This window comes from Lentzea sp. CC55, assembly GCF_021056325.1.
GTDB lineage: Bacteria > Actinomycetota > Actinomycetes > Mycobacteriales > Pseudonocardiaceae > Lentzea > Lentzea jiangxiensis.
This window is the reverse complement of record NZ_JAJCXE010000056.1, coordinates 232592-287467: the sequence shown is the minus strand read 5'-3', so window position 1 is coordinate 287467 and position 54876 is coordinate 232592. Positions and strand designations below refer to the sequence as shown.

Sequence of the window (54876 nt, the reverse complement as noted above, 5' to 3'; positions counted from 1 at the left end):
CCTTCCTGGCCGCGGTCAGGTCCCTGCCCGTGGGGATCTTGAACTGGACCTGCCCCGCCGCCGTCGCCTCGGCGAGCTCCGTGAGGCTGCCGAGGTTGTGCTCCCTGAGGGCGTGGAACGCCGGCAGCACCACGCCGTGCTCCAGCCCGCACTGCTCGCGGACCGTGTCGATCACGCGGTTGACCCACGGCACGTCACCGGCGCGGTGGGTGGAGTCCGCGCCGGTGATGCCGGCCAGGCGGAGTGTGGCGCGCTCGACGGCGACCGTGGTGTGCGCCTTCGCGAGCGACACCACCGGTTCGGCCGCCCGCGCGGCGAGTTCCCGCGCGGTGGCGACCACGTTCGGATCGAGGTCGAGCAACGCCATGAGTCACTTCCTTTCGTAGATAGTCCGGCCGTTCAGCACGGTCCGCACGCAGACGGGCGCCGGACCGGTCAGGTCGGGCAGTCCCGGCACACCCGAGCGCGGGTCGGTCGACCAGCGCTGCACCCGCGCGTCCGAGCCGGCCACGACGAGGTCACCGGTCTCCCACACGGCGTACGTCGCGGGAGCGCCTGGCTGCAGCGTGCCGGTCAGGCCGTCGTCCACGCCCGCCGCACGCCAGCCGCCGCGGGTGTGCGCGGTGAACGCGGCACGCGGCGACACGCCGAAGCCCTCGGTCTTGTGGTGCACCGCGGCGCGCACGGCAGCCCACGGGTCGATGGCCGTCACCGGGGTGTCCGAGCCGAACGCGAGCACGACGCCCGCGGCCGCGAGACGCGAAAAGGGGTTGAGCCCCACTCCGCGTTCGGCGCCGAGCCGCTGGGCGTACATGCCGGTCGGGCCGCCCCACTCGGCGTCGAAGAGCGGCTGCACGGAGGCGATGACACCCCACCGGGCCAGCTTCCCGGCCTGCTCGTGGGAGACCATTTCGACGTGTTCGAGGCGGTGGCGGGCGGAGGCCAGCTCCGGGGTGCCGAGCGCCTTCTCGGCGATCTCGAAGCCCTCGACCACGGCCGCCATGGCGGCGTCGCCGATGACGTGGAACCCGGCCTGCACCCCGAGCTCGGTGCACTTGACCAGGTGGTCGGCGATCTGCCGGGCGTCGAGGTAGAGCGCGCCGGACGTGTCCGCGTCGGCGTAGGGCTCGGTCAGCGCCGCCGTGCGCGAGCCCAGCGCGCCGTCGACGAAGTGGTCTCCGGCGAGGCCGCGCACCGCGACGCCCGGCAGGTCGTGGCCACCCCAGTAGGCCACGACCTCCGGTCCCCCGCCGTGGGCGAGGAGCTCGCGCAGGTCGTCCTCGCCGGAGATGTCCGGGCCGGCGCACTCGTGCACCGACGCGATGCCCTTCGACGCGGCGTGGTCGAGAAACGCGCGTTGCGCTGCCTGGCGCTGTTCGGACGTGATGGCCGCCTTGGCCGTGCCGCGCACGTGGTGGTGGGCAGCGCGGGAAAGAGGGCCGTCGGACGAGTAGCCGTCGGCCTTCCGGGCCTCGTCGGTGACCAGGTTCGAGGAGACCAGCGCCGAGTGCACGTCGATGCGCGACAGGTACACGGTCTTGCCCCGCGCGGCCTCGTCGATCTCGGCGCGCGTCGGCGGGCGGTTGTCCGGCCAGCGCGTCTCGTCCCAGCCGTGTCCCCACACGAGGGGCCCCTCGGCGGCGCGGACCGCGTCGAGCAGTTCGTCCACAGAGGACGTCTTGGTCAGGTCGAGGCCGGTCAGCAGCAGGCCGGCGGACGTGGCGTGCACGTGCGCGTCGACGAACGCGGGCGCGACGAACGCGCCGTTCAGCTCGATGACCTCGGCGTCCGGGTGCAGCGCGCGCCCGACCGAGTCCTGTCCGATCCACACGACGACGCCGTCCGTGATGGCCATGGCCGTCGCATCCGGTGCGTAGATGCGGCCGCCGACCAGAAGTTGCGTACTCACGTCACGCAGTCTGCCGTTGCTCGAACAGCGCCCGCACACCCGCCTGCGTCCGGACCAGGTCCAACGCGAACTCGGCGTGACCGGGCACATAGCCGTTGCCGACGATCATCTCCACGTCCGCCGCGAGACCCTCCGCTCCCAGAGCGGCGGCGCTGAACGAGGTCGCCATCGAGAAGAAGATCACCGTGCCGCCGTCCGCGGTCGCGAGGATGGCGCCGTGCTCGCATCCGGGCACGTCCACGCACACGACCGTGACGTCGACCTGCTTGCCCACGGCCTCGGCGACGGCGACCGGGTTGCGCGCGTCCGCGATCACGACCTCGTCCGCGAGACCGGACTTGCGGACCTGCTCGGCCTCGCGTTCGGTCGGCACGAGGGCGACGAGACGTTGCGCACCGGCCTGACGTGCTGCCGCAAGAGAGAGCGACCCGGACTTACCGCCACCGCCGAGCACCAGCACGGACCCACCGGGGTGCTTGCGCACCACACGGTCGGTCAGTGCCGGTGCACCGCACACGTCGAGCACGGACAGCGCCAGCTCGTGGGGCATGTCGTCCGGCAGCACGGCCGCGATCGACCGCCCGAACAGCACCGCGGTCCCCCGGCACGGCACCTGCTCGTCCTCGCCGTCCCAGTCCTGCAGCCCGTCGTTGATCCTCAACGGCGTGAGCGTGAGGCTCACCAGCGTCGCGATCCGGTCGCCCGCCCGCAGCCCGAGCGGCGACCGCGGGCCCACCTCGAGCACGGTGCCGAGCAGCATGCCGCCCGAGCCGGTGACGGGGTTCTGCATCTTGCCGCGCTCGGCGACGATGTCGAGCACGGCCTGACGCACCTTCTCGCCGCTGCCGTGCTCCTCCCTGAGCTGCCGGAAGGAGGCCGCGTCCAGGTTGAGGCGCTCGACAGCGACGATCACCTCGTCGTCCGCGGGTACGGGGTCCGCGTCGAGCCGCCACGCCTGCTGCGGCAGAACACCGGCAGGCTCCAGGACGCGGTGCAGTCCGTACGCGCTCACGCGAAAATCCTTCGGTCGACGACGCTGTCTCGAAGATATCTTCACGTGAGCCGTCAAGATTGCGCAAGTATCACTCGGTGGTGACGCGGTACCAGCGGCAGTCGTAGGGCGCGAGGTCCACCTTGGCACCGGTCTTCGCCGGCTTGACGGTCTCCCCCGTCATCACGTTCGTGAGCACGCCCTCGGCGGGCACCCGCACCGTGATCTCCTGGTCCGCGAAGTTGTGCACGGCGATCACCGCCTCGCCGTCGCAGTCCGCGCGATGGGCGAACACGGTCGGATCACCCACGTCGAGCACCTGGACCTCGCCCCAGGCCAGCTCGGGGCACTCGCGGTAGCACTCGACGAGCCGCCGCATCCAGTTCAGCAGCGAGTCCTCGTCGTGGCGCTGGCGTCCCGCCTCCTCCCAGTCCATCGGCACGCGCACCGCCAGCCTGCCCTCCAGCGACAGGTCCTCCTCCAGCCCGATCTCCTCGCCGTAGAACAGCACGGGCGTGCCCGGCAGCGTGAACAGCAGGCTGTAGACCATCCGGATGCGGCGCTGGTCGCCGCCGAGCATGCCGGGGAGCCTCCGCCGCAGCCCACGTCCGTAGAGCTGCATCTCCGGGTCGGGGCCGAACGCGTCGAAGACCTCCTGGCGTTCGTCGACGGGCAGCTTGTCCAGCGTCAGCTCGTCGTGGTTGCGGACGAACGTCGCCCAGTGGCCGTCGCGCGGCGGCTTCGGCCGTTCCTGCAGGGCCTTGGTCAGCGGCCCGCACGACCCGCGGGCGAGCGCGAGGTACATCGCCTGCATGCCCACGAAGTCGAAGCACATCGTCAGCTCGTCGCCGACGCCCTGGCCGTAGAACGGCATCGTGTCCTTGTACGGCAGGTTCACCTCGCCCAGCAGCACGCCCTCGCCGTTGCGGCGGTTGAGGAACGCGCGCAGGTCCGTGAGGTAGTCGTGCGGGTCGGGCAGTTCGAGGGCGTCCTTCGCGTCGTTGTGCTCCAGCAGGAACGGCACGGCGTCCACGCGGAAGCCGCTCAGGCCCAGCTCCATCCAGAAGCCCATGATCCTGGCGATCTCGTCGCGCACCTCGGGGTTCGCGACGTTCAGGTCCGGCTGGTGCTTGTAGAAGCGGTGCAGGTAGTACTTCCCGACCTCCTCCGAGTACTCCCAGAGGCTGTTCTCCTTGTCGGGGAACGTGATGCCCTGCGGACCGTCCTCCTGCGGCTCGTCCTCCCAGACGTACCAGTCCCGTTTGGACGGGTCGTGGAACCACGGGTGCTGGTCGGACGTGTGGTTGACGACCAGGTCGGCGATCACCCGCAGGCCCCGGTCGCGGCAGGCGCGCACGAACTCGACGAAGTCGCCGAGCGAGCCCAGCCGCGGGTCGACGTTGTAGAAGTCGGTGATGTCGTAGCCGTCGTCGCGTTCCGCCGTTGGGTAGAACGGCATCAGCCACACACACGTGACGCCCAAGGCGTGCAGGTGGTCAAGGCGTTCCGTGGCGCCGCGGAAACCCTCGTCGGAGAAGGTCTCCACGTCGAGGCAGTAGAGGACGGCGTTCTTCCACCAGACGTCCGAGGTGCGGATCACCGCGTCACCTCCGGCAGCACGTGCTCGCCGAACGCGTCCACGAACGGCAGCAGGTCCTGGCCGACGTGGTGCAGGTAGATCTCCTCGAACCCGAGCGAGGCGTACGTCTGCAACTGCTCGGCGTGCCACTTCAGGTCCGCGGAGATGTTGACGACCTCCGCGACCTGCTCCGGCGTGACCTTCTCGGAGACGACGTCGAAGTGCTCGGCCAGCTCGAGGTCCCAGCAGACCGGCGGGCGGAAGATGTTGCTGCGCCACTGGTCGTGCGCGATCGCGGACGCGGCGTCGTCGTTCTCGGCCCAGCTCAGGTGCACCTGCAGGTGGAGCTTGCCCCTGCCGCCGGCGTCGCGGTAGGCGTCGGCCACGGTGCGCAGCCGCTCCGGGGACGCGTTGACGGTGATCAGGCCGTCCGCCCACGAGGCGCACCACCGCGCGGTCTCCGGGCTCACCGCGGCGCCGATCAGCAGCGGCACCTCGTCGGGCAACGTCCAGAGCTTGGCGCGGTCGACCGTGACCAGGCCGTCGTGGCTGACCTCCTCGCCGGACAGCAGCGCGCGGATGACGTCGACGCACTCGCGCAGGCGTGCCGTGCGGATGTCCTTGCGGGGCCAGCCGTCCCCGGTGATGTGCTCGTTGCTCGCCTCGCCGGTGCCGAGCGCGGCCCAGAACCGGCCGGGGTTCATCGCGGCGAGCGTGCCGATCGCCTGGGCGGTGATCGCCGGGTGGTAGCGCTGGCCCGGTGCCGTGACCACGCCGAACGGGAGGTTCGTGGCCTGCAGCGCCGCGCCGAGCCAGGACCAGGCGTACCCGGACTGGCCCTGGCGCGCGCTCCACGGCGAGAAGTGGTCGGAGCACATCGCGGCGCCGAACCCGGCCTCCTCGGCCCTGCGCACGGCGGTGAGCAGGTCGGTGGGGTGTATCTGCTCGTGGGATGCGTGGATGCCGTAGACGGTCATGTGACTTCAGTACCCAAAGAGAACTTTGGGGAAGCTTTGAACCGATCCCCGACGGCGCCCGTGTTGGGTGAGGCACCCTCACCGCGGAGGAGGAACGGCGATGTTCAACGAGACCAGGCTCGGCACCGCCACCGTCGTCGAGTTCATCCGGCCGGACGGCTCGGCCGAGCCCATGGACGTCGACCTCCAGTACCGGTCGGACGATCCGCATGCCGTGACCATGCGTTTTCACACGAAGGACCAGGAGTCGGTCTGGCTGGTCGGGCGCGCGCTGCTCTCCGAGGGCCTGCTGTCGCCCGCCGGTCTCGGCGACGTGCGGCTGCGCCCCGCCGACGGTGACGTGCTCGTGCTGGAACTGCTCACCGAGGACTCGCACGCGGTCTTCCACCTGTCGGCCGAGGAGCTGCGCCGGTTCCTGAAGTCCACCTACGCCGCCGTGCCCGCCGGCCAGGAGGTCTTCGACTGGGACCTGCTGATGAAGGACCTGCTGGGCTAGAGGCGCAGGCCGAGCACGAGCTCGTCCGCGGAGTCGATCACGCGGAAGCCGAGGTGCTCCCAGAAGCCGATCGCGTGTGTGTTGTGGTGCCGCACGTGCACATGCACGCCCTTCTCCAGGCGTTCGAGGACGCTCCGAACGAGCGCGCCGCCGAGCCCCCGGCCCTGCGCACGCGGCAGCAGGTTCGCGTGCAGGTGCGCCGGGTAGGCGCGCACCATGATCGGGTCGACCCGCGCCGGCCGGTGGACCAGCTGCACGACGCGGTTCGCGTTCGGCCTCAGTGGATAGCGAACGCGCAGGTCAGGCCACCAGTCGCGGTCGCAGCGGTCTTCGAACGCCTCCGTGTCGGCCGTCGCCAGCGCGTACCCGCAGACGCCGAGGTCGTCCTCCGCCACGAACGCCAGATCAGGCTCGAACGCCACGTACGGCCCGACGTAGGCGTGCCCCAGCAGGCGCGGGTCGTCGAACAGGTGCCGCGCACCCTGGCCGCCCTCGCCCGTGTCGAGGCAGATGTCGTAGAGCGCGTCCAGGTCGGACGGGTCGTACGCCCGGATCACGTCAGCTCGCGCCGCTCCGTGATGACCACCGGACCGGCGTCGACGTCGAGCACCTCGCCCTCGACGACCTGACCGGCTCCGAAGCGGCGTTCGTGCTCGAACTTGAGCGCCGCCGCCTCCGCCTTGCGCGCGACCCGCCTGCTCACGAGCTTGCGCGTGGGCGGGAACAGCAGGAACAACGCCACCACGTCGCTGATGAAACCCGGCACCATGATCAACGCACCGGCCGCCGCGATGAGCACGCCGTCGGCCATCTCCTGGTGCGGCTGCTGGCGCTGGAACACCGACTCGCGGAACGCGGCCAGCGTCTGCGCGCCCTGCCGGCGCACCAGCGACAGACCGACGAGGGTGCCGACCAGGAGCAGAGCGATCATCCAGAGCCCGCCGATGGCGTTGCCGACGGCGACCATGACCGCGACCTCGGCGAAGAAGCCGAGCAGCAGCAGCGCGAGAAGGGGCATGCCTGATGAACGCACGAGAGCCGCCGATTGCTCCCGACCCCGCCTCCACCAAGCCTTGATCTGAAATATTTACGGCAAGCTGGCGGTGTGACAGGATATCTTTACGCGACCTCGACGCTGAGGAGTACGGATGACCGCGCTGCACGACGCCCCCACGGCGCTGGAGCGGCTGGACCGCCAGCCGTACACGTATGTCCGCCGTGAGCTGGTCGAACCGGACTGGCGACGCTTCCCCGGCTGGTCACACGTGACCGAGGCGCAGTGGCGCGACGCCCAGTGGCAGCGCGTGAACTGCGTGAAGAACGTGAAGCAGCTCCGCAAGGTCGCGGGCGACCTGCTGACCGACAAGTTCTACGACGACCTCGCCACGGACCAGTCGGCGTTCGCCACGATGTCGATGCTGATCCCGCCGCAGATGTTCAACACGATGGCGGTCGACGCGGACCTGAACCCGGACGCCTTCACCGAGGCGTTCCTGAACGACCCGGTCCGCCGCTACATGCTCCCGGTCGTCTCCGACCGCGACCCGAACTGGCCGTCGCACCCGCACTCCCAGCGCGACTCGCTGCACGAGGCGGAGATGTGGGTCGTCGAAGGACTGACCCACCGCTACCCCACCAAGGTCCTCGCCGAGATGGTGTCGACCTGTCCCCAGTACTGCGGCCACTGCACCCGCATGGACCTGGTCGGCAACTCCACGCCGTTGATCGACAAGCACAAGCTCTCGCTCAAGCCGGTCGACCGCCAGGACCAGATGATCGAGTACCTGAAGAAGACCCCGGGCGTCCGCGACGTCGTGGTCTCCGGCGGCGACGTGGCCAACGTCCCGTGGCCGCAGCTCGAGTCGTTCCTGATGCGCCTGCTCGACATCGAGACGGTCCGCGACGTCCGCCTGGCCACCAAGGCCCTGGCCGGTCTGCCGCAACACTGGCTGCAGCCCCGCGTCGTCGAGGGCCTGGAGCGCGTGGCGCGCACCGCCTCACGCCGCGGCGTCAACCTCGCGATCCACACGCACGTGAACCACGCCCAATCCGTGACGCCGCTCGTCGCCGAGGCCGCCCGGACCGCTCTGGAGGTCGGCGTCCGCGACGTGCGCAACCAGGGCGTCCTGATGAAGGGCGTCAACGCCACCTCGGACGACCTGCTGGACCTCTGCTTCGCGCTGCAAGGGGAAGCGAACATCCTGCCGTACTACTTCTACATGTGCGACATGATCCCCAACGCCGAGCACTGGCGGGTGGCGGTGTGGGAGGCGCAGGAACTGCAGCACGCGATCATGGGCTACCTGCCCGGCTACGCGACGCCACGGATCGTGTGCGACGTGCCGTACGTCGGGAAGCGGTGGGTGCACCAGCTCGCGGAGTACGACCGGGAGCTCGGGATCTCCTACTGGACCAAGAACTACCGGACCGGGATCGAGCTCGAGGACCCGGAGGCGCTGGACCGGCGCTACCCCTACTACGACCCGATCTCCACGCTCGGTGAGGCCGGTCAGAAGTGGTGGACCGAGCAGGCCTGATGGGCGCGTATGGGGCCGTTTCCGGGACATCTTCCGGAGGCGGCCCCATCGGCGTTTCCAGCTCAGCCAGACCCCACAGGATCACTCTTCTCAGCCGCCTCGATGGAGGCGTGGCGACGCCGTTGAAGCTCCTCGCGTTCGGCGTCCGGGATCGTCATCGACTCCGCGAGCACGGCGGCGAGCGCGTCGACGTGGGTGTTGTCGACGTCGGAGTGGAAGAGCCACCGGATGTTCTCGTCGCGCGTGATGAGGTCGATCACCGACCGCGCACCGCTGTCCGGTGCGGCTGGAACCCGGACGTAGCGCACCTGGTCGATCGGGATGACCTGCTGGACCTCGCCCTGCTCCAGGAAGGTGTTCGTCGTGGCCAGGACGATGCGGCGATCCGTGACGGCGACCAATGTCCTGTCCGCGGACCTGTCCATCGCCGCGGCCAGCATGTCCATCGCCCCGCCGACGATCGCGGAGAGGGGGTTGGAGTTGTCGAGCTGTTCGGGGAAGCCGACGGCGCGCAGGACCTCGCCGTCCTCGAAGAGCCACCGCAGGATGCGGAGGTAGGGCTCCGCGTCCAGCGACCCGGGTCCGCAGAGGACGTCCGGGACCTCCAGCGGAGGAACCGGCGGGTGGAGGGCGTCGGCAAGGGGCTCGATCGCCTCCAGGAGCTTGGTGGAGATCGCGCGGGCCGCCTTCACGTCCTTCCGCTTGCCCGACAACGGCCACGCGTCGGGGTCGCGGAGTTCGACGGTGATCCGGAGCTCCCGGACCAGCGCGTCGACGAGGCTCGTCGAGGCGGCGAGGGTGGAGTCGAACTCCGCGCGGGTGTCGCGGGCGATGACCTCGGCGTACTGCGCTTCGGCGGCATCTTCACGTCCCGCGGCTCTCGCCCTTGCGGCGCGCAGCGCGTGATAACCCGTCCACGCGTTGAGGGAGGACAGCAGGGCGTGGACGTCGAAGGCGATGGTGTTGGCGTTGGTTTGCAAGTACTCGCGGTGGCTGCGGGTGTCGGCCCGGCCGATTCGCTCGACGTGGTCGCGGACGTTGCCCTGGTAGAGCTCGAGTTGCTTCTGCAGCAACGCTCCGCTGCCCGCGACGTCGTCCCACAACGACGCCGGGACCGACTCGATCTCCCGCGCCTGCTCGACCGCGCGGTCGACGACCGCGACGAGTCCCGTCAGTTCGGCCCACTGCTCCTTGCGGAGGGTGGTGAGCACCTGGTTCGTCACCGCCAGGGTGGTCCTGACGAGGCCCGAGACCTCGTTCAGCATCATCTGCAACGCGACCATGGCCAGTGCCGGTCCGACCGAGGCGGCGATCGGCGCCTTGCCCACCGCCGTCACGGGGTGGAGGCGGGCCTGCTTCAGGCCGCTGCCGGACCCCACCACCGTCCCGAGGAACCCACCGTCCTTGGACGCGAGCACCGCCCCGCCGTTCAGCAGGGCCTGGGTCTGCTCGCCGAGGCGGTAAAGGCCCTGCACGTTCGCCAAGGCGGTGCCGAGGTTGCCGGCCAGGGTCGTCGCGCTCCCGATCGAAGCCAGGATCGCGGAAATCTGCCTGCGGTCGGCTGCCGGCACGATCCCGAAGTCGATCAGATCGGCCTTCAGCTCCGGCGGGACCTCACCGGCGACGACGGCCACCCCGGGAAGCACCTCCACCAGAACCGTCGACGTCGCCGCGGAGTTCTGCCGGGACTCGGCGGCCTCCGTCGAATCGCCAGGATCCTGCATCCGATCTCCTCCACCCGGCGCGCGACGGCCGGACCTCGTCGACGTTGAGCGACGAAGTCTACGAGTCAGCGCCCCGGTTCAGGGCGAGCGCCGATCACCGAGTCCGCACGCGCCGCCGGACCAGCAGCACCCCACCCACCACGAGCAGCACCAGCACGACGACGAACGGCACCGGCCCGATCGCGGTGAACCACTCCACCAGCAGCCCCTGGAGCCGTCCCGCCGCGTCGACCACCGGGTCGGACGGGTCCGCGTCGCCGAAGAACAGCCGCAGTTCGTAGACGCCGTAGTACGCCACGTACAGGCCGACGAGCACCAGCAGCGCGCCGCCGAGCCGGGACGCGTGCGGCAGCAGGGAGCGGGCGCGCCGGGTCATCACGTCGCTGGCCAGCGCGGTGCCGATCGCGAGGACCGTCACCACCAGGCCCATGCCCAGCGCGTAGGCGAGGAACGCCGTGACGCCCTCCAGCAGGTCGCCGCCGCGCAGCGTCGAGCCGGCGACGGCCAGGAACGGGCCGATGGTGCACGACAGCGATGCGATCGCGTACGCCACGCCGTAGCCGAACATCGACCCCACGTGCCGGTTCGGCGCACCCTTGCTCGGTTTCGGGATCAGCAACGTGATCTCCCGGCCCAGCAGCAGGAGCGCTCCCACCACGACGAGCGCCAGGCCGATCGCCACCGTCACGAACGGCAGGTAGCGCTGCACCGACGAGGCGACCACGGAGAACGCCAGGCCGAACAGGCCGAAGACGGTGACGAACCCGAGGGTCATCATCGCGCTGGAGACCACGGCCCTGGTCAGCGACCGGGCGCGGGACTGCTCGCTCGCGCCGGTCACGACCAGCGCCAGGTAGGCGGGCAGCATCGCGAACCCGCACGGGTTGACCGTGGCGACCATCCCGGCCACCACGGCCACCAGCAGCGTCTGCGTCATGCGATCGTGCTCAGCCGCTGCTTCAGGTCCTCTTCGGACAGTTGGCTCGTCACGACGTCGACCTTGCCGTCCGCGCCGACGAAGGCGTAGGCGGGCTGGGCGGTCACGCCGAACCGCTTCCACACCGCGCTGTCCTCGTCCGCGACGTGCTGGAACGACTGCAGGCCGTACTTCTGCACGAACTGCTGCATCGCCGGGACCTTGTCGAGCGCGGCGACGCCCAGGAACGTGACCTTGCCGGCGTGTTCCTTCGCGGCGGCGGCCATGCCGGGCGCCTCGCGCTGGCACTTCGGGCACCACGGCGCCCAGAACCACAGGACGACCGGTTTCCCTGCCAGGTCCGCGCCGTTCAGCTCTTTGCCGTCGACGGTCTTGGCGGTGAACTTCAGCTGGTCGGGCACCGCGGGAGTGCTGCTCGCCGGCGCGGCGGCGCTCGTCCGGGACGTGGCCTGCGGTGTGGTGGGGGCCGGTTGCGGCGCACCCGCCGGACCGCCACCGCACGCCGCCAGCGCGGCGAGCAGAACGAGTGACCCGGCCATGACTCTGAGTACCGACATGAGCGAATCCTGCCGTATGACCGGTTCGCAAGTTGTTACGAACCTCTGACGGCGCATTTCACCGGTGCAGGACTGTATGCTGCATACGTGAGCGGTTGAAACGCCAGCTGCCCTCTTCCCGCGAGCCACCTCATCAGGGCCAGGAGAGTGCCGCCATGCTGGACAGTTCACTTTCACCGCTATTCGTGCAGCAGGAAATGCACGGTCGTTCAGTCGTCTTGCGCATCGCCGGCGAGCTGGACCAGGTCACGGCCCCCGCGCTGCGCGCCGAGCTGCAGACCGCCCTCGCCGCGGCGACACCACCCCACTCGCTCGTGGTCGACCTGGCAGAGGTCGAGTTCTTCGGTTCCGCCGGTCTCAACGCGCTGCTCGAACTGCGGCGCGAGACGGTCGCGAAGGGCGTCCAGCTGCGGGTCGCGGCAGCGCACAAGACCGTGCTGCGCCCGCTCGGGATGACCGGCGTCGACCGGGTCTTGGGGCTGTACCCGGACGTCGAGCAGGCGCTGGCCGCCGACTCGCACGCCTGACCTGCCGCGACGCACCGCCGTCGTGGGCGGTCGGCCGAGCTCGGGTGCGGCGGTTCCACCTCGGTAGCCGATGGGCCTGCCCTTGCCCAGGGGCGCAACGTTCGTGCCGATCCGTGCATCGGGGACTGGATCTCGTGACCACGCGCGGTCAGTATGTTCCGCTGAGCCGTCGCAACACGAACAAGGGGAGTGTGCGCCCGTGGTCAGGGTGGACAGCGTGGACGAGGCCGAGCGCTTGAGGAAATCGCTGCGGGACGAGGGGGTCCTGGAGGTCGTCGGGCCGGTGTCCGGTGTCGGCCTGGTGGGCATTCCCACGACGGGCGCGGACAGCATCGAGATCGACCCCGGCGACTTCGACCGGGCGATCCGGCTGCTGCACCAGCGCCGCGACGAACTGGTGGGCCACCTGGCGGGCAGCGCCGTGCTGGCCACGCCGCTGCCGGACGGCAAGGGGCCGGTCGCGGTGCAGATGCGCAAGGCGTTCGGGTTGCGGGCCAGGGACGCCGAAGGTGGTGTCCGGGCCGCGTTGACGTCGTACGTGCGACAGCTCGACCTGGTGATCGACGCGCTGGAGACCGTGAAGAAGACGCACGTGGCCGTGGACGAGAACGCCGCCGCGACGTTCAAGAGGCAGTCATGAGCAGGCGGGACAGGGGCTACTACTCCGAGGAGCACAAGCCGTCCGCGCGGCAGATCCGGCGCGAGAAGCGGCTTCGGGCGCAGCGTCGCAGGAACCTGCTCGAGGACGCGTTCGACTCCGGGACCATCCGCTGGGAGGCGTACACGCACCAGCAGATGTGGGACATGGTGCACGCGGCCGACGTGCCGGGGATGTCCGTGCGGAGCGCGCAGTGGCAGGAGCTGGCGCCCCGGCTGCGCGACACGTCCCGGTCGGTGCAGAGCATCGTCGACAAGCTCACGTCGTCCTGGCGCGGGCCGTCGGCGGAGCTGGCGGCCCAGGCGGCCTCGGCGCTGACGTCGTGGGGCGAGACGGTCGGCGACTCCTCCGAACGGGTGGCGCGCGGGCTCGAGACTTACACGACGGTGCTGCAGGAGACGAAGCGGCGGATGCCGGAGCCCGTGCACTACTGGGCCGAGCGGCACTTCCGGGAGGGCTACGACGTCAAGGTCGTCGACGGCCCGCAGGGCGCGAACCTGCTCGACCAGCTGATCGATGACCACATGCCGTCCAAGACCGAGGCGCGCAACGCCAAGGCGGAAGCGGTGGCCGTCATGCAGGTCTACGAGAGCGAGAGCCGGAACACCCGCAGCACTCTGCCGGTGTTCGACACGGCACCGGAGATCGCACAGCCACCGGCACCTGTCTCGCCCCCCGTCGCCCCACCGCCCGTCTCGCTGCCGCCCGAGCGCACGCCGGAAGTGACGCCGCGGCCACCGGAGCCGGTGCCGGTGCCGGACACCCGCCCGCCGGCGAACGACGACAGCACGACGGTCGCCGCGTCCGGTCCCACCGGGGCTCCGCACGGCACCGGGGTTCCGCACGGCACGACGGCGTTCGGCGCACCGGCCGGCGGCGTGCACGGCACGACGACGGGGATGCCGGGAGGGTTCGCGTCGGGATCACCGGCCGGTACCGGACCCGGGGTGCCGGGCGGCGCCACCGGGGTGCTGGGCCGCCAGGCCGGGAGCGGCGCCGTGGCGGGCATGGGCGGCCGCGGTCCCGCGGCCGTGCCCGGGGCGGGTGGCTACGGCATGATGCCGCCGGCGGCCGGGGCCAACGGCGACGAGGACCGGCAGCACACCAACCGGTACGCGGAGCCGATGGACTTCCTGGACGACATCCCGCCGGGTGCGCCGCCCGTGCTGGGCGGATGAACGACGGGTACGTCGTCGACGTCGCCGCCGTCCACGTGACGGCGCAGCGGCTGGACGACGCGGGCGACGCGGTGACCGAGGTGGTCGGCGCGCTCGGACTCGGAGCAGGCGGCGACCTGGGACCGGGCGTCACGGAGGCCGTGGACGAGCTGATGCGGTCGTGGGAGGACAGGACGGCCGCGCTCCGCACCGCTCTCGCGGACACCGCCACCGAGCTCCGGACGGCCGGGGCGGCCTACCGCGACGCCGACGAGCTGCGCCATGGCTGAGTACCGCGGCCTCGGCTTCGACCCGGTGCCGGGCGACGCGGGAGCCGTCGCCTCGGCGGGTGAGCGGTGCCGGCACGCGGTCGAGGTCCCGGCACCACCGGCCGGGTGGGAAGGGGCCGCGGCCGAGGCGTTCGCGGCGCGACTGGCCGGGATGCGCGACGACCTGGAGACCGCGCGGCGCACCCTGGGTGCGGCCGCCGACGTGCTGGACGAGTGGGCGGGGACGGTGCTGGCGAACCAGCGCAGGGCGGAAGATCTCGACAGACGCGCGCGCGAGTTGCGGCGTGCGATCGACGATGCGGACAACGACGTGGTCCTCGCGTCCTTCCGCGGCGGTCCGGCGCACGAGGCCGCCGCGGGGCGGCTGGAGGAGCTGCGCCGCGAGCTGGACGGCGTGCTGGCGGCCGCACGGGACCTCGAAGCCGACCACCACAGCGCCGCACGGCGGGTCGCGGAGCGGTTGCGCCGCCTCGTCACGGGCGGCGTCGAGGCGGCCGGAGACGTGCCGAGCCGCGAGGAGCTGTTCGGCGGTGTCGTGCGCGCATTGAACTCCTACTCGGCGTTGGGCAGTGAACTCGCCGGGATGCTGTTCACGTCACCACGCACCTCCAGCACACCCGGCGGCGGAGCGGCCGCCTTCGTCTCGGCACTCGGTGAGCGGTGAGACTCACGCCGGTACGGGGCGTCATCCCGGTGTCCACGAGCTCGGCCGAGGCGACGTCCGCCGAGTTGTTGTCCCTCCTGCAGCGGTTGCGCGGGCCCGACCGGGCGCGCGACCCCGGCCTGGAGATCGCGGCCGCGCAGGCCGCCGAGCTGGTCCAGCGGCACGACGCCGGTGTCGTGGCGGTCGTCGAGCACCACGACGCCGACCCCGCGGTCCTGGTGGCGGGTCTGGTCGCGGTCGAACGCGTGCTGACACCGGAGGCCGCGCGGGAGCTGTGCTTCCACCTCGCCGACGCCGGTGGTCCCGGCATCACCGACCTCACCAGCGCCCAGACCGCGCACGGCTACCCGGCGGTGATCGTCGAGCGGGTCCCGGCGACCGGTGTCGGAGCGCAGCTGCAGATCGTCGTGCCCGATCCCGCCCGCCCGAGGATCGCCGTGTTCACCCTGCACTCCCCCACCGGACGCGGGTGGCTGGAGCTGGCCGGCATCGCCGGGCGGTTCGTCAACGGCGTGGAGTTCACCTCGGCAGGGCGTGGCGGCGGTACTCCGTCGGCGGCTGCCCCACCAGCGCGCGGAAGGCACGGGAGAAGTGCGTCGCACTGACGAACCCGCAGTCGCGGGAGATCTCGCCGACGCCGCGGTCGGCCTTCGCCGGGTCGGCCAGCAACGCCTTCGCGCGGTCGATGCGCAGCACCTTGATCCGTTCGGCGACGTTCGGCTCGCCCTCGAAGACCTGGTACAGGCGGCGCAGGGAGATGTTCAGCGCCCTCGCGACCTCGCCCGGCGTCAGGGACGGGTCGGCGAGGTGCGCGCGGATGTGCTCGAGCGCGGCGCGCCGGTGCCCGGTGGCGATGTCGGCGCGCTCCAGCTCGTCGCGCAACGCGCTGCGCAGCACCATCTCCGCCAGCCCGACGAGGTGGTGCGCCACGCCGACCGGGTCCAGGACGTCCCGTGCGGCGAGGACGTGCCCGACCGCGCTGGAGAACGCGGTGCGCAGGCCTTCGCCGACCTCGACGGGCTGGAACATCAGCCGGCGCAGGTCGGTGAACCCGGTCGACAGCTTGGCCTCGGGCACGGTCAGCACGATCGTGCCGACGGGCAGCACGTGCAGCGAGCAGTCGCCGAACACGTGGGCGTTCCCGGGCACGGAGCGGTGGACCGGGCACCTCATCAGCAACTGGACCGACTGGGGCGTGGACGGCGAGCCGGTCAGGGCGGCCCTGGCCGCCGCGGCACCGGACGCGCGCACGACCAGCACCCCACCAGCGACCTCCGCGTCTTGGCGCACGCGGACAAGATTAACCACGGGAGTTCCGATGGCACGGCGTTCACCGGCGACCGGCGCGGTCGTCCTGTCCCACCTGGAGTTCGACCTGGTGTGGGAGGACCTCGGCTTCGGTGACCCGCCCCTGGCGCTCGACGTGCCGTCGCACGGCGCCACCGAGGCCGACCGGGACCGGCTGGGCACCGAGGTGTTCGCGTCGCTGGCGAGCGCCGGGCTGATCCGCGACGACGAGGTCGATCCCGAACTCGAGGAGCTGCTCGGGATGCTGCGCCACCACACGACGTCCGTCGACGCGCTGGTGTTCGGCGAGCAGCCCTGGCGGGTGCTCGCCGCGGTGCGGGGCAGCCGCGGCGTGCTCGCCGTGCTCAACACCGAGGAGCTCGCGCTCGAACCCTTCGCGGGGGACGGCCTGGTGCGCGCGGTGGTGAAGGTGCTCGGCGACCGCCCGGCCGGGCCGGGTGACCAGGTGCGGCTGCCGCGGGCGGCTTGCTCGGCGGCGCTGCGGGGGTACGCGGAGAACGGCTACGGCGGTCTGGAACGGGCGTTGGCCGACGCGGGCGTGCGGGGCAGCGCGATGCGTCCGCTGATCACCATCGCGGAGTCGGGCAGGCTCGCCGCGGGACAGCTGGCCGTGAACGGCGCCCGGGGCCGTTCGCCGGTGCTCGCCTGGTCCGACACGACCGCGGGCCGCTACGTCGTCACGACCGAGGACGTCCGCGGCGAGCAGTGGGTCCGGGTGGTCCCCGCCGACCTGGCCTGGATCACCCGGCGCCTCACCGACCTGGTGGAGGAGTCCTCTTAGGACACCGGCAGCCCCACCGGCTCGTCCAGGACGGCCGCGAGCACCTCGGCGCCCGCGGCCAGCGCGGCCTCGGCGGCGCCGGCGGTGAGCCGCTGCAGGCAGGCGGCCAGCGCGACGGGTCTCAGCTCCATCGCGCGCGGGCCGAGCTCGAGCCCGACGAGCTTGCCGTGCAGGTCGACCGTCACCACCACGTCGTCCTCCCGGGCGGAGCGGGTGATCGCGTCCAGCGCGGCGCGCAGGCCGAGCGGCTCGCGTTGTTCGTCCTCGGCCAGTTCCTCTTCGAGCGACCGCGGCTCGTGCGTCATCGGACCATCCAGCTTTCCGGTGTGGTGGACTCGATCTCCTCGGTGAGCTCCGCGTCGACGTGGAGGCCGAGCGTCTCCAGGTGCTCCTCGCCGAGCGTGTGCCGAGCCCGTTCGGCCGCCCGCGCGGTCGCGAGCCGCACCAGGGTGAGGATCTCGTCCGCCAGTGCGGCACGCCCCAGGCGCATCGACCGCTCGGTCAGCGTGATGGCGCGCATCCCGCCGCCCACGCCGACCTCGATCGCGATGCCGGTGGCGTGGTGCGCGCGTCCGGTGATCACGGGTGCACTCCTCCGTAGAACTTCGTGCCGCTGAGCTGGTGGGTGTTGCGGCGCACCTGGTCTCCGGAGTTGCCCTCGATCAGCGTGACGGTGCCGCCGTCGACCTTCTCCACGATGCCGATGTGCTTGCTCGTGGAGGGGCTTTGCGGGCCGGTGCCGAACAACAGCACGTCGCCGGGCCGCACGTCGTCCTTCAGGTTGCCGTTGCCGTACGCCTTGCCGTGGCGCTGCCCCCAGCGGTAGACGTCGCCGGTGAAGGGCAGGACCGGGATGTCCACACCGGCCCTGCGCCACATCGCCGTGGCGAACGACGAGCACCAGAAGGTCGTCGGCCCGTACGGGTTCCGGTTGCTGCCGGGCGGGCTCTCCCGCGTGCCGATCTCACCGCGGGCGGCGGACACGATCTTGCCGGCCTTCGCACCGGCCGGCTTGGTGACGCCCCCGCCACGCCGTGCGGCGCGGGGATCGGCGATCCCGTCGGTCTCGATCTCCCTCTCGAGTGCCTTCAGCCGCCGCTTGGCCTCGTCGAGCTCGGCCTTGACCTGCCGCACGTTGCGCACGGACTCCCGCGTGTAGCGCGGCTCCAGGTCCGCCGCGGCGGCGACGGCCTTCATCAGCGCGGCCTGCGATCCGCTCGCGACCCCCGCGTCGAGCAGCGCGGCGGCCTTGGTGACGTACTCGTCGACCAGGCGCTGGGCGGCCGTGTGCCCGGTGACCAGCGCGCTGCTCGCCCCGGCCACCACCTTCTCGGCCTGGGCGCTGACGGACGCGGTCATCCGGATCTGCCGGGCCAGCCGGTCCGAGCGGCGTTCGAACTGCTCCGAGTTCGCGCCCTCCCAGTGGCCGAGCGCGTTCCCGGCGGCCTTGCGCACGGCGTCCTGCTGGTCGTCCAGCGCGCTGCCCGCCTGGTGCAACGCGAACTGCACCCGCAGCGCGTCGTCGGCCTTGCCCGCCAACGCGTTGCGGTGCCCGATCATCCTGCCTGCGAACCCGCGCGCGACCGCTCGTGTGTCCACGTCGTCATCCCCGCTTGAAGCCGTCGGCGACCGCGTCGTCCTGAGCGCGGTAGCTGCGTGCCATGCGCCCGGTCGAGCGCGCCAGGCGGTCGGCGTTGCGGCCGACGCCGTTCACCTGCCGGTGCAGCGCGGCTCCGAACGCCTCGAGCGCCGAGGCGAAGCCGGTCTCCTCGCCGATCCGCCCGAAACCACCGTCGGCGATCTCCCGCACCTGCCGCACGTGCCTGGTGCCGATCGACGCCAGGTCGTCCGCGATGTCCCTGCCCTGCTTGACGTAGCGGTCGAGCGCGGCCGGGTCCACCGCGAACCCGTCGCGTCCCCCTCCCCCGCCGGCGCCGGGCCGCGACGGCGTCCTGGCGTCCCGTGCCGCTTCGCGGGCGACGTCGAGGTACTTGCGATAGGCGCCGTTGGTGTAGGTCGACCAGGGCGTCCACGACTTGCCGTCGTCGGACAACGCGTTCGCCACCTCGGCGTTGACGCGCGGGTCGAACAGCTCGCGGTTCGAGTCGAGCCCGTACTGCCTGCGCCGCTCGGGTCCCAGCGCGCCCAGCATGTTGATCTGCCACAGGCCGTAGGAGTCGTCCGGTGGCCTGGCGTTGTGCGCTCGTGCGTCCCCGTTGGACTCGGCGAGGGCGACGGCGATCGCGATCGTGAGGCCCTGGCCTTCGAACCCGGCGGCACGGGCGTGCTGTGCGATCTGCTCGGGGCTCAACCTGCTCATGCGGTCAGCTTGGCCGCTCACCGACGCAGCCGACATCGGTGTTGCGCGCTGGGGCAGCAGCGTTGCGCGGAGGGACCATCCCGGCAGAAGCGGACGTTCCCCGGCACCTACTGGTGGGAGCGTGGCCGCCACAACGAGCCGAACGGCCACCTCCGACGAAAGGCCTTCTCGTGCGTATGCGCACCTTGGGACGCACCGGCATCCAGGTCAGCCCGTTCTGCCTGGGAACCATGAAGTTCGGCCCCCACGGCAACTCAGACCCCGACGACTGCGTCCGCATCATCCACCGGGCACTCGACGCGGGCATCAACTTCATCGACACCGCGGACGTCTACGGCGGCGACGGTGAGACGGAGCGGATCGTCGGCAAGGCGTTGCGGGGTCGTCGCGACGACGTGGTGCTGGCCACGAAGTTCAACGGGCCCATGGGTTCCGACCCCAACCGCCAGGGCAACTCGCGCCGCTGGGTCATGACCGCGGTCGAGGACTCGCTGCGCCGCCTGGGCGTCGACCACCTCGACCTCTACCAGGTGCACCACGTCGACCACCGCACCGACGCGGAGGAGACCCTGTCCGCCCTGACGGACCTGCTGCGGTCCGGCAAGGTGCGCGCGATCGGCACCTCCGGCCTCCCGGCCGCGCGGATCGTCGAGGCGCAGTGGCTCGCCGAACGCCGCGGGCTCGCCCGCTACCGGACCGAGCAACCGCACTACTCGATCCTCAACCGCGGCGTCGAACGCGACGTCCTGCCCACCTGCGAGCAGTACGGGCTGGGCGTGCTGACCTGGAGCCCGCTGGCCGCGGGCCTGCTCACCGGCCGCTTCCGTCCCGGCGGCGAACCGGTCTCGGCCGGCACCCTGCACTGGTTGCCCCGGCACATGACCGACGAGCGCAAGCACGCCGCGGTCGAGCGGCTCGTCCCGATCGCCGAGGAGGCCGGTCTGCCGCTCACGCACCTCGCGCTCGCGTTCGTGGTGAGCCATCCCGGTGTCACCTCGGCGATCATCGGCCCGCGCACCGCGGACCACCTCGACGACCTGCTCGCCGGTGCCGGCACCACGCTCACCGACGAGGTCCTGGACCGGATCGACGAGGTCGTGCCGCCCGGCACGGACCTCGGTGCGGTCGACGTCGCCCCTGTGCCGGACGCGCTCACCCGTCCGGGTCTGCGGCGTCGTCCGGTGGACGACCGTGCCGCGGTGTGACAGTGGCGGGCTTCCCGGCCGTGGCGGCGCGGTGGTCAGCCGCGGTTAGCGGATTGTTAGCGCGGTTGCCCAGTCTCGGTCCCGGAGGCGAGACCGCCTCTTCCTGAGAAGGGGGAATTCTCTTGATCCGCAAGACTTTGACTGCCCTGGCCGGCGTCGCGTTCGCGGCGTCGCTGATGTCGACGCCCGCGAGCGCGTCCTCCGTCCCGGAGATCACCGAGCCGGCCGGCGACGTGTCGGCCACCGCCTACAGCGACTGTCCCGCGGCCCGGCTGTGCATCTGGACGGGTCTCAACGGCACCGGTGCGATCGGCATCTTCCGCGTCGGCGACGCCAACCTCGGTGCGGCTCCCGGCCCCAGCGGGCTCAACAACAACGCCGAGAGCATGTACAACCGCACCAGCCAGCGGTGGTGCCACTACGACGGGGCCAACTACACGGCCCTGATGGCGGCAGGTGGCCCCGGTGGAGGGGCGAACATGCTGCCCGAGTTCCGCAACCGGATCACCTCGTTGCGGGTCTGCCCCTGACCGGTGACGCGGCGGGGCGTCACGGGTCCCGGCGATCGAGCAGGAAGGTTCTGCTCGATCGCCGGCGCTTGAGCCAGCACGACCGGGTGCCGCACCGTCTACAGCGACCGAAGTGCGGGAGGCGCGCCTCAGCCGGTCCTCACCGCGCGTTCCTCCGCGAGCCAGGCCGCCAGGTCCTCACCCGTCCACTGCGGATGGTCGAGCAACAGCGCTCCCGCGATCCGCAACGCCAGCGGCACCCCTCCGCAGCGCGCCAGCAGGGCGTCGCCCGGGGGCGCTCCGACGATCCCGGTCAGCAGTTCCGCCGCCTCCCGGGCGTCGAGCAGTCCCATCCGCACCAGCCGCGCGCCCTCCAGCTCGCCGAGCGTCCGCCTGCTCGTCACCAGCACCGCGCAACCCGGTTCGGCCGGCACGAACGGCCGCACCTGGCGCGCGTCGACGGCGTTGTCGACGACCAGCAGCACCTCCCGCCCGGCCAGCAGGTCGCGCAGCAGCGCCGAGCACTCGTCCTCGGAGACCGGCACGAAGTCGGCAGGTGTCCCGAGAGCACGCAGGAACTGGTGCAGCGCCGACGTCGTGTCGTCGCCCCGCAACGTCGCGAAGAGCTGGCCGTCCGGAAACCGCTCACGCACCCGATGAGCGAGTTGCACGGCGAACGACGTCTTGCCCAGCCCCGCGGCGCCCGAGACGGCGACGAGCGGCGGGCAAACCCGGCGCGGCGCGGTGAGCACGTCCGCCAGCTCGGCGAGCCACTCCCCGCGACCGACGAAGTCGGGCAGCGCCGGCGGCAACCGGCGCGGCGGACGTGCCCCGCGCGGCAGCGGAAACGTGGGCTGCACATCCGGTTCGCCGCGGAGGATGCGGCCGTGCAGCGCGCACAGCCGCGCCGACGGCTCGACGCCCAGCTCGTCCACCAGGGTGCGGCGGAACGCGAGGAACACGTCGAGCGCCTCGGACACCCGGCCACGCCGCGCCAGCACGGTCATCAGCTGGGCGCGCAACCGTTCGCGCAGCGGGTGCTCGGCCACGGCGACGGTCAACTCGCCGATCAGGTCGGCGGTGCTGCCGAGCAGGAGGTCGGCGTCGACGCGTTCCTCGAGCACCGTCATCCGCAGCTCGTCGAGCTGTGCGGCGATCGGCTCGCCGAAGTGCGGGTCGGCGGGACCACGCCAGCGCCCGAGCGCCTCGCGCAACCGCGCGGCCCCCAACGCCACGTCACCGCCCGCTATCAGCTCACGCCCGGCCGCCAGGCCCTGCCGCACCAGCTCGACGTCGAGCTCCACCGCCTCGGCGCGCAACACGTACCCGGTCGCCGCTGTCGCGATCCTCTCCGTGCCGAGCAGCCGCCGCAGCCGCGAGATGATGCCTTGCAGCTGCACCTTCGCCGACGCCGGTGGCGCTTCACCCCACAGCTCGTCGAACAACCGGCCTACCGGCACGACCTCGTTCGCGTTCCACACGAGCAACGCGAGAACCTTGCGCATTTGCGGTGTGCCCGCGGTGATCTCGACACCACCGCATTCCACCTGAAACGGTCCGAGCAATCGGAAAAACCACATCCCCCAGTACCTCCCCGCCGCTCAGGGTGGCACACGGCCGGGGCAGACGCTGGTTGTTCGATCACATCCAAAACCTCACACGCGAGCACTCGGGTGGAATGCCGATCTTCAATTCCGGCTCACAGCGTCAATTCTGAAAGCTCTTTCGCGATTCGTGCGAGGAAGGATCAGAACTGTCCGCCTCCGGTCACGAAGTAGTAGGCGTCGACCGTGTCGCCGTCGACGCCCACGAAGTGCTCGAGACGTGCCGCCGCCTCCCGCGCCAGGACGACGAGGATGTCGAAGCCGTGGTCGCCCGCGTGCGCTTCGAGCACGGGCGCGGCGAGGCCGACGTCGCTGTTGACCACGGCGGTGACGAGGTTCGCGGCGTGCTCGACCGCCTTCGCGCAGTGGTGTTCCTCGCGCAGCACCGTCTTCCCGACGGGAACGCGCACGTCGGGCTTCAGCCCTCCCATCGGCAGGCCCTGCACCAAGATCGAGGTGAGCAAGTCCACCGCGGCCAGCCGTGAAGCCTCGTCCCGCAGCGCCATCCGCACGGCGACGATGGCGTTCGCGTGGTCCCGGCGGTTGATCGCGCCGATGGCCGCTCGCGCCCAGGTCGCCCCGTCCGGCTCTCCCCCGGCGGGGACGATCGTGGCGGCGCCCGGCGAGGTCGTGCCGGCCGGCAGGTCGTCCCGGTCTGAGATCATGTGCGGTCGCGCCTCTTCCGTTCGGAACCCGTTCGTGCGGGCTGCCGATGGTAGATCTTGGCGGTGCAGCGTCATCGGCCCAGGCGATCGGTTTTCTCGTCGAGGCAGCGCTCGGTAGCAGCGAGGCCGGTCCGCCAGAGCTGTTCACCACTCGTAAAGCGGCACGGACCGGGCTTGGAAACGCGCAGAGCGACCATTCGCGAACAGCAACAGCCGCAGTCGCACGATGGAGTGATCTGCGGGCGTCGCGAGCGGAATCCGTTCGTCGGCCCGCCAGTTCAGGTTTACCCGACTCCTTGAACGGGTATGAACGATTTGCTTTGAACTCTGGTGCTGGAGGACATCATGAGCGCGGCTGATGGAGGCCTCGACGAACTCGCGAGAACGCTCAGCGACATCGCAAGAACGCTGCAAGCGGAACCCGACGTCGACACGACTCTGCGGGCGATCGTCAAAGCCGTCGTCGACTACGTCCCGGCGGCCACGTACGCCGGGATCTCCCTGCTGGAGCACGGGAGGATCCGCACCGTTGAGCCGACCTCTCCCACCGTCGAGACCATCGACCAGCTCCAGTACGAGTTGCACGAGGGACCGTGCATCGACGCGATCACCGAACACGCGACCTTCCGCGTCGGCGACGTCGGCCACGAAGCCCGATGGCCGTCCTTCGGGCCGGCGGCGGCGGAGAACGGCATCCACTCCCTGCTGTCCTACCGCTTGTTCGTGACCGACAGGACGCTCGGCGCGCTGAACCTCTACTCGGACCGGATCAACGCCTTCGACGACCGCACCGAGCAGGACGGCCTGCTCTTCGCGACCCATGCCGCCATCGCGCTCGTCGGCGCGCAACGCGAGGCGAACCTGTCGATCGCCGTCGAGAGCCGCGACGTCATCGCCACCGCCAAGGGCATCCTCATGGAGCGCCACGACATCGACGACGCCTCCGCTTTCCGGATGCTCGTGGAGGCGTCGCAGTCGACCAACATGAAGCTGCAGAAGGTCGCGGCCTGGCTGATGGAGAACCGGGCCGAAGCCCGGTCGTTGTGACCGACGCGCCCCATGAGCGCATAAGCGCCGTGGCAGAACCGCTCGGTCGTCATGAGCTGGTCGCCGTCGCCAGCTATCGACTGATCACCCTGCGAGACCAGGACAACGACGCCGGTGTGGGTCTGGACGAGGCGATCGCGCGAGCGCAGACAGCCGTAGTGGCCTCGACCGGGTACGAGCTGGTCATCAACTGCGTCCAGGACCTCATGCCCGCGTCGGCACGACTCGAAGTGTGGTCCGGGCGACCTGCGCCAGCCGGTGAGCCGGGCTGGTCGGCGCCGCAGGTCTTCGAGCTCGAATGCCCCAGCGGTCTCCTGGTGCTCGGCTCTCCCACCGGTGAGGCGCTCGACGCCGACCTGCCCGCAGGTCCGGGCGTCTACGGGTTCGAGGTCGCTCACCGGGGACGCGACCAAGCGCTTGCCATGAGCCAAGAAGACCTCCTCAACGCACGACAGGGCGGCTTCGAGCAGTACCGGATGCGCGTGTGGTTCGCCGGTGAGCTACCCGACGACGAAGACGAGTAGCCGGCTCCAGCCCGGCCGTGGAACGGCTGCGTCCGCACCCTTGCCGTCCGGCTGGCGGAGCTGGTCGTCGGTGCAGTAACCGGACTCCACGAGAACCTTGTCGACGCTCACGGGTTCAGGAGGAACGCCGGCACGACCTCGACGCCGTTGTCGTAGTCGTTGGCCGTCCACCTTCGCGCGCCGGTACGACGTGGTGACGATCTCCTCCATGCGTTTGCGGGCAGTCTCGCCGTCCCAGCGGAGGGTTGTGACGGCCTGGTAGTCCGTCTGTCCACTGCGCACCACCAGCTTGCCGTCGTCGATGTACGGCTTGAGGACGGACATGGCTCCGTTGAAGAAGAACGCCATGTTGTTGTCGTCGGCACCTCGCGGGCCCAGACCGGTCAGCAGCGACTCGGCCTGGTGGACGCCTACGCGGAAGTTCTCGAACGTCGCGCAGTAGTCGACGTCGGGGCTGCCGCGGAGGAGCCGGTCGCAGGCGATCACCGGGATGCCGGCCTCCGCGGCCATCCTCAGCGGGGCGGTGAGGGCCGAGCCGTCCAGCTGAGGCGATGATCAGGAGTCTCGCGCCGGCGGCGATCTGGCTCTCGACCTGCTTCGCCTGGCTGGGCACGTCGTTCTGCGCGTACTGCGGGCCGACGCGGTGGCCGCGGGATTCGAGGTCCCGCTTGATGTTCTCTCCGTCGCTGAGCCAGCGCTGCGACGTGGTCGTCGGCATGGTGGCGCCGACGAGAGCGCTCTCGGGTGGCTTGGGTTCCCGGCCGGTCGCGGCGTGCCGCAGGCCGCCACCAGCAGCACGACCACGAGCATCGACGATCGCATCCCGGCTCCTCGCGCAGATCGACGTCGTTGTCGACGGTCGTCACGGAGTCCGGGGCAGGCCGAACGCGCAGCGGTTGTGAGCCGCGCCTCAAGAGGGGCGTGAACGTCAACAACCGGAGGTGGAGGGATCAAGCGGGGTCGCAGAAGAAGCGCTTCAGCCATCGGAAGCGTGAATGGGTCTGACGGACTTCAGGCGCCCGTGATGGTGATCGTGGTCGCGGGTGGGACGCGCTGTCCCGGTTCGACCGACTGGGCGGCGCAGACCACGTCCTCGCCGTTCGGCGAGACGACGGTGACCTGCAGACCGAGCGCCTGCAGTTCCGCCCTGGCGTCCTTGACGGGTTTGCCGCGCACCTCGGGCACGGTGACCGCGGTGGCGACCACCAGGGACACCGTGGTCTGGTCCGGGCCGAGCATCGTGCCGGGCGCCGGGTCGGTCCTGATGACGCGGCCCGGTTCGACCGCCGGGGAGAACTCGGCGGGTGCCTCGACGCCCTGGAGCCCGTTGCGCCCCAGTTCGGCGAGCGCCTCGTCCTTGGTCATGCCCGCCACGTTCGGCACGGGCTTCTTCGGCGCCGGTCCCTTGCTCAGCACCAGTGTCACGGGGGCACCGATCTGCAGCGGTGTGCCGGGGCGCGGTTCGAGTCCGATCACCTTGCCGGACGGGACGGTCTCGCTGAAGACGTTCTTGGCCTCGTCCGTGACCACCTTCAACCCGGCGTCGCCGATCTCCTTCGTCACCGGCTCGACGTCGGCGCCCGCGGTGACGAACGGCACCACCGGGCGACCCCGCGAGACGTAGACCGTGATCGAGGATCCCTTCTCCAGCTCGGTTCCGTTGCCGGGTTCGGTGCGCAGCACGTTGCCGTTCGGCACGTCGTTGCTCGGCACCCGGACGACCTGGGCGCTCAGCGACGCGTCCCGCACCTGCGCCATCGCGTTCGCCTCGCTCTGACCGCTGACCAGCGGCACGGAGGTGCGGCTCCCCGCGCCCAGCCACCACCACAACGAACCGGCGACCAGCACCGGCACCACCACCGCGCCGGTCCAGAGCGCGGCGCGGCGGTGCCGGCGGCGCTTCTCCTCGACGGGGTCGGCCTTCTTCGACCGCGGCCTGGGTGCGCGCGGCGGCTTGCGCACCGGTGTGGTCCGCTCGGCCGCCGACGCGGTGTTCTCGCGCGGGACCGCCGGCACCGGGCGCATCACGATCGTGCGGTCCTGCTCCGGTGGCGTGCCGGGCTCGGGAACCGGCTGGGGCTGCAGGCCGAGCTCGGCCCCCACTCGTTCGAGCTCCGCCAGGAACACCGCGGCGTCCGCCGGGCGCAACGCCGGATCCGACCGGGTCGCCCTGCGCACCAGGTTGTCCAGTGCGAGCGGGACCCCGGCGATGGACGGCACCGCCGGGACCGGGTGCGGCACGCCCACCGCACCGCGGCCGGGGACCCCTCCGGTGAGCATCTCGTAGAGCACGATCCCGACCGAGTAGACGTCGCCCCGCGCGTCGCGGACGCCTCCGCCGACCCTCTCCGGGGACGCGTAGGCCCTGTCGCCACCGGCGGGTGCCGCCGCCCTCGGGCGGAGGGTGCCGAAGCCGGCGAGCCGCACCTTGCCGCCCTTGCCGATGAGCACGTTCTCCGGCCTGACCTCGCCGTGCACCAGTCCCGCGTGGTGAGCGGCGCCCAGCGCGGACAGCACCGGGCCCACCACGCTCAACGCGACGGCGGGCGCGAGCTTCCCGCGGTCCGCCAGGAGGCCGCGGAGGGTGCCGCCGTCCACGAACTCCGTGACCAGGAAGACGTGGTCACCGTCGACGCACTGGTCGTGGACGGCCACCACGGCGGGGTGCCGCAGCCGGGCGGCGGAACGCGCGCCGCGCTCGAAATCCGCGACGAACGCCGGATCCGGCGGCAGCGTCGTGTCCAGGACCTCGACGGCGATGGCCCGGTCGAGCCGGACGTCCACACCCCGGTACACGGTGGACGTCGCGCGGGGCTCGATCACCGTGTCCAACCGATAACGCCGCTCGAGCAGCGCACCTGTCAGATCGGGGTTGGACTTCGGCACAGTCGCAGATGATAGCCGCGGGCGATCTCCGGCGGAGTGCACTCGCGCCACAACGCCGACCTGATGCATTTCCCCATTCATCGTCGGTGATCACGCGGTCGAATCCAGGTCGACCGCCGGCCGAGGACGCCCGAACGGCGGTTGAGTTCCCTTCGCCTGGTACGAAGATGTTCTGATCGGTGTGGCCGGTGGCAGCACGCGCCGGACTCGGACGATGCGAATTGGGGCGAGTTGACCGGGGACTCCCGCGAACGAGTCGGCGGGCACGTGGCCGACCCTTCCTCCGGCCGCGTTTTGCGCAACGTCAGGGTGCTGACGAACGTTTTCGCGTGGCTGGGCGGTATCGGGCTCGCAACGCAGTTGTTGTTCGCGGACACCGCATTCGCCGCCAAAGCGGTGCTGGTCGTGCTGCTGCTCGTGGTGCTGGTGTCGTGGCGGTGGCCCGATCGCGACCGGTGGGTGATCGCGGTCGTGGAAGCGGCGGTGCTCGCCGGGTCGGCGCTCGTCCTCCCCGCGCCCCAGCCCGCCGTCGCGTTCCTGTTCGGGGTGGTGACCAGGAGAGCGCTCGGGGGCGGGAGCAGCAGGGCTCTGGTCAAGGCGGTTCCGGCCCTGGCCGGCTACCTCGCCGGTCAGGGCGTCCTGGCGGTGGCCGCCGTCCGCGCGGGAAGCGTCGCCTTCGACGGGCTGGTGCCGAGGCTGTTGCCGCTCCTCGGTCTCGTCATCGGATCCGCCGCCCTGCACGCCACCGTGCGTGCGGTCCGGCACGAGCGGGACGCACGTCAGGCAGTCCACGCCGTGATCGACGCCAGTCCCGTCGGCATGCTCCTCGTCGACGACGCCGGCACCACGCTGTTGAGCAACGCACGGGCTCACTCGATGTTCGGCCGGCAAAACGGTTTGTGCCAGGTTTTGTGCATTCACGGGAACAACGTGGTGCTGTGCGAAAAATGCGGTGGTGGCACAGGACCTGTCGAACTGAACACCGACGGCGCGGTGCTCGAGGTGCACACCGCGAAGGTGCCGCAGGAATCGCGGCCGGAACTGACGCTGGTGGTCGCCGTCGACGTCAGCGAACGGCGCCGCCAGGAGGACGCTCTCCGCGTTCGCGCGGAACAGGACGATCTCACGGGACTGGCCAGCAGGCCGCATTTCCTGCACCTGCTCGAGGAAGCGCTGGGCACGGGTGAGCCCGTCGGCCTGCTCGTCATCGACCTGGACCAGTTCAAGGAGGTCAACGACTCCGACGGGCACCACGCCGGCGACGAGTACCTGAGGGAGTTCGCCCGGCGGACGGCTCCGGCGATCCCGCCGGGGGCGACCGCGGCGAGGCTCGGAGGGGACGAGTTCGCCGTGCTGGCACCGCGGTCCGGCGCGGACGGGTCCGCCCGGCTGGCCGGCCGTGTGCTGAGGGCGCTCACCACGGGACCGGAGCGGGAGATGCGCGCGAGCATCGGGGTGGCCGTCTCCACGCCCGGAACCACCGCGGCGGAACTGCTGCGCGACGCCGATGCCGCGATGTACATCGCCAAGCAGGAGGGAGGTGCACGGGCGAAGCTGTTCCACGACGAGATCGGCGCCCGTGTGCAGGCCAGGCAACGCGACAAGGCGGACCTGCGCGCCGCCGTGCACGGCGGCCAGATGGTCGTGCACTACCAGCCGATCGTCGAACTGGCCACCTCGCGCGTCACCGGGGCGGAGGCGCTGGTCCGCTGGCGCCGCCCCGGCCGGGGTCTGGTGAGGCCGGACGAGTTCATCGGGCTCGCCGAGGAGACGGGGCTGATCGTCCCGCTCGGCGCCCAGGTGCTCGAAGCGGCCTGCGCGCAGGGGGCGCGGTGGTCGAGCGAGGGCCGGGCCCTCGGCGTCACGGTGAACGTCTCGACGCGGCAGCTGTCGTCCGCCGGCTTCGAGACGTCGCTGCTCCACGCGCTGCGCGTGACCGGGATGCCGCCGGAGAACCTGACCCTGGAGGTGACGGAGTCCGTGTGGGCGGACGACGCCGCCATGCAGGGACTCATGGCCGTGCGCGACAGCGGGATCCGCGTGGCGCTGGACGACTTCGGCACGGGCTACTCGTCGCTGAGCTACCTGCAGCGCTACCCGTTCGACTTCGTGAAGATCGACAAGTCGTTCGTCGCCGCGCTCGGCGAGACGGGGCGGACGGCGGGGGTCCTGCGGTGCGTCATCGACCTGGCGGACGTGCTCGGAGCCCGCGCGATCGCCGAAGGGGTCGAGACACCCGAGCAGGCGGAGTGGTTGCGCCGCGAGGGGTGCGCCTACGCGCAGGGGTACCTGTTCGGCAGGCCCCGGCACCCGGACGGCTGGGACGACCAGCCCGCGGCCAGGGGCGCGCGACCCGTCCGCTCGTGACGGCGGCGACCACGCCTTCGATCAGCGACGCGCTTCCCACGAAATGGGCGCCTTCAGGTCGTTGACGTCCCGTGAAATGGCCAGCCACTCCTGGAACCGTGCGAAGCAGCGGTTCGCCGCCTCGCACGCCGCTGTGGCGTCCCGAGCGGGCAGGACGGCCTCCGCCATCACGCCGAACCGCCGGAACCCGCGCCGGGCGTCGCCGTCCGCGGCGAAGAACGACACCGGTGCCGGGCCCAGTTCGTCGCGGACCCACCGGGTGATCACCCGGCCGCCGAGCTTCGCGCCCTCGACGACGTAGAGCGTGCCGATCAGGGCGGGGAGCGGAGGCACGTCCGGAGCGGACGACCGCGGCAGCGAGGCGATGCGCTCCGGGCTCCAGCCGAGTGCGCGGAGGTCCGCGGTGAGCCGCCCCTCGCCCGCCGTCAGCTCCCACGGCAGCGCGTGCGCCGTGATGGAAGCCGTCAGGGCTTCCTCCAGCGGTTCGTGGAAGCCGAGGAACGCCGACAGCACCGACTCGTAGCGCGCCGGTGTGATGGTGCCCGGCAGGAACCCGAGGTCGTCTTCCAGGGCGCGGTGAGCGGCGCGGGTGTCGGTGCGCAGGCGTGCCAGCAGCGTCACCCGCTCAGGCCGTTCCTGGACGAGCGGGTCGACGGGGTCGGCACGACGACGATCACGTCCTCGGTGGGCACGGGCTGGACTCCCGATCGTGCACGGCGTCGTCGAGCGGCACAGCGGTTCGCCGCGGCCGGCGGTGGCACGACCGCGGACTTCACGCTACCTCGCGGCCCGGCGCGGTCGTGAGCCGCCCGGGGTCGTGCGGGACGAGCCTCTCAGCGAGGCTCTGACGCGGAGGCGCGCAGCGCCTCGGACAGCCACACGAACGGGAACTGTTCCTGCGCGGTGCCGTTCACGGCGGTGACCAGCTCCATGTACCGGTCGAACGGGCTGTCCGGGTCCGGGGGCGCGGAGTCCCATTCGGCACCCGCCAGCATGTGGTCGGCCGTCTGGAGCCGGAACTCCGGCGTGTCCGGGATCCCCGGTTCGTCCGGCGTGGCGAACACGCCGGTCAGCCAGCCGATCCACTGGTCGGCGATCTCCCGCCCCCGCGGCGAGTCCGGCGGCACCTGCTCGCGTGCCGCGTCGATCGCGGCCTGACCGATGGGCGTGGCCTCCTCGAAGGCGTCCAGCATCGGCGAGGAGGACATCATCGGACCGGCGCCGGTGGTGCACACCTCGCGCAGCTCGCGGCGCAGGGCTTGGCGGACCTCGCTGTCGCCGACCAGTTCGGCCAGCTCGATCCACGCCTCCAGCTGGGCGGTGCTCGGGTGGTCGGGGAGCTCCGGGCGTGCGGCCCGCCACCACTCGACCATGCGCTCCGGCGCCTCCCAGCCGGTGGTGACCTCGGTCCAGAAGTCGTCGACCAGCCGGTCGCGCTCCTCGTCCGACATGCCCACCAGCTTGTGCATCAACGTGACCTGCTCGGCCGTGGAGTCCTGGCGCAGGATGGCCGACAGGACCGCGCGACGGCTGCGCAGCCGTGACTCCTGCTGCGCCAGCAGGGCCATGTGCGTCGTGGCCAGCTCCCGCAGCGTCGCCTCGCCGGCCAGCACCCGCTTGATCTCGTCGAGGCCCGCGTCGAGCTCCCGCAGCGTCCTGACGAGTTCGAGGCGGGCGATGGCGGACACGTCGTAGAGGCGGTGGCCCGCCGCGGTGGTCGCGGCGGGCGTGACGACACCGGCTTCCGCGTAGTACCGGACGGCGCTGACGCTCAGACCGGTCCGCCGTGCCACGTCTCCGATGGCGTACAGCTCGTTCATGTCCATGTCGACCACTATGGGATCTCAAGCCGCTTGAGGTGCAACCCCCGAGGGGTGGTCCGCGGCGCCGGGAGATCGCGACGGTCCGGGGCGGTTGCCTACACTGCGGGAGTGGCCACCGTGGACGAGGTTCTGGCTGAGGTCGCCGCGCGCTGCTCGACGAGGGAGCCGCGTTCCTGGCCCGCTCCCAGGCCCGCCGGCGAGAGCCCTCGCGAGGAGGAGTACTCCCGGCTCACCGATCCGGACCGCTACCGCATCGTGCACCTCCGGTCCCGCGCCTGGGCGGACACGCTCGTCGCGCGGGCCGACGCGGTGATCACCCCGGTGCCGTCGTACCCGACGAGCGAGAACCACACTTCGGGTCGCGGTGTCCGGCTCGCGTCACGACGCCCCGGAACGCTGCCGCTGTTCTTGCTCGAACACGACGTCCGCCGGACCGCCGGTGCACCGCTGCCCGCGCTGGACATCGCGGTCGCCGAGCCGGGCACCGTCGTGGCGTCCCACCCGGACTGCGGGTGCGACGCCTGCGACACGGGTTCTGCCGACCTGCTGGAGGCGATCGACCGCACGATAGCGGCTGTCGTGGGCGGCCCTTACGTCTCGATGCGCGCGGCAGAGGGATGGTTCGCCCGGTGGCACCCGCAGGGATGCGAGATCAGCGGTGCGGGCCCCGGCCTCCATGACGTCGCACGCCTGTGCGAGCGTCTCGTCGAGGACGAGAACACTCCGTTGCCGGAGGGCGTCGTGGCTCACGTCGGCCGATCATGGCTCCACTGAAGGCACCAGCGGCTGTCCGGTGGTGCCGGAGGACTACGCCCTTGTCCGTCCGATGTAGACGTTGCGGGCGCGGTAGACCGTCTCCGCGGTGGGGCCGGGGCTGCCCGACGAGCCCTCCATCTGCAGGTTGATGATCAGCCACAGCGGCTTGCCCGCGAAGTTCCTCCCCGTGTGCTTCGCGATCCACCTGCCGTCGAGGTAGTAGTGGATGTCCACGTCGGTGGCGTTCACCTTGGTGATCCACGCCCGGTAGGTGTGCCAGGAGCCAGGCGAGGAGACGCCGACGACCGAGCTCGACACGTCGCTCGACGCCCGGAACGTGTTGAACCAGTTCCTGCTGTCCCCCTTGAACTCCAGGACGTCGCTCTCGGGCGGCCAGCTGTTCACACCGGTGAGCCAGAAGGCGGGCCAGGTTCCCCGCGCGGAGGGCGCCTGGAACTCGCCCTTGACCTCCCAGTTCGGGAACTGGTCGTTCACCACGACGTGCTCCTTGGCGTGGATCGCGCCGGAGTGGTAGCGGATCGGCAGGTGCGGGTCGGCGCTGCTGTTGCCCTCGTTCCACGAGATCCGCGTCGCCTTCAGCGTGAGCACACCGCCGGACAGCGACACGTGGTTGTGGTCGGTGGCGCTCGCGTACATGCGGGCGGTGCCGTTGTGGTCGGAACCCCACGGGTAGCGGTAGTTCCACTCCGACTCCAGCGCCCCGTAACCGCCGAAGGAGCTCGGACCGATCACGTCCTCCCAGGCGGCCGCCCGTGCGGGACCCGGGAGGCCGCCCGTGAGCACCAGGACCAGTGCGGTCGCCGCGATTCTCATGGATCGCACTGTGGAGCAGGAAGTCGCGGCGACGCAACGGGTTCTTCAGTTCGACGGCCGTTTCGAGTCGAACAGGGGCGAACGGGACGCCGACGTGGGCAGGGCTTCTTCGACGAGTGGTGTCCGACGACCTTCCGGTCACGACCCGCTTCTCGCAGTGCCGGCGGTGCAGCGGAAGGGGTCAGACGGCCCGGGCGATGGCGATGTTGCCCGCGAGCCGGTTCCCTGCCTCGTAGATCATGTACTCGTGGCCCTGGTAGGTGCCGAACGACGGTGCGGCCGACCTGCCGTTGTCCGGTGCCCCGGACAGGGAGTCGTGGAAGACGCCGAGGTGGCGGCGCAGGGTGAAGTCGCGGCCGAGTTCGGTGATGAGGATGTTGCCGCCGCTGCCGATGTCGGTGTTGTAGACGACGTAGACGCTGTTGTTGCGGAAGAGCAGGTGGGGTCCGCCGACGTTGACCGCGCCGACGTCCTGGTGCCGGATCAGCGGGGTCTGCGAGAACGTCCAGTCGCGGGCGTTCGCCGACCAGCCCCAGCCGATGTCGCGGTGGTTCGTCCGGTTGTTGACCATGAACACCATCACGTACCGGGCGCCGCGCGAGGGCAGGTCGTGCCGGAACACCCTGGCGTAGGACGTCTCCGTGGTCCCCTCGGGCTGCAGCCGCGTGGACAGCACCTCCTTCTCGTAGGTGAAGTTGATGCCGTCGGCGGAGCTGGCCAGGCGGGTCACCGTGTTCTCGCCGTGGAAGTACAGGTACATGCGCTTGACGTCGTCGTTCCACATCGCGTGCGGCGATGACACGTGCGACACGCTGTACTCACCCGGCCAGCTGCGGGAGATGATCGGGTTTCCCGGGTACTCGGTGAACTCCTCGTCGAGGGTGTTCGCGTAGGCCAGGCAGATGCCGCCGGGGGCGTCGTGCGGCGCGTAGTAGAGGTAGTAGGCGGCCCGGGCGCCCGCGATCCGGTCCTTGGTGCCCCGGATGGTCGGGAAGATCAGCTCGCCGGTGGGGTTGTAGCGCAGCTTGCTCTTGACCAGGGCGAGCCGGCGGTACCGGTAGTCCGGGAACCCGGCCGGCGCCGCGGCGGCGGGGACGGCCGTGCCCGCGGCACCTGCCAGCAGGGCCGCGCTGCCGAGCAGCAGCCGGCGGCGGTTCACTGTCATGGGAACGCTCCTCAGCGTCATGATCCTCTGTGGACGGTCGCGTGGTCAGTAGACGGCCACCCCGTAGGCGCGGAGGGCTTCCGTGACGGGCTGGTGGAACGACCGCCCGCCACTCGTGCAGTCACCGCTCCCACCCGAGGTCAGGCCGAGCGCGGTGGTGTCGGCGAACAGGGGGCCGCCGCTGTCGCCGCCCTGGACGCAGACCGTCGTGCCGATCATGCCGGTGACCGTCGTGCCGTCGACGTAGTTCACGGTGACGTTCAGGCCGGTGACCTTGCCGCGGTGGAAGCCGGTCGTGCTGCCGCTGCGGCCGACGGTCTGACCGACCACGGGATCGCCGGCGCGGGCGATGTCGCGCCTGGTGCCGTTGTGGAGGTTGACCTCGCCGGGCCTGCTGACGTCGGCGGTGTAGCGGAACAGCGCGTAGTCGTTGCCGGGGAAGCTGGCCCCGACCCGCGACGCGACGACCTGGCCACCGGACGTGCTCCAGGTGGACGTGGCGTTGCCGCAGTGGCCGGCGGTGAGCAGGTAGGCGGTGCCGGTGCCGGGCGTCTTCACGTTGAAGCCGAGCGAACACCGCACGCCGCCACCGAGGATGGCGTCGCCACCTGTGATCGCCGGCCGGAACGCACCGCCGGTGCGCTCCAGCCGCGCGGTGTCGCCGAGGCCGTCGACCACGCTCTTCAGCCGGGCGAGCGCCGGGCCGGTGACGGTCGCGTCGGCGGACACCACGACCTGGTTGGTGACCGGGTCGACTCCCCAGGAGGTGCCCGGAATCCGTGCCGTGCGGTCCAGCACACCGGCACTGGCGCCGAGTGTCGCGGCGCTGTGCTTCACGATCCGCGCACGCGCTCCGGCCGCGGTAGCGGTCCTCGCCGCGGTCGTGTCGGTCACCGTGACGACGAGCCGCCCGCCGTCGTCCACATAGGACCCGGCGCTCGCGGGTCCGAGCCTCGCGCCGAGGGTGCGGGCCAGCTGGTCGGGTGCGGCCGCGGCGATCGGCGCGCTCACGACGAGGCCCGCCGCCAGTGCCGCGACCGCGGCCAGGGTGAGGGTGGCAGTGCGACCCATCTCGTGCTCCTCGGCTGTTCCGTGACGGGAGGCGGGGCGGCGCGCCCGGGGTACGGACAGACAGAGTGCTCGTTTCGGAGAAATGCGTCCAGACGATAATTTTTATTTGTCCGGGACAGCGCGGCACGAGGAAACCCGTCAACCGCGAAAGGGGGAAACGGTGTTGGCGTCTCGATTGGACCGTGAGTCGAGGCACGCCGGCCGCCGCACGATCAGGCGAGCGCCGCGCCGACCAGGAGCAGCCGCAACGTGCGTTCCGTCGCGTCGGTGAGGAGCTCGGCGGTCGCGGCCATCGCGGTGTCCAGGGTGACCGGTGCGGCGATGATGCTGGCGTAGGCGTCGATGCCGGCGTCGTGGTTGACGCGGGCGTTCTCCCCGATGGTCCCGGCGAGCGCGATGACGGGTTTTCCGTGCTTCTTGGCCCGGCGCGCCACCTCGGCGGGCACCTTGCCGTGCGGCGTCTGGCCGTCGATCGCGCCCTCCGCGGTGATCACCAGGTCGGCGTGCGGCAGGCGGGCGTCGAGGTCGGAGTGCTCCAGGACGACCTCGAAGCGCGGGAGCAGCGTGGCGCCGAGTGCGTGCAGGCCCGCGCCGAGCCCGCCGGACGCGCCGCCGCCGGGCATGGTGCGCACGCCGGGGCCGAGCAGGTCCGCCCACGTGTCGAGGGCGTCGCTGAGCAGCTCGACCTGGGCGGGGGTCGCCCCCTTCTGCGGCCCGAACACCCGCGCCACGCCGCGGTCCCCGCACAGGACGTTGTGCTGGTTGCAGGCCACGGTGATCTCCACCTTGTCGAGTCGCGGGTCCACTTCGGACAGGTCGAGGGCGGCGGCGCCGGCCAGTGCCGCTCCCCCGCGTCCGATCTCCCGGCCTCGCGCGTCGGTGATGCGGGCGCCCAGTGCCTGCAACGCGCCCGCGCCGCCGTCGGACGTGCCGGAGTCCCCGCACCCGACCAGCACCTGGTCGACGCCGAGGTCCAGGGCGGCGCGGATGAGCTCGCCGACGCCGTACGTGGTGGTCGTGGCCGGGTCGCGGTGCCCGCGTGGGACGAGCCGCAGTCCCGCCGCCGCGGCCATCTCGACCACGGCCGTGCGGGGGCCCGGGCCGCCGAGGAGCGCGAAGTGGGACAGGACCTCCTCCCCGACCGGACCGGTGACGGCGACCGGCACGAGGGTGCCGTTCGTGGCTTCGGCGAGCGCCGCGGCCGAGCCCTCCCCGCCGTCGACGAGCGGCGTCTTGTCCACGACCGCGCCGGGGACGACGCGGTAGATGCCCCGCGCGATCGCGTCGGCGACGGCGCACGCGTCGAGTGACTCCTTGAACCCGCTGGGAGCGACCAGGAAACGCATGGGTGACCTCATTTCAGTGGGAGGCCGAGGTGCGGCCAGAGGAGGGCGGAGCAGGCCAGGACGAGCGCACCGGTGATCGGGGCGAGGACGAGCGAGAGCTTGAGCAGGTCGCGGGGCCGGTAGGTGTGGGCGAAGAGCGCGACGGGTTTCGCCGACGACGAGAAGGTGTGGCAGAAGCCCGCGGCCGCGGTGGAGGCGAACGCGAGGGCGGCGGGGTTCATCCCGGCGGCCACGGCGAGCGGGATGACGATCGGGATCAGCACCGACGACCGCGCCGAGCGGGACTGGACGACGAGGTGCGCGAGCAGGCTCACCGCGATCACGGTCGGCAGCAGGTGGTCCGGGCTGATGAGCCCGGCGACGGACTCGGCGGCGCCGGAGCGGACGAGGGCGGTGCCGAGCACCGTGGTGGCGGCCATGAACAGCAGCAGCGACCACGGGATGTCGGCCAGCGCCGCCTTGAGCGTGGTGGTGCCGAGGCGCGGGCTGGTGATGGCGACGGCACCGGCGAGCGCGACGACCTCGGGCGGGACGTGGTGCCACGGCTCGGTGACCCAGGCGATCGAGACGGCCGCGAGGATGCCGAGGGACGTGGTCTCGGCGCTGGTGAGGGTCTTGGTGGGCACCGCCGTGCGCAGCGTCCCGCCCGGTGCCGCGAACTCGGCGGTGGGCGGGTCCGCGACGAGGGGCTGCCTGCGGTCAGCCCGTGACGTGAACAGCCACAGCACGATCTCGGCCGTGACGTGCGCGCTGACGACCGCGAGCGGCAGCCCGAGCAGCAGCCACTGCCCGAAGCCGATCCCCTCCCCCGTCGCCTCCTCCAGCAGCGCGCTGGTGATGAGGTGCGCTCCCGCGCCCACCAGCGTCGCCACCGCCGTCAGCAGGATCACCGACGGGAACACCACCCCGAGCGCCCGTGACACCCGCGCGTTCACCTTCAGCTCCCGGTGCACGGGCAGGGTCAGGGCGGCGCGGCCCGAGGTCGACGGCACGAAGAAAGCTGTGAGCAGCAGAGCGAAAGCGGTCAGGTGCACGAGCCCGCGCACCGATCGCGCCCGGCCCATCAGCGAGGTCGCGAGCCGGGCGGGCAGGCCGGAGTCCGACACCCCGCGGGCGAGCACGAAGGCGGCGATCAGCAGCCACGTCGTCGACCCGCCCAGCACCTCCAGCGCCGAGGCGGGCAGGACGCCGAACAGCAGCAAGACCACCACGGCGGCGAGAGCGACCAGCGTGTCGTCCAGCGGGGTGCACACCCACAGCACCACCGCCACCGCGAAGACCACCATCGTCAGCACCACGAGGACGATCCTGCGCGCGCAGGCTGATCCACGGGTGAGGCCCGGATGAAGGAGTTCTCATCTAGACGAGGCGGTAGCCCATGCCCCGCACGGTTTCCACACGGTCGACGCCGATCTTGCGCCGCAGGGACCTCACGTACACATCGACCACGTTGGACCCCGGGTCGAAGTCGTAGCCCCAGACGTGCGACAGGATCTGCTCGCGCACCAGCACCTGCCCCGGATGCCGCAGGAACAGTTCCAGCAACGCGAACTCGCGAGCCGTGAGGTCCACCGACCCGGACGGCAGCACCGCCTGGCGGGTGCGCAGGTCCAGCGACAACGTCCCGGCGGTCAGCACGGTGGCCTCGGGCACGCCGGGCGGGCGCAGCCGGAGCCGGACGCGGGCCAGCAGTTCCTCGAAGCGGAACGGCTTGGTCATGTAGTCGTCGGCGCCACCGGACAGCCCCGCCACGGTGTCGTGCACCGAGTCGCGGGCGGTCAGGATGATCACCGGGGTGGCCACGCCCTGCTCGCGCAGGGAGCGCAGGACCGAGAACCCGTCGAGGTCGGGCAGCCCCAGGTCGAGCACCACCAGGTCGAAGGAGGCGGCCCACGACAGCGCGTCCGCTCCCGAGGCGACCACGGACGTGGTGAAGCCGTTGGCGCGCAGGCCTTTCTCGACGAACGAGGCGATGCGCGCCTCGTCCTCCACGATCAGGATCCGGCCGGTCATCGAGGTACCTCCACCACGAACGTCGCTCCCTGCCCCGCCACCGAACGCACCCGCACCGCTCCCCCGTGCGCCTCGGCGATGGCCTTGACGATGGGCAGCCCCAGACCGGTGGAGCGGGAGAACAGCATCGACTCGTCGCGCACACCGGGACCGGAGTCGGCCACCCAGAAGGAAACCACGTCGTCCACACCGGACCCGAAGCGGATGGTGCCACCGGAACCGGTGTGGCGCACGGCGTTCGACGCCAGCTGGAGCACCGCCTGGGTGACGCGCTGCGGATCCAGCACGGCCTCCCCCTCCGCGATCGACTCGAGCACCCAGCGGCGGTCGCCGAGCGCGCGGAGCTTCGCGTCGATGTCACTGGTCAGTTCGGGCAGGCTCACGGCGACGGGCCGCAGGAAGTCCGGCCGTTCGGACTTGACCAGCAGCAGGAGGTCCTCGACGAGCCGGGCCATGCGGTCGAGCTCGTCGGTGCACAGCCGCACCACCTCGGCGCGCTCCTGCGGCGAGTCGCCGAGCAGTTCCAGGTGGCCGCGCACGATCGTGATGGGCGTGCGGAGCTCGTGGGAGGCGTCGTCGAGGAACTGGCGCTGCAGCCGGAACGAGCGGTCGAGCCGGTCGAGCATCGAGTTGAACTGCTGGGCGAGCGCGGCCACGTCGTCGTTGCCGGAGACCGGGATGCGGCGCGTGAGGTCGGCCTCGGTGATCTCGGCGGCGGCTTGGCGGACCACGCGGACCGGAGCGAGGATCGCGCCCGCGACGAACCACGCGATCAGCGCGGCGATCAGCAGGCCCGCCAGCGAGACGAGCACCAGCACGCGCACCGTGGAGTGCACCGGCGCGTGCACGCCGTCTTCGAAGTAGCCGGTGACGAACCACATCTCCGCCGGCGCCGCCGTGTGCACCTTCGCCCAGCGGAAAGGGCCGGCGGGGGTGGCGACGACGCCCCAGGGCTCCGCCGCCGAGGTGATGCCGGTGAGCGCCGCGCGGTCCTTCTCCAGCTCGTAGGTGACCTCGGAGCGCTGGACCAGCACGCGGCCCGGCAGCACGGCGACGTGGAGCTCGTGCTGGTCGGGGTACTGCAGGCGCATGTGGGCGTCGGCCACGGCACCGGCGTCACCGGTGTGGTTCTCGGCGTAGGTGCTGAACTCGTTGGTCTCCTGCTCGAGGGCGCGGTTGACGCGGTCGTCGACGTCCACGAGCAGGAAGCGCCACACCACGACCACGACGGTCGCGAGGACGAGCGCCATGAGGCCGAGGAGCCAGCACATGATCTTCACGCGTGCGGGCACGTCAGTCGTCCTCGCCGTCGTCGTCGTCATCGACGGGTGGGGGTGGCGGCAGCACCGAACCGGGGGCGGGGGCGGGCGTGGGTGCGGGCACCGCGGTTGAGGTGGGGGCGGGCGGGACCGACCGTCCGATCCGGACCTCGGGCGCACGCACGTCGGGTGGTACCGGCCGCACCACCGTCAGCACGAGCAGCACGGCCGCGAACGCGCACGCCACGCTGAGCACGGCCACGAGGACCGTGCCGGTGCGGGCGGACGGCAGCATGCGGCCGAGCCTGCCCCAGCCCACCGGATCGCGCATGAGGACAAGATGAAGATCTCTTCATCCGCCGCTTCGCGCGAACGTCCGAGGTGCAGCCGCGGACGTGCTACGGCGCGAGCGCGGAGCCGGCCCGGATCTGGGCTATCAGGACGTCGAGGTCCGCGACCGGCGGGATGTCGGCCGCCGTGGTGGCCAGTAGCCGTGCGGTCTCGGCAGCGGCCCGCCGGTCCTGCCGCGGTTCCGGGATGCCGGCGATGCGAGCGCGCCCGTTCGGGCCGCGGGTGATCGTGACCGCGCCGAGGCGGTGCCGCACCAGCGGCCGGCTGGAGTCGAGCAGGAAGTGGTCGAAGACCAGGGGTGTGCCGACCCCGCCGTGTCCGGCGCACTCGAGCTCGCGCTGGTCGAACCTCAGCAGCGCGCGCCTGAGCGACCCGTTCTCGAGGCGCTCGTCCCGCAGCAGGATCGAGTACCGGCGTGCGGGGTCGAGGCGCACCTCGCGGTCGGCGGCGTTGTCGAGCAACCCGGCGAGGACGCGGTACCTGGCGGCCATCGGAGGTGTCGCGTGCCGGTCGGCTCGCAGTTCCGCGCGCACCAGCCACACCCCCGCCCCCGCCGTGAAGGAGCAGACCGCCGCGGCCGCGACGCTGATCCGCCCCAGGTGGGCCGAGAGGACGGCTCCGGCACCGGCCGTCGCGAGCACGAGAGGCGTGAACGCGAACGCGCGGCGCAGCCAGCGGGGCGGAGGTGAGGACGATCGGCGCATACGACCTCCCGTGCAGGAACCGTCGTCGACTGATCGGCGGGACAGGAGCCGCCGTTACGGACCCGGCGCGAGTCACGTCCACAGTGGACCCCGCCGCGGCACGGCCCTCAGATCAGCGCACCGACGAACGTGTCCGCGCCGAGGCAACGGGGCCGGTCGCTGACCTGCCCGTCCCCCAGCTCGACGACCCGCCACACCCCGTCGTCGCGCAGGGCCAGGTCCACGGTGACGAACGGGAGGCGCAGGCCCGCGACCAGCGGTTCGACCGCGGTGAGATCGACCTCCGCGCCGAACTCCTCGCCGGAGGCGTCCGGGTGCGGACCGGTCAACCGGCGGACGCCGTTCACCCACCAGGTCCTGACCTCGGCCGACACGAACCGCTCGAACCGCCGCAGGACGAACCCGCCCTGCAGGTCGTCACCGCGCAGCTCCCGGAACCGGCGGGCCACCGCCCAGGCGCCGTCCCGGTCGGCGATGTCGGGGATGAACATCGCCTCGTCCCAGTGGTGCTTCATCGACTTGGTGTGGTCCCGCACCACCGCGGGGCCGGAGCCCAGCTCAGCGCACGCGCGGTCGAACGCCGCCCGGTCGTGCCCGGTGGTCCACGCGGACAACGGCGTGACCGCCGCCAGCGCCTCGTACCACCCCGGCAGTTCGTGTGCCTTGCGGTAGTGCGCCTCTCCCGTGCGCAGCGTGACGCCACGTCGGCGCAACGCGGCGTCGAACTCCGCGTAGCGGGCGCTGCCGACCATCCAGCCGCGGTACAGCGCGTCGCCCGATCCGGACACCCGCCTGACCGCCTGCTCGGCACCGCCGGGCCGTGTCATCGCGTCGTGGTCGACGTACGAGACCTCGAGGCCCGCGGCACGAGCGGCGTCGGCCTCGGCCGCGAAGTGGTCGTCCACGCGGGCGGGCCGCAACACGTCGGAGGGGAGCAGCAGGATCACCGGAGCATCATCGTCGTGTCCTGACGCGATCTCCACGGAATTGCCCACGACCCGGAGGCACCTGGAGCCGTGCCCGGCGGGACCTCGCACTCACACGCTCGGGTGCATCAACCGCATCCGAACTCTGCGGATCGTTTTTGAGTCGATTTTTTGGGTACCGCTCTACCGGTGAGGATCGCGGAGGGAGCAGCCATGTCCGAGAAGAGCCGCAGCGTGGTGGCGACGAGGGTGCTGGGCGCGGCGACCGCCGTCTACAGCGCGGCACTGGTCGTCTCGCCGCGGGTGCTGGCGAAGCCGACAGGCCTGACCACCTCGCGAGGCGAGGTGCCCGCGCCGGTGCGGACGCTGGTGGCCGCGATCGGCGCGCGGGACGTCGCCATCGGCACGGCCATGGTGCTCGCCAAGCCCGGCGGGGCGCTGCGGGCAGCGGTCATGACGCGGGTGGCGGCGGACCTCGCCGACGCCGCGGTGTTCGGCCTCACCCTGCCGGATCGCACGACACGCCGGAAGGTCGCGGCCTTCGCCCTGTGCTGGGCGGCGCTGTGCGGCGTGTCCGGGTTGCGCCGCTGACCGGGCGATCACCGCGATCCCGATTCCCAGTTGTCCAACAGTCAGGAGTTCACGTCATGAGCACGATCACGAAGTCCGTCGACGTCCACGCCGACGTGACGAGCGTCTACAACCAGTGGACCCAGTTCGCCGAGTTCCCGCGGTTCATGGAGGGCGTCGACGAGATCCGGCAGCTGGACGACACGCACACCCACTGGACCGTGAGCATCGCCGGCGTGAAGCGCGAGTTCGACGCCACGATCACCGAACAGCATCCGGACGAGCGGGTCGCCTGGCGCGCGGACTCCGGTCCCGACCACGCCGGGGTCGTGACGGTGCACCGGCTCGACGAGGACCACACCCGCGTCACGGTGCAGATGGACATCGACCCGGAGGGGTTCGTCGAGAACGTCGCCGACAAGCTCGGAGTGCTCGACCGGCGCGTCCAGGGCGACCTCGACCGGTTCAAGGAGTTCATCGAGAACCGCGGTGGTGCCGAGACCGGCGCCTGGCGCGGTGACGTCGAGCGCCCCGGTCAGGCCTGACCGCACCCCCGATCCGCCGCGGTGTTCCGGCCGAGTCCAGGTGGGGCCTCGTACCCGGTGCGGAACACCGCGGCGCCCCTGCGTGGCGCGAACACGCCGAAGCGCCCGGCTGCAAGGTGCAGCCGGGCGCTTCGCGAGAGGGCCTGAGCCACCGCGCGCCGCCGCCGTCCTCGGGCCGTACCGGCCCCGAAGTGACCAACCGGTAGGTGCCGGTGAGTCGGCAGCGACGCGCGGTGTGCCGCGGATCAGCCCTTGTCGTGGCCGTGGTGGCCGTGGTGGCCGTGGCCGTGGTGGTCGTGGTGGTGGTGCTCGTGAACCTCGATGTCCGGGTTCGCGCACGTGCCGCTGTCGTTGTTGGAGAGGATCGGCACCGCGATGACGTTCACGTCCACGTGGCAGACGTTGATGTCGCTGAGCAGCTCCGAGTCGTCCAGGTTGACGAGGCCCACCTGGTGGGTGTGGTCGTACTCGGCCACATAGGCCGTCATGTCATCCCAGTCGCTCTGCGACGCGAACGCGGGCGTACCCATCATCATGAAACCCGCACCGATAGCGGCGACGGCGAATGCCTTCTTCAGCATAGTGATCTCTCCTCACGAACCAGCCGTTGAAATTGCACGTGCTACGAAGGAGGAACGGAGCGCCGGTGTTCGCCGAGGCCCCGCTCCCCGGTCACAGGACGGCGCACCGCAAGGCGGGCGCCGTCGCGCGTCACTTGTCGTCAGGGTTGGCGCAGAGGCCGCTGTCGTTGTCGGACAGCACCGGCACCGCGATGACGTTGACGTCGATGAAGCAGGCGTTGATGTCGCTGACCACCTCGGAGTCGTTCAGGTCGACGAGGCCGAGCTGGTCGGTGATGTCCAGCTCAGGGGCATCGGCGAGCGCGGTGGTACCAAAACCGAGGAAGGCGCCCGCGATAGCGACGGCCGCCCCTGCCTTCTTCAGCACAGAATTCTCCTTGCTCTATTCTCCGCAACAGATTGCGTCGGCGACCAACGTCGTCCGCAAGTCCGGCGGAACCGTACCCAAAGAATCGGGGGGTGATCAAACCGAAGAGCGGCAGGAAAGCCGAAAGACTCATCTTTCTCACACTTTGGAGTGATGCTCGGCCATTCACCTTCAGGCCTCGTTCAGCGGCCTAGCAGGCACTATCTCCGAGTTCCGCGAACACATCCTGCTATGGGGTGAAAAATTGCGGCACGCGCGCCCCGGAAGACGACCGGCGACGCCGGCGGGCCGGTCGTCGTGCACGCCCGGACCGCCGGTGTTCGACCGGGAAGGTGCCCCGGAGAAGCGTCACCGTCACCGCCACCGTGCACGCGCCCGCCGCGAAGATCTTCGACCTGCTGACCGCCCCGTCGAAGCACCCGCTGGTCGACGGGTCCGGCTCCGTCCGCGCGCCGCTGCCCGGCGCGCCGGGCCGGCTGGAGCACGGGTCCGCGTTCGGCATGGACATGAAGATCGGCCTGCCGTACCGGATCGAGAACACGGTGGTCGAGTTCGAGGAGGACCGGCTGATCGCGTGGCGGCACCTCAACGGCCACCGCCGGCGCCGGCGGCTCACCCCGCTCCGCGAGGACGTCACCGAGGTCACCGAGACGTTCGACCGGTCGACCGCCCGGCCTCCCCTGCTGTTCGACCTCTCCCCCGTCCCGCGGCGCAAAAGGGCGTCGACGAAGCGGTCGCTGGACCGGCTCGGGGACCTCTTCGGCGCGACCGCCTGACTCGTCATGCAGGCGCCGCGGTGGCGGGCAACCATGGAAGTCATGATGTGCCTCAAGCCTCGCGAGCCGTGCCGAGCACCTCCAGCAACCGCGCGGCACCGCGGTCGGGTCCCGCGGCCCGCACGGCGTCCCGCAGGTCCGCGAACGGGTCCGGGTCCCGCAGCACCGAGCCCAGCGCGTCCGCCACGTCCTCGGGAGTGGCGGCGTTGGGATCGAGGCACACGCCCGCGCCCGAGCGCTCGGCGTCGTGAGCGATGCAGAACTGGTCGCTCGAGAACGGCAGGACCACGGCGGGCACTCCCGCCGCCAAGCATTCCGTGAACGAGTTGTTGCCGCCGTGGTGCACCATCGCGGCGATGTGCGGCAGCAGCGCGCGTTGCGGGACGACGGACTCCACGACCACACGCGGATTCTCTGCCAGGTCGGCGAGTTCGGCGACGCGGCCGCCCGCGGCGACCACCACCGCCAGGTCCGGGATCCGCAGGGCGCCTTCGACGACCTTGCGCAGCACGTCGTGCCTCGCGGACAGGAAGGTTCCCAGTGCCACCAGGAGAACCCGCCGATCACGCACGCGGTCCAGCCACGCTTCGTCGCGCGCGCCGGTCGTGGCGCAGTGGCCGAGGAAGATCTGCCGCTGGTGTTCCGGCAGCGGCGGCAGCCAGGGCAGTTCCGGGTAGTTCACCACCGCCGCGTGGGAGGAGGTCAGGCCGAAAGCCCGGCGGGGCACCGGCCGCGAGGGGGCGAAGTCGCTCAGGAAACGCGAGAACGCCGCGGTGTGCGCGAGATCGGTGAGGCGCACCTCCGCGGACAGCGACGCGAGTTGAGCGGCTGACGGGCGCACCGCGGACGGCCACGCCTGAGGCAGTCCGAAGAACTGGTCGTCCCGCGAGACCAGGTAGGTCGGGTGTCCGGTGACGTAGGACACGAACGGCAGGTCGAGCGCGTGCAACGCAAGCGTTGTGGCGTAGTCGATCTGGTCGGCCACGAACCAGTCGGGCCGGAGCTCGTCGTGCAGCGCCGCCAGATCGCGCAGCACCCGGTCCGGCTCGGCGAGCGGTTCCGCCCTGCGCCGCCGCGTCTGTGCGAGCAACGCCGCTGCCGCACCTCCTTCGGTGGCACGGAGGAAGTCGGTGAGCTGACGCGCGGAGCGTTCGTCCTGTTCGGTCCGTTCGGCGATACCGCTGTTCGAGTCGCGCGTGGTCTTCATCGCGACGAAGGGGAGATCGCCCGCCAGGTCGGCGAACTCCGGACCGCAGGCGAACGTCACCTCCGCGCCCGCGGCGCTCAACGCTGCCGCGAACACGGACATCGGCTGCGCGTGCGAGCGGAACGGCGGACTGACAACCACAAACCGTGGCACTGGACTCCTCCTCGTTGGCACGACTTGAAAATTGTTCGATCCGAACGCCCTTCCGGTTCGAACAACGGATGTGCGGACACATCCGGAAGTACAGCGCGAGCTGCGAGCCCGAAGCGCCGGGAGCACCCTGCCGCCGGCCGGCCCCCACGACCTGGTCGGCGCCTTCCTGCGGGACCCGCGCCCGGCCACGTTCTCCCTGACGTGCGAACGGGTTCCGGCAACGATCGAGGAGCACGGCGCCGATGCGACGACCGGCGAACTGCGCCGGACGCTCGTATCCACAAAGGACCGTGAGGTCGTCGCGGACCTGCTCGACATCGCGACGTTGCACCGCCTCGCACCCCTGAGCGCGGACGAGGCACGCGCCCGAGCCGCGGGACCGCCGCTGTGGCGCTACCTGGACGCGCTCGGCGAGCCGGTCGACGACTGCCCCGGCTCCCCCTACCAGAAGCTGATGCTCGACCTCCTGCACGACGACGTCCCGCTTCCCCTGGCACGGCCCGCGACGGCGCCGACGATCGCGCAGTCGATGCTCATCGGCGGCACCGCGCGGCCGGGTGAGGGGGCGAGCGGCGGGCTCACCGTGTTCCTGTCCTCGCTGGCGGGCGCTCTGGTGAAGCGGCGGGACGTCGGTCGCGTGGTCACCGTGGTCCTCGCGCCCGAGCCGACCACCGTGACCGTCCGGAAGACCCCCGGTCTCGACCACTGGACGGTGCACGTGCCGGTCGACTCACCGGTGGCGCCGGCACAGCCGGAGATGGCACGGCACCGGGCCGGCATCACCTGGTGGCTCACGAAGCTCCTGCCGCGGTGCGGCCTGGCACCGGACGTGGTGCACGTCCGCTACTCCGACGACGGCTCGCTCGCCGTGGCCGACGCCGCCCGCCTGCTCGGTGCGAAGCTCGTGTTCACCGTCACCCCGGACCCGCACCGCCACCTCGCCGAGCGCCACCGCGAGGACACCGGTGACCTGACGGCGATGCGGTTCGACCTGCACCGCGTCCGCGCCGCCGACCACCTCGTCCGGCGGGCGGACCAGGTGATCACCATCGGTGGCCGGCAGGACGAGGTGCTGGCGCACTTCCCCCAGCTCACCCCCGGAACGCTGATCGCACTCGAGGAGGGCATCACGCCGGGTCCCGCGCCGGCGGAGCGGTCGCTGGTGGAGGAGTTGTTCGTCCCGTCGGCGTTCCCCCGTCTGGACGCGGGTGCGCGCGGCCTGCCCGTGCTGCTGAACGTGGGGCGGCTGCACCCGACGAAGCAGCAACCCCTGCTGGTGCGGGCGTGGCTGGAAGCGGGCCTGCAGCACCGGACGGCGCTGGTGGTCATCGGCGGTTCGTCCACCGACAGGACGCCGGACGAGCAGGCGGTGCTCGACGAGGTCCTCGCGCTGGCCCGGTCGACGCCCTCGGCACGGGGGCGGCTCGCCGTGCTGCCCGCCTGGTCCAACGACGACGTCCGGCGGCTGCAGCACGAGCTGGCAGCCGCCCCACCGCCTTCCGGGGCGCCGCACGTGTACGCCTGCTCCAGCGTGAAGGAGGAGTTCGGCATCGCGGTGCTCGAAGCCATGGAGGCCGGGCTGCTCGCGGTGGGCCCGCGGCGCGGCGGCCTGTCGTGCTACGTCGACCAGGGGCGCAACGGGTTCCTGGTCGACACGTCGACCGCCCGGTCGCTGGGCGAGGGGCTCGCGCGCGTCGTCGGTCTCGGCGCCGCCACCGCCCCGGTCGCGGCGGCCGGGCAGCGGACGGTGCACGAGCGGTTCGACATCGACACCGTGGCGGAGCCGTTCGCGGCGCTCTACGGCCGGTTGTCAGGCTGACCGGGCATGCACGAACACGTCGTCCGCGCCCAGCCTGGTGAACAACTCCTGGTTGGCCGGCTCGCGCACCGCGACGGTGATGATCGCGGTGCGGTTGAGGCTCCGCGCGGCCGCGGTGACGAGCAGGCCGTCCCGGTCGTCGCCGACGGCGACGACCACGCGTGCGGCGAACGGCGTTCCCGCTCGCTGCAACGCGCAGAGGTCCCGCCCGTCACCGCGGATGACCTCGGCGCCGTTGGCCAGCGCGCCGGTCAGCGCGACCTCGTCCACGTCGAGCACCACGACCGCGGACGGCCGCGAGTTCAGCGGGAGGTGCCGCAGCACGTCCAGCGCGGCGTCTCCGTAGCCGACGACGACGGTGCGGCCGTTCACCGCGGCTCCTTCCCCGTGTCGGCCGGCAGGATCGCCCGGCGCGAGGGCCGCAGGCGCTGGACGTCCTCCGCCCTGCGCGGTGGCCGGTCGTTGGCGATGAGCACGGCCATCCACGGCAGCGGCACCGACAGCAGGATGAACACGAGTGCGAGCCACCAGATCTTGGCGAACAGCACGGCCAGCACGATGCACGGGATGCGCAGGCTCATCATCGTGGCGTACCTGCGGCGGCGTGCGGCGAGCTGGTCCTGGTACGACGGCGCGGCCGAGGTGATCAGCACGGGGCCTTCGTGGCGTTGGGTGTTCACAGGCAGACCTCCGTTTCCCTCTGTGGTTCGCACCGGACACCGTTCAGGTTCGGGTTCCTTGCGTCACACCAAACTCCCCGAGCGAGGCGCATCCGCGGAGGCGGTGCCGGTCGTACCCCTCACGACCAGTTCCGCTCGACGGATGAGGAGTGCTTTCGATGCGCAACCGCATGATCGCCGCCGCACTGGCCTTCGGCATGGCTGTGGCCGGTGGTGTGGCCGTGGCCACACCCGCCACCGCCTCCCCGGTGCCCGCGACGGCCTCGGGCAAGGCGTGGGGCAACTTCTTCAAGGGGCGCACCGACCTGACGCTCGACCCCGCGGCCGCGGCGGCGTTGACCTCGCTGGGCGTGAAGGTGAAGCCCGTCTTCGCGGGCAGGACGGGATCGGCGATCAGCTTCGGCATCGTCGGCGACCCCGCCGACGGCACGATCGAGCACGTCGGCGGACTCGTGCTGCAGGCCGGTCACACGCGCTTGTACCTGACCGGCTACACGATCGACCTGAACCGCGGGGTGCTGTCCGGCCTGGTGAACTTCCGGCAGCGCGCCGACCTGTTCACGATCGGCGCGGCCACGCCGCAGGGCGTCACGCTCGCCCTGACCCCCGGTGCCGCGTCGGTGCTCAACAGCACGTTCGGCGTCGCCGCGTTCACGCCGGGCCTCGTCATCGGCTACGGCAACCCCGTCCTGCGCTGAGGCCTCCCCTGTCCGGGCCCGCCCACGGCGCTGTGGGCGGGCCTGCCCCGGGGTCGTCGTGATGACCGGCGACACGGTCGACGAGACGACGAAGTCGTTCGTCGCCGGGGAGGAGGGTGCGCTGCGCGCGGTCTACGAGCGCTATTCCGCCGCCGTGCTGCGGGTGGCGGCGGCGAGCCTGCCGTCACGCCCGGACGCCGAGGACGTGGTGCAGACGACGTTCGTCACGGCGTGGCGCAGCCGGGAGAGCTTCGACCCCGCCAGGGGCAGCCTGCTCGTCTGGCTGCTCACCATCGCCCGGCGCAGGGCGATCGACGTGCTGCGGTCGCGCGGCCGTGACGACCACGTCGTCCAGGTCCTGCACGCCGTCGGCGGCACGGCGTCCGACGACCCGGTGAGGCCGGAGCGCGTGATCGACAGGATGGTGGTGCTGGAAGCGATCGGTGAGCTGCCGCCCCAGCAACAACGCGTGCTCCTGCTCGCTTTCTACGACGACCTCACGCACGACCAGATCGCCGTGACGACCGGCCTGCCGCTGGGCACGGTCAAGAGCCACCTGCGTCGCGGGATGGCCCGGCTCAGGCAGCGTTGGGAGGTGGACGGTGGCACACGCTGACCCCGAGACCCTCACGTTGCTGGCACTGGGCGAACCGGTCGCCGACCAGTCCACTGTGGACCACTTGCGGACCTGCGTCGCGTGCGGCTCGGAACTGGACGCGCTGCGCGAGGTGGTGGGCGTCGGCCGCGAGACCCGTGTGGAGAGGGACCTGCCGGCTCCACCGGGAGCCGTGTGGAACCGCATCGCCGCCGAAACGGGGGCGGCGGCCCCTCCGCGCCGGTGGCGTGCGTTGCTCGCGGTGGCCGTCGTGGCCGCGGTCGCGGGCGCCTCCGGTGCGGTCGTGGTGGACCGCGTCTCCACGCCTCCCGCGGCTGCCGAACAGGTGGTGGCTCGAGCGGATCTGGCGAAGCTCGCCGGCGCTCCGGACGGCGCCCGGGGCACCGCGCGGGTCGTGCGCACCCCCGGTCGCACGGTGCTGCGGGTGTCCGTCGACGGGATGCCGGCACCGGACGGCCTGTACCAGGTGTGGCTCTACGACGGCGCCGCCACGATGATCCCGCTGGGCGTGCTCACGGGCGGCCAGGCCGACATGCCGCTGCCCGGAGGCGTCGACCTGCGGACCTACCGGGTGGTGGACGTGTCCGCCCAGCGGCTGGGCCAGCAGGAGCACGGGACCAGCATGCTCCAGGGCAACCTCAGCTGAGCGCGGGGCGGCGCAGCCGGAACAACGCCGTCGCGGCCCCGACGCACACCAACGCCACGGCCGCGGTCACGGCCGGCGCCGGCTGCCCGGCCTGGGCCGCGGCGATCACGACGGCGACGAGGGCCCACGCCACGGCCATCCCGTACGACAGCAGGCCGGCCGTGCGCCACAGCAGCGCCACGGCGGTCGCCGTCGCCCCCGCCAGGACCGCGATCTGCCCTGCCACGCCCGCGGTGCCGTCGACCGGTGCCCCGCTCCCGGCGAGGGCGGTGGTGAGGTTGACCCAGATCGCCACGCTGCTCCAGCCGGTGTAGACGCCCAGCATCGACTACAGCAGCACGCGCGGCGCCCGGTGCCACCGCGCGATGTCGGTGGCATGGCGCACTGCGGTGGACAACGCCTCGAGCAGCGCGACCACCATCACCGCGAACACGGCCACGGTCGACCAGACCGGTTCCACCTCGGCGGCGACGAGCCACAGCATGAACCCGGCGAAGACCACGGACAGCGGTCGCGCCAGCCGGTCGCGCACCTCCTGCCCCGGCGTCCGCGTGACCAGCGCCCAGACCGCGTAGGCCAGGCACAACGCCTCGACGAGGCCCCAGATCGAGAAGGCGTACCCGGCGGGGACGATCGCCGGTTCGCCGGCGCGGTCCGAGGTCGTGAACTCGCCGCCGCCGAGCGCGGTCACGAGGACCGGGCTCACGACCTGTCCCACCGCCAGCACGACGAGAACGATTCGCCAGGTCACCGCGGTTCGCCCAGCAACGTTCGACAGCACACCGGTCCCCTCCCGCTCGTCCCCGTCGTGGCGGAGCGATACACGGCCCGCATGACAACCACCCCGGATTGCGTCGATTCTGAGTCGATTCTAGTATGGACAGGTCACCAGGTTGCCCAGCCGAGGATGTGCGCCATGCCTGAACTGTCCCGCCTGCCTCAACCGGTCACCGAAGCGTGGGACTGGCAGCTGTCCGGTCTCTGCCGGGGCATGGACAGCGCCTACTTCTTCCACACCCCGAACGAACGCGGCGCCGCCCGGGAGAAGCGCGAGGCCGCGGCCAAGGCGATCTGCCACCGCTGCCCCGTGATGGAGAAGTGCCGTGCCCACGCCCTGGAGGTGCAGGAGACCTTCGGCATCTGGGGCGGGCTCGGCGAGAGCGAGCTGCGGGCCATGCTCTCCCGCCGCCTGCGCCAGTCGTGATGTACCCGCCGCGCGCGGTCGCGGCCATGATCGGGGTGTCGCCGAGCACCCTGAAGACGTGGGACCAGCGCTACGGCCTCGGTCCCTCCGCGCGCACGGGCGGTGGGCACCGCCGCTACGACGAGGACGACGTGGCCGTGCTGCGCCGCATGATCGCGCTGACCGGGCAGGGCATGGCACCGGCCGCGGCGGCCGAACTGGCACGGGAGGCCCCCGCGCCGCGGACGACGCCCACCACGCTGAGCGAGGACGTGGCGAGCACCGCGAGGCAGGGTTTCCTGAACGCGGCACGGCGGCTGGACGAGCCGCTCATGTCGGACCTCGCCGCGAAGCTCGTCACCGAGCACGGTGTCGTGCCGTCGTGGGACTCGGTCTTCGTGCCGTGCCTGACGGAGCTCGGAGCGGTCGTGACGGACTCGGGCCGGGGCGTGGAGGTCGAGCACCTGGCCAGCTCCAGCATCCTGAGCACCTTCCGCGCCGTGCCGCGCCCCGGCACGCCCGGAGTCCTCGCCGCGCTGCTGTCCTGCGCGCCGGAGGAGCAGCACGTGCTCGCGCTGGAGGCCCTGGGGGCGGCGTTGTCCGAAGCGGGTTCCTGGTGGCGCAACCTGGGTGCCCGTGTGCCGCCGGAGGCGCTGTGCGATGCCGTGGAACGGCTGCGGCCGGCCGTGGTGGTGATCTGGGCGCACAGCGCCGAGCTGGCGGCGCTCGTGCCGTTGCGGGAGCTCCGCACCGGTTCCGAGGCCCTGCTCGCCGTGGCCGGACCGGGGTGGGCGGGCGTCGCGGTGCCCTCGTTCGTGCGCAGGCCCGGCGATCTGGCGGAGGCGGTCCGGCTCGTGCTCAGCCGCGCCGGGACCTGAGTTCCCTCCTGGCACCGGAGAACCGGGCGTGGGCCTCTCGCAGGTCCACGATCGGCGCGGGATAGCCGAGCCCTTCGCGCACAACCGGGTCGAGGTCCCACGGCCGGTGCACCGCCGGTCCCGCGACGGACCTCAGCTCCGGCACGTACCGGCGCACGAAGTCGCCGTCGGGATCGTGGTTCTCCGCCTGCCACAACGGGTCCATGACGCGGTCGGGCCGGGTGTCGGTGCCCGTCCCGGCCATCCACTGCCAGTTGAGCTGGTTGGCGGCCAGGTCGCCGTCGACGAGGTGCCGCAGGAAGAACCGCGCTCCCGGCCGCCAGTCGAGGTACAGGGTCTTGCACAGGAAGCTCGCGGCCAGCAGCCGTGCCCGGTTGGACAACCAGCCTTCGGCGACGAGCTGGCGCTGGGCGGCGTCGACGACCGGGTACCCCGTCCGGCCCTCCTGCCACGCGAGCAGCTCGCCCGGCGCGTCACGCCACCGGTCCCCCTGCCCGCGGTAGTCCTCCCACGCCGCCTCCGGCCGGGCGGCCAGCACCTGGTCGTAGAAGTCGCGCCACGCCAGTTGCCGGGCGAACTTGCGGGCGTCCTCGGTGGTGTCGCCCGTCGCGCACCGCACCTCGGCCCCGGACAGGCACCCGAAGTGCAGGTACGGCGACAGCCGGGAGGTGGTCCGCGTCAGCAGGCCGGCGGATTGCTCCGCGAAGCCGTTCATCCCCCCGCCCAGCCAGGACCGCAGCCGCTCCCGTCCCGCGGTTTCCCCGCCCGCCGGAAGCCCTTCCACCGGTTCTCCCGGGCAGAACTCCTCCGCCTCCGGCAGCACGCCCACGTCCAGCGGGGGCAGCCGCAGGCCCGTCGGCGCGGGAAGAGGTGGCCGCGGTGGAATCCGGCTCCACTTCTGGAAGTACGGCGTGAACACCTCGTCGTGGTGAGCGGGATCGCTTTGCAGCGCGGACGATGCCACGGCGCGGTGGACGTCGTGGTGCACGACGAGCCGATCTCCCACCACATGACGCAGTCGTTGCTCACGGCCGTGCGCGAAAGCACTCGAATCGGCGGCGACGTGGACGCGCACCATTTCGTGCTGCCGCAGCAACTCCGGCACCACGGACTCCGGCGCACCACGGCGGACGACGAGCGCCGCTCCCCTCGCTTGCAGGCTCGCGTGCAGGTCGTGCAAGCTGTCGGCGAGGAACGCCGCGCGGTTCGGGTTCGCGAAACCCGTGGCCACGAGTCGTTCGTCGAGCACGTACAACGGAATCACGTGGTCCGCGTCGGCCGCGGCCTCGACGAGCACGGGGTTGTCGTGCACCCGCAGATCGCGGGTGAACAGCGCGACGGACACAGCCATCTCCCCACCCTCGCACAGCGGCACGGGACTCCGCCCGCTGAGAACGGTTCCCCGCGATGGCCGACGACTCTCAGCGTCCCTCGCCCGGCTTGGTCACACCGTTGAGCGATCCGCCGTACCCGTGCCTATGGTGAGACAGGAGAACGGTTGGTTCGTTGCCCGCGGCGTCCACGTCGAGGCTGTGGGTCCGGCGTTCTGGGAGCGGAAGTCATGAGTGCCATCACCACGCCGACGAAGCCGGCCAAGACGGCCGGACGCGTCGCAGGGGCGGCGGCCAACGCTGCCGACGAGCGCTTGCACGCGGCCTCGGGGTTGCGCAAGCAGTTGAACAAGGTCTTC

The 54876-nt window shown here is 71.6% G+C and carries 63 protein-coding genes (1 of these 63 running past the window's edge); 24 read left to right on the top strand and 39 right to left on the bottom strand.

The window, feature by feature from the left end:
- The 5 genes from L6E10_RS36210 to L6E10_RS36190 form a co-directional block, all read right to left on the bottom strand.
- Positions 1–367 carry the 5' portion of a lysine 5,6-aminomutase subunit alpha gene (locus L6E10_RS36210; RefSeq protein ID WP_236224673.1) on the bottom strand. It extends 1202 nt beyond the left edge of the window, so the window shows 367 of its 1569 coding nt (coding positions 1–367); it begins with the start codon at positions 365–367; its stop codon lies beyond the left edge, outside the window.
- A gap of 3 nt (positions 368–370) precedes the next feature.
- Complete coding sequence (locus tag L6E10_RS36205) at positions 371–1918, bottom strand: amidohydrolase (protein ID WP_236225071.1); 1548 nt, start codon at positions 1916–1918, stop codon at positions 371–373.
- On the bottom strand, positions 1911–2921 hold the full coding sequence (locus L6E10_RS36200; RefSeq protein WP_236224672.1) for an L-erythro-3,5-diaminohexanoate dehydrogenase: 1011 nt from the start codon (positions 2919–2921) through the stop codon (positions 1911–1913). Before L6E10_RS36200 ends, L6E10_RS36205 begins: the two co-directional genes overlap by 8 nt.
- A 70-nt stretch (positions 2922–2991) precedes the next feature.
- Positions 2992–4500 carry an alpha-amylase family protein gene (locus L6E10_RS41065; RefSeq protein WP_236224671.1) on the bottom strand — a complete coding sequence of 503 codons (1509 nt, stop codon included), beginning with the start codon at positions 4498–4500 and terminating at the stop codon, positions 2992–2994.
- Complete coding sequence (locus L6E10_RS36190) at positions 4497–5456, bottom strand: TIGR03885 family FMN-dependent LLM class oxidoreductase (RefSeq protein ID WP_236224670.1); 960 nt, start codon at positions 5454–5456, stop codon at positions 4497–4499. Before L6E10_RS36190 ends, L6E10_RS41065 begins: the two co-directional genes overlap by 4 nt.
- A gap of 100 nt (positions 5457–5556) precedes the next feature.
- Between L6E10_RS36190 and L6E10_RS36185 the strand changes: the two genes are divergently transcribed.
- Positions 5557–5952 (top strand): SsgA family sporulation/cell division regulator, encoded by a 396-nt coding sequence (locus tag L6E10_RS36185; protein ID WP_090098803.1) that lies wholly within the window; start codon positions 5557–5559, stop codon positions 5950–5952.
- On the opposite strand, the gene L6E10_RS41060 is transcribed toward L6E10_RS36185, so the two are convergent.
- Both L6E10_RS41060 and L6E10_RS36175 read right to left on the bottom strand, forming a co-directional pair.
- Positions 5949–6509: a GNAT family N-acetyltransferase gene (locus L6E10_RS41060; protein ID WP_236224669.1), complete on the bottom strand. Its 561-nt coding sequence runs from the start codon at positions 6507–6509 to the stop codon at positions 5949–5951. The two genes, L6E10_RS36185 and L6E10_RS41060, sit on opposite strands and share 4 nt — an antisense overlap.
- On the bottom strand, positions 6506–6970 hold the full coding sequence (locus L6E10_RS36175) for an FxsA family protein (RefSeq protein WP_236224668.1): 465 nt from the start codon (positions 6968–6970) through the stop codon (positions 6506–6508). Before L6E10_RS36175 ends, L6E10_RS41060 begins: the two co-directional genes overlap by 4 nt.
- Positions 6971–7100: 130 nt before the next feature.
- On the opposite strand from L6E10_RS36175, the gene L6E10_RS36170 reads away from it, so the two are divergent.
- The gene (locus L6E10_RS36170; protein WP_236224667.1) at positions 7101–8489 is read left to right on the top strand and encodes a KamA family radical SAM protein; all 1389 of its coding nucleotides are present in this window, start codon (positions 7101–7103) and stop codon (positions 8487–8489) included.
- A gap of 62 nt (positions 8490–8551) precedes the next feature.
- Here the strand turns inward: L6E10_RS36170 and L6E10_RS36165 are convergent, their stop codons facing one another.
- From L6E10_RS36165 to L6E10_RS36155, 3 genes are all read right to left on the bottom strand, one after another.
- A complete protein-coding gene (locus tag L6E10_RS36165) occupies positions 8552–10213 on the bottom strand; it encodes a hypothetical protein (RefSeq protein ID WP_236224666.1) in 1662 nt (553 codons plus the stop codon).
- Positions 10214–10307: 94 nt separating this feature from the next.
- On the bottom strand, positions 10308–11150 hold the full coding sequence (locus L6E10_RS36160; protein ID WP_236224665.1) for a cytochrome c biogenesis CcdA family protein: 843 nt from the start codon (positions 11148–11150) through the stop codon (positions 10308–10310).
- Positions 11147–11707 carry a protein disulfide oxidoreductase gene (locus L6E10_RS36155; protein WP_236224664.1) on the bottom strand — a complete coding sequence of 187 codons (561 nt, stop codon included), beginning with the start codon at positions 11705–11707 and terminating at the stop codon, positions 11147–11149. Before L6E10_RS36155 ends, L6E10_RS36160 begins: the two co-directional genes overlap by 4 nt.
- 197 nt (positions 11708–11904) lie before the next feature.
- Here L6E10_RS36155 and L6E10_RS36150 point away from each other — a divergent pair, with 197 nt between their 5' ends.
- The 6 genes from L6E10_RS36150 (at position 11905) to L6E10_RS36125 (ending at position 15608) form a co-directional block, all read left to right on the top strand.
- The gene (locus tag L6E10_RS36150) at positions 11905–12234 is read left to right on the top strand and encodes an STAS domain-containing protein (RefSeq protein ID WP_236224663.1); all 330 of its coding nucleotides are present in this window, start codon (positions 11905–11907) and stop codon (positions 12232–12234) included.
- A 199-nt stretch (positions 12235–12433) separates the two neighbouring features.
- Positions 12434–12874, top strand: a complete 441-nt coding sequence (locus tag L6E10_RS36145; protein ID WP_236224662.1) for a hypothetical protein — start codon at positions 12434–12436, stop codon at positions 12872–12874.
- On the top strand, positions 12871–14070 hold the full coding sequence (locus tag L6E10_RS40545) for a PPE domain-containing protein (RefSeq protein ID WP_275677285.1): 1200 nt from the start codon (positions 12871–12873) through the stop codon (positions 14068–14070). The genes L6E10_RS36145 and L6E10_RS40545 overlap by 4 nt, the downstream gene beginning before the upstream one ends.
- On the top strand, positions 14067–14339 hold the full coding sequence (locus L6E10_RS36135; RefSeq protein ID WP_236224661.1) for a hypothetical protein: 273 nt from the start codon (positions 14067–14069) through the stop codon (positions 14337–14339). Before L6E10_RS40545 ends, L6E10_RS36135 begins: the two co-directional genes overlap by 4 nt.
- Complete coding sequence (locus L6E10_RS36130) at positions 14332–15003, top strand: hypothetical protein (RefSeq protein ID WP_236224660.1); 672 nt, start codon at positions 14332–14334, stop codon at positions 15001–15003. The genes L6E10_RS36135 and L6E10_RS36130 overlap by 8 nt, the downstream gene beginning before the upstream one ends.
- Positions 15000–15608 (top strand): hypothetical protein, encoded by a 609-nt coding sequence (locus tag L6E10_RS36125; protein WP_236224659.1) that lies wholly within the window; start codon positions 15000–15002, stop codon positions 15606–15608. The genes L6E10_RS36130 and L6E10_RS36125 overlap by 4 nt, the downstream gene beginning before the upstream one ends.
- On the opposite strand, the gene L6E10_RS36120 is transcribed toward L6E10_RS36125, so the two are convergent.
- Positions 15523–16293, bottom strand: coding sequence for a helix-turn-helix domain-containing protein (locus tag L6E10_RS36120; protein WP_236224658.1), 771 nt, complete (start codon positions 16291–16293; stop codon positions 15523–15525). The genes L6E10_RS36125 and L6E10_RS36120 overlap by 86 nt on opposite strands.
- A gap of 28 nt (positions 16294–16321) precedes the next feature.
- On the opposite strand from L6E10_RS36120, the gene L6E10_RS36115 reads away from it, so the two are divergent.
- Complete coding sequence (locus tag L6E10_RS36115; protein ID WP_236224657.1) at positions 16322–17092, top strand: ESX secretion-associated protein EspG; 771 nt, start codon at positions 16322–16324, stop codon at positions 17090–17092.
- Here L6E10_RS36115 and L6E10_RS36110 read toward each other — a convergent pair.
- The 4 genes from L6E10_RS36110 to L6E10_RS36095 are packed head-to-tail and all read right to left on the bottom strand — an operon-like array spanning position 17089 to position 19412.
- Positions 17089–17397, bottom strand: a complete 309-nt coding sequence (locus L6E10_RS36110) for a hypothetical protein (protein WP_236224656.1) — start codon at positions 17395–17397, stop codon at positions 17089–17091. The two genes, L6E10_RS36115 and L6E10_RS36110, sit on opposite strands and share 4 nt — an antisense overlap.
- Positions 17394–17675 carry a YbaB/EbfC family DNA-binding protein gene (locus L6E10_RS36105; protein ID WP_236224655.1) on the bottom strand — a complete coding sequence of 94 codons (282 nt, stop codon included), beginning with the start codon at positions 17673–17675 and terminating at the stop codon, positions 17394–17396. The genes L6E10_RS36110 and L6E10_RS36105 overlap by 4 nt, the downstream gene beginning before the upstream one ends.
- Positions 17672–18691, bottom strand: coding sequence for a CHAP domain-containing protein (locus L6E10_RS36100; RefSeq protein WP_236224654.1), 1020 nt, complete (start codon positions 18689–18691; stop codon positions 17672–17674). The genes L6E10_RS36105 and L6E10_RS36100 overlap by 4 nt, the downstream gene beginning before the upstream one ends.
- Positions 18692–18695: 4 nt before the next feature.
- Positions 18696–19412, bottom strand: coding sequence for a transglycosylase SLT domain-containing protein (locus L6E10_RS36095; protein ID WP_236224653.1), 717 nt, complete (start codon positions 19410–19412; stop codon positions 18696–18698).
- Between the two features lie 170 nt (positions 19413–19582).
- Here L6E10_RS36095 and L6E10_RS36090 point away from each other — a divergent pair, with 170 nt between their 5' ends.
- Together L6E10_RS36090 and L6E10_RS36085 are read left to right on the top strand one after the other, a co-directional pair.
- Complete coding sequence (locus L6E10_RS36090) at positions 19583–20617, top strand: aldo/keto reductase (protein WP_236224652.1); 1035 nt, start codon at positions 19583–19585, stop codon at positions 20615–20617.
- Positions 20618–20739: 122 nt separating this feature from the next.
- The gene (locus L6E10_RS36085; protein WP_236224651.1) at positions 20740–21147 is read left to right on the top strand and encodes a peptidase inhibitor family I36 protein; all 408 of its coding nucleotides are present in this window, start codon (positions 20740–20742) and stop codon (positions 21145–21147) included.
- A 128-nt stretch (positions 21148–21275) separates the two neighbouring features.
- Here L6E10_RS36085 and L6E10_RS36080 read toward each other — a convergent pair whose 3' ends face one another.
- Complete coding sequence (locus L6E10_RS36080; protein WP_236224650.1) at positions 21276–22631, bottom strand: AfsR/SARP family transcriptional regulator; 1356 nt, start codon at positions 22629–22631, stop codon at positions 21276–21278.
- Positions 22632–22873: 242 nt separating this feature from the next.
- Positions 22874–23395: a hypothetical protein gene (locus L6E10_RS36075; RefSeq protein WP_236224649.1), complete on the bottom strand. Its 522-nt coding sequence runs from the start codon at positions 23393–23395 to the stop codon at positions 22874–22876.
- Positions 23396–23740: 345 nt separating this feature from the next.
- Here L6E10_RS36075 and L6E10_RS36070 point away from each other — a divergent pair, with 345 nt between their 5' ends.
- Positions 23741–24442: a GAF and ANTAR domain-containing protein gene (locus L6E10_RS36070; RefSeq protein ID WP_236224648.1), complete on the top strand. Its 702-nt coding sequence runs from the start codon at positions 23741–23743 to the stop codon at positions 24440–24442.
- 29 nt (positions 24443–24471) lie between these two features.
- Positions 24472–24966 carry a hypothetical protein gene (locus tag L6E10_RS36065; protein ID WP_236224647.1) on the top strand — a complete coding sequence of 165 codons (495 nt, stop codon included), beginning with the start codon at positions 24472–24474 and terminating at the stop codon, positions 24964–24966.
- On the opposite strand, the gene L6E10_RS36060 is transcribed toward L6E10_RS36065, so the two are convergent.
- Complete coding sequence (locus L6E10_RS36060) at positions 24943–25476, bottom strand: substrate-binding domain-containing protein (RefSeq protein ID WP_236224646.1); 534 nt, start codon at positions 25474–25476, stop codon at positions 24943–24945. The genes L6E10_RS36065 and L6E10_RS36060 overlap by 24 nt on opposite strands.
- A gap of 501 nt (positions 25477–25977) precedes the next feature.
- On the bottom strand, positions 25978–27852 hold the full coding sequence (locus L6E10_RS36055; protein WP_236224645.1) for a Stk1 family PASTA domain-containing Ser/Thr kinase: 1875 nt from the start codon (positions 27850–27852) through the stop codon (positions 25978–25980).
- Positions 27853–28119: 267 nt separating this feature from the next.
- On the opposite strand from L6E10_RS36055, the gene L6E10_RS36050 reads away from it, so the two are divergent.
- Positions 28120–30219, top strand: coding sequence for an EAL domain-containing protein (locus L6E10_RS36050; RefSeq protein WP_236224644.1), 2100 nt, complete (start codon positions 28120–28122; stop codon positions 30217–30219).
- A gap of 21 nt (positions 30220–30240) precedes the next feature.
- Here the strand turns inward: L6E10_RS36050 and L6E10_RS36045 are convergent, their stop codons facing one another.
- Entirely contained in the window at positions 30241–30840 is a 600-nt protein-coding gene (locus L6E10_RS36045; RefSeq protein WP_236224643.1) for a biliverdin-producing heme oxygenase, read from the bottom strand.
- A 212-nt stretch (positions 30841–31052) separates the two neighbouring features.
- Entirely contained in the window at positions 31053–32045 is a 993-nt protein-coding gene (locus L6E10_RS36040) for a MerR family transcriptional regulator (RefSeq protein WP_236224642.1), read from the bottom strand.
- Positions 32046–32150: 105 nt separating this feature from the next.
- Between L6E10_RS36040 and L6E10_RS36035 the strand changes: the two genes are divergently transcribed.
- Positions 32151–32816: a DUF6226 family protein gene (locus tag L6E10_RS36035; protein WP_236224641.1), complete on the top strand. Its 666-nt coding sequence runs from the start codon at positions 32151–32153 to the stop codon at positions 32814–32816.
- Positions 32817–32849: 33 nt separating this feature from the next.
- Here L6E10_RS36035 and L6E10_RS36030 read toward each other — a convergent pair whose 3' ends face one another.
- From L6E10_RS36030 to L6E10_RS35985, 10 genes are all read right to left on the bottom strand, one after another.
- Positions 32850–33632, bottom strand: a complete 783-nt coding sequence (locus tag L6E10_RS36030; protein ID WP_236224640.1) for a family 16 glycosylhydrolase — start codon at positions 33630–33632, stop codon at positions 32850–32852.
- 181 nt (positions 33633–33813) lie between these two features.
- Positions 33814–34797, bottom strand: a complete 984-nt coding sequence (locus tag L6E10_RS36025) for a hypothetical protein (RefSeq protein WP_236224639.1) — start codon at positions 34795–34797, stop codon at positions 33814–33816.
- Between the two features lie 45 nt (positions 34798–34842).
- Positions 34843–35868, bottom strand: coding sequence for a S1 family peptidase (locus L6E10_RS36020; protein WP_236224638.1), 1026 nt, complete (start codon positions 35866–35868; stop codon positions 34843–34845).
- Positions 35869–36080: 212 nt separating this feature from the next.
- Positions 36081–37214, bottom strand: coding sequence for a glycerate kinase (locus tag L6E10_RS36015; RefSeq protein ID WP_236224637.1), 1134 nt, complete (start codon positions 37212–37214; stop codon positions 36081–36083).
- Between the two features lie 8 nt (positions 37215–37222).
- Entirely contained in the window at positions 37223–38512 is a 1290-nt protein-coding gene (locus L6E10_RS36010; protein ID WP_236224636.1) for an SLC13 family permease, read from the bottom strand.
- Between the two features lie 61 nt (positions 38513–38573).
- Positions 38574–39227 (bottom strand): response regulator transcription factor, encoded by a 654-nt coding sequence (locus tag L6E10_RS36005; RefSeq protein WP_236224635.1) that lies wholly within the window; start codon positions 39225–39227, stop codon positions 38574–38576.
- The gene (locus L6E10_RS36000; protein ID WP_236224634.1) at positions 39224–40519 is read right to left on the bottom strand and encodes a HAMP domain-containing sensor histidine kinase; all 1296 of its coding nucleotides are present in this window, start codon (positions 40517–40519) and stop codon (positions 39224–39226) included. Before L6E10_RS36000 ends, L6E10_RS36005 begins: the two co-directional genes overlap by 4 nt.
- Position 40520: 1 nt before the next feature.
- Positions 40521–40817 (bottom strand): hypothetical protein, encoded by a 297-nt coding sequence (locus L6E10_RS35995; RefSeq protein ID WP_236224633.1) that lies wholly within the window; start codon positions 40815–40817, stop codon positions 40521–40523.
- A 67-nt stretch (positions 40818–40884) separates the two neighbouring features.
- Positions 40885–41541, bottom strand: a complete 657-nt coding sequence (locus L6E10_RS35990) for a hypothetical protein (protein WP_236224632.1) — start codon at positions 41539–41541, stop codon at positions 40885–40887.
- Positions 41542–41648: 107 nt separating this feature from the next.
- Positions 41649–42488 (bottom strand): ATP-grasp domain-containing protein, encoded by an 840-nt coding sequence (locus L6E10_RS35985; protein WP_236224631.1) that lies wholly within the window; start codon positions 42486–42488, stop codon positions 41649–41651.
- A gap of 192 nt (positions 42489–42680) precedes the next feature.
- On the opposite strand from L6E10_RS35985, the gene L6E10_RS35980 reads away from it, so the two are divergent.
- Complete coding sequence (locus L6E10_RS35980) at positions 42681–43058, top strand: hypothetical protein (RefSeq protein WP_236224630.1); 378 nt, start codon at positions 42681–42683, stop codon at positions 43056–43058.
- A gap of 56 nt (positions 43059–43114) precedes the next feature.
- Positions 43115–43582, top strand: a complete 468-nt coding sequence (locus L6E10_RS35975) for an SRPBCC family protein (RefSeq protein ID WP_236224629.1) — start codon at positions 43115–43117, stop codon at positions 43580–43582.
- Positions 43583–43827: 245 nt separating this feature from the next.
- Here the strand turns inward: L6E10_RS35975 and L6E10_RS35970 are convergent, their stop codons facing one another.
- Both L6E10_RS35970 and L6E10_RS35965 read right to left on the bottom strand, forming a co-directional pair.
- Entirely contained in the window at positions 43828–44163 is a 336-nt protein-coding gene (locus L6E10_RS35970) for a hypothetical protein (RefSeq protein WP_236224628.1), read from the bottom strand.
- Positions 44164–44293: 130 nt separating this feature from the next.
- Positions 44294–44530: a hypothetical protein gene (locus tag L6E10_RS35965; RefSeq protein WP_236224627.1), complete on the bottom strand. Its 237-nt coding sequence runs from the start codon at positions 44528–44530 to the stop codon at positions 44294–44296.
- A gap of 332 nt (positions 44531–44862) precedes the next feature.
- On the opposite strand from L6E10_RS35965, the gene L6E10_RS35960 reads away from it, so the two are divergent.
- Complete coding sequence (locus L6E10_RS35960; RefSeq protein WP_236224626.1) at positions 44863–45306, top strand: SRPBCC family protein; 444 nt, start codon at positions 44863–44865, stop codon at positions 45304–45306.
- Between the two features lie 52 nt (positions 45307–45358).
- On the opposite strand, the gene L6E10_RS35955 is transcribed toward L6E10_RS35960, so the two are convergent.
- The gene (locus L6E10_RS35955; protein WP_236224625.1) at positions 45359–46666 is read right to left on the bottom strand and encodes a glycosyltransferase; all 1308 of its coding nucleotides are present in this window, start codon (positions 46664–46666) and stop codon (positions 45359–45361) included.
- Positions 46667–46736: 70 nt separating this feature from the next.
- Here L6E10_RS35955 and L6E10_RS41055 point away from each other — a divergent pair, with 70 nt between their 5' ends.
- Positions 46737–48485 carry a glycosyltransferase family 4 protein gene (locus L6E10_RS41055; protein ID WP_236224624.1) on the top strand — a complete coding sequence of 583 codons (1749 nt, stop codon included), beginning with the start codon at positions 46737–46739 and terminating at the stop codon, positions 48483–48485.
- Here the strand turns inward: L6E10_RS41055 and L6E10_RS35945 are convergent.
- Both L6E10_RS35945 and L6E10_RS35940 read right to left on the bottom strand, forming a co-directional pair.
- Entirely contained in the window at positions 48477–48857 is a 381-nt protein-coding gene (locus tag L6E10_RS35945) for an NAD-binding protein (protein ID WP_236224623.1), read from the bottom strand. The two genes, L6E10_RS41055 and L6E10_RS35945, sit on opposite strands and share 9 nt — an antisense overlap.
- Positions 48854–49165, bottom strand: a complete 312-nt coding sequence (locus tag L6E10_RS35940) for a DUF3099 domain-containing protein (RefSeq protein WP_236224622.1) — start codon at positions 49163–49165, stop codon at positions 48854–48856. Before L6E10_RS35940 ends, L6E10_RS35945 begins: the two co-directional genes overlap by 4 nt.
- Positions 49166–49323: 158 nt before the next feature.
- Between L6E10_RS35940 and L6E10_RS35935 the strand changes: the two genes are divergently transcribed.
- The 3 genes from L6E10_RS35935 (at position 49324) to L6E10_RS35925 (ending at position 51125) form a co-directional block, all read left to right on the top strand.
- Positions 49324–49863, top strand: a complete 540-nt coding sequence (locus L6E10_RS35935; protein ID WP_236224621.1) for a hypothetical protein — start codon at positions 49324–49326, stop codon at positions 49861–49863.
- A gap of 61 nt (positions 49864–49924) precedes the next feature.
- Positions 49925–50479: an RNA polymerase sigma factor gene (locus L6E10_RS35930; protein ID WP_236224620.1), complete on the top strand. Its 555-nt coding sequence runs from the start codon at positions 49925–49927 to the stop codon at positions 50477–50479.
- Positions 50466–51125 (top strand): anti-sigma factor, encoded by a 660-nt coding sequence (locus tag L6E10_RS35925; RefSeq protein ID WP_236224619.1) that lies wholly within the window; start codon positions 50466–50468, stop codon positions 51123–51125. The genes L6E10_RS35930 and L6E10_RS35925 overlap by 14 nt, the downstream gene beginning before the upstream one ends.
- On the opposite strand, the gene L6E10_RS35920 is transcribed toward L6E10_RS35925, so the two are convergent.
- Both L6E10_RS35920 and L6E10_RS35915 read right to left on the bottom strand, forming a co-directional pair.
- Positions 51118–51450, bottom strand: coding sequence for a hypothetical protein (locus tag L6E10_RS35920; protein WP_236224618.1), 333 nt, complete (start codon positions 51448–51450; stop codon positions 51118–51120). The genes L6E10_RS35925 and L6E10_RS35920 overlap by 8 nt on opposite strands.
- 3 nt (positions 51451–51453) lie before the next feature.
- Positions 51454–51876: a hypothetical protein gene (locus tag L6E10_RS35915; protein ID WP_236224617.1), complete on the bottom strand. Its 423-nt coding sequence runs from the start codon at positions 51874–51876 to the stop codon at positions 51454–51456.
- Positions 51877–52041: 165 nt separating this feature from the next.
- On the opposite strand from L6E10_RS35915, the gene L6E10_RS35910 reads away from it, so the two are divergent.
- Both L6E10_RS35910 and L6E10_RS35905 read left to right on the top strand, forming a co-directional pair.
- Positions 52042–52329, top strand: coding sequence for a WhiB family transcriptional regulator (locus L6E10_RS35910; RefSeq protein ID WP_090098728.1), 288 nt, complete (start codon positions 52042–52044; stop codon positions 52327–52329).
- Positions 52329–53186 carry a MerR family transcriptional regulator gene (locus L6E10_RS35905; RefSeq protein WP_236224616.1) on the top strand — a complete coding sequence of 286 codons (858 nt, stop codon included), beginning with the start codon at positions 52329–52331 and terminating at the stop codon, positions 53184–53186. Before L6E10_RS35910 ends, L6E10_RS35905 begins: the two co-directional genes overlap by 1 nt.
- Here L6E10_RS35905 and L6E10_RS35900 read toward each other — a convergent pair.
- A complete protein-coding gene (locus L6E10_RS35900) occupies positions 53167–54537 on the bottom strand; it encodes a deoxyribodipyrimidine photo-lyase (protein ID WP_236224615.1) in 1371 nt (456 codons plus the stop codon). The genes L6E10_RS35905 and L6E10_RS35900 overlap by 20 nt on opposite strands.
- Positions 54538–54876: the final 339 nt, after the last annotated feature.

Coding starts and splice junctions, on each gene's coding strand:
- L6E10_RS36190 (WP_236224670.1), bottom strand. CDS start 5,456: ATGACCGTCTACGGCATCCACGCATCCCACGAGCAGATACACCCCACC.
- L6E10_RS36185 (WP_090098803.1), top strand. CDS start 5,557: ATGTTCAACGAGACCAGGCTCGGCACCGCCACCGTCGTCGAGTTCATC.
- L6E10_RS36175 (WP_236224668.1), bottom strand. CDS start 6,970: ATGCCCCTTCTCGCGCTGCTGCTGCTCGGCTTCTTCGCCGAGGTCGCG.
- L6E10_RS36170 (WP_236224667.1), top strand. CDS start 7,101: ATGACCGCGCTGCACGACGCCCCCACGGCGCTGGAGCGGCTGGACCGC.
- L6E10_RS36165 (WP_236224666.1), bottom strand. CDS start 10,213: ATGCAGGATCCTGGCGATTCGACGGAGGCCGCCGAGTCCCGGCAGAAC.
- L6E10_RS36160 (WP_236224665.1), bottom strand. CDS start 11,150: ATGACGCAGACGCTGCTGGTGGCCGTGGTGGCCGGGATGGTCGCCACG.
- L6E10_RS36155 (WP_236224664.1), bottom strand. CDS start 11,707: ATGTCGGTACTCAGAGTCATGGCCGGGTCACTCGTTCTGCTCGCCGCG.
- L6E10_RS36150 (WP_236224663.1), top strand. CDS start 11,905: ATGCACGGTCGTTCAGTCGTCTTGCGCATCGCCGGCGAGCTGGACCAG.
- L6E10_RS40545 (WP_275677285.1), top strand. CDS start 12,871: ATGAGCAGGCGGGACAGGGGCTACTACTCCGAGGAGCACAAGCCGTCC.
- L6E10_RS36135 (WP_236224661.1), top strand. CDS start 14,067: ATGAACGACGGGTACGTCGTCGACGTCGCCGCCGTCCACGTGACGGCG.
- L6E10_RS36130 (WP_236224660.1), top strand. CDS start 14,332: ATGGCTGAGTACCGCGGCCTCGGCTTCGACCCGGTGCCGGGCGACGCG.
- L6E10_RS36115 (WP_236224657.1), top strand. CDS start 16,322: ATGGCACGGCGTTCACCGGCGACCGGCGCGGTCGTCCTGTCCCACCTG.
- L6E10_RS36110 (WP_236224656.1), bottom strand. CDS start 17,397: ATGACGCACGAGCCGCGGTCGCTCGAAGAGGAACTGGCCGAGGACGAA.
- L6E10_RS36095 (WP_236224653.1), bottom strand. CDS start 19,412: ATGAGCAGGTTGAGCCCCGAGCAGATCGCACAGCACGCCCGTGCCGCC.
- L6E10_RS36080 (WP_236224650.1), bottom strand. CDS start 22,631: ATGCGCAAGGTTCTCGCGTTGCTCGTGTGGAACGCGAACGAGGTCGTG.
- L6E10_RS36075 (WP_236224649.1), bottom strand. CDS start 23,395: ATGATCTCAGACCGGGACGACCTGCCGGCCGGCACGACCTCGCCGGGC.
- L6E10_RS36070 (WP_236224648.1), top strand. CDS start 23,741: ATGAGCGCGGCTGATGGAGGCCTCGACGAACTCGCGAGAACGCTCAGC.
- L6E10_RS36060 (WP_236224646.1), bottom strand. CDS start 25,476: ATGGCCGCGGAGGCCGGCATCCCGGTGATCGCCTGCGACCGGCTCCTC.
- L6E10_RS36040 (WP_236224642.1), bottom strand. CDS start 32,045: ATGGACATGAACGAGCTGTACGCCATCGGAGACGTGGCACGGCGGACC.
- L6E10_RS36030 (WP_236224640.1), bottom strand. CDS start 33,632: ATGAGAATCGCGGCGACCGCACTGGTCCTGGTGCTCACGGGCGGCCTC.
- L6E10_RS36025 (WP_236224639.1), bottom strand. CDS start 34,797: ATGACAGTGAACCGCCGCCGGCTGCTGCTCGGCAGCGCGGCCCTGCTG.
- L6E10_RS36020 (WP_236224638.1), bottom strand. CDS start 35,868: ATGGGTCGCACTGCCACCCTCACCCTGGCCGCGGTCGCGGCACTGGCG.
- L6E10_RS36015 (WP_236224637.1), bottom strand. CDS start 37,214: ATGCGTTTCCTGGTCGCTCCCAGCGGGTTCAAGGAGTCACTCGACGCG.
- L6E10_RS36005 (WP_236224635.1), bottom strand. CDS start 39,227: ATGACCGGCCGGATCCTGATCGTGGAGGACGAGGCGCGCATCGCCTCG.
- L6E10_RS35995 (WP_236224633.1), bottom strand. CDS start 40,817: ATGCGCGATCCGGTGGGCTGGGGCAGGCTCGGCCGCATGCTGCCGTCC.
- L6E10_RS35990 (WP_236224632.1), bottom strand. CDS start 41,541: ATGCGCCGATCGTCCTCACCTCCGCCCCGCTGGCTGCGCCGCGCGTTC.
- L6E10_RS35980 (WP_236224630.1), top strand. CDS start 42,681: ATGTCCGAGAAGAGCCGCAGCGTGGTGGCGACGAGGGTGCTGGGCGCG.
- L6E10_RS35975 (WP_236224629.1), top strand. CDS start 43,115: ATGAGCACGATCACGAAGTCCGTCGACGTCCACGCCGACGTGACGAGC.
- L6E10_RS35970 (WP_236224628.1), bottom strand. CDS start 44,163: ATGCTGAAGAAGGCATTCGCCGTCGCCGCTATCGGTGCGGGTTTCATG.
- L6E10_RS35935 (WP_236224621.1), top strand. CDS start 49,324: ATGCGCAACCGCATGATCGCCGCCGCACTGGCCTTCGGCATGGCTGTG.
- L6E10_RS35930 (WP_236224620.1), top strand. CDS start 49,925: ATGACCGGCGACACGGTCGACGAGACGACGAAGTCGTTCGTCGCCGGG.
- L6E10_RS35920 (WP_236224618.1), bottom strand. CDS start 51,450: ATGCTGGGCGTCTACACCGGCTGGAGCAGCGTGGCGATCTGGGTCAAC.
- L6E10_RS35910 (WP_090098728.1), top strand. CDS start 52,042: ATGCCTGAACTGTCCCGCCTGCCTCAACCGGTCACCGAAGCGTGGGAC.
- L6E10_RS35905 (WP_236224616.1), top strand. CDS start 52,329: ATGTACCCGCCGCGCGCGGTCGCGGCCATGATCGGGGTGTCGCCGAGC.
- L6E10_RS35900 (WP_236224615.1), bottom strand. CDS start 54,537: ATGGCTGTGTCCGTCGCGCTGTTCACCCGCGATCTGCGGGTGCACGAC.